Source organism: Streptomyces sp. NPDC008092 (assembly GCF_042957285.1).
GTDB lineage: Bacteria > Actinomycetota > Actinomycetes > Streptomycetales > Streptomycetaceae > Streptomyces.
This window is the reverse complement of the sequence record NZ_JBIBHY010000022.1, coordinates 1-57,098: the sequence shown is the minus strand read 5'-3', so window position 1 is coordinate 57,098 and position 57,098 is coordinate 1. Positions and strand designations below refer to the sequence as shown.

General features: G+C 73.4%; 45 protein-coding genes, 2 tRNA genes and 1 other RNA gene (1 of these 48 running past the window's edge). 17 read left to right on the top strand and 31 right to left on the bottom strand.

Annotation, left to right across the window (positions count from 1 at the left end; translation table 11 throughout):
• The 4 genes from ACFZB3_RS45345 to ffs all read right to left on the bottom strand — a co-directional run.
• Nucleotides 1-36, bottom strand: the start of a protein-coding gene (locus ACFZB3_RS45345) for a hypothetical protein (RefSeq protein ID WP_391388745.1). The gene continues 1,944 nt to the left of window position 1, outside the view; the window shows 36 of its 1,980 coding nt (coding positions 1-36); it begins with the start codon at nt 34-36; its stop codon lies off the left edge, out of view.
• Nucleotides 37-314: 278 nt separating this feature from the next.
• The gene (gene purD / locus ACFZB3_RS45340; protein ID WP_391388742.1) at nt 315-1,589 is read right to left on the bottom strand and encodes a phosphoribosylamine--glycine ligase; all 1,275 of its coding nucleotides are present in this window, start codon (nt 1,587-1,589) and stop codon (nt 315-317) included.
• 503 nt (nt 1,590-2,092) lie between these two features.
• A complete protein-coding gene (locus tag ACFZB3_RS45335) occupies nt 2,093-4,270 on the bottom strand; it encodes a DNA polymerase III subunit gamma and tau (RefSeq protein ID WP_391388739.1) in 2,178 nt (725 codons plus the stop codon).
• A gap of 46 nt (nt 4,271-4,316) precedes the next feature.
• An RNA gene (ffs, locus tag ACFZB3_RS45330) (signal recognition particle sRNA small type) lies at nt 4,317-4,415 on the bottom strand.
• Between the two features lie 72 nt (nt 4,416-4,487).
• On the opposite strand from ffs, the gene ACFZB3_RS45325 reads away from it, so the two are divergent.
• The 3 genes from ACFZB3_RS45325 (at nt 4,488) to ACFZB3_RS45315 (ending at nt 5,518) form a co-directional block, all read left to right on the top strand.
• Nucleotides 4,488-4,575, top strand: a tRNA-Ser gene (locus tag ACFZB3_RS45325).
• Nucleotides 4,576-4,817: 242 nt separating this feature from the next.
• Nucleotides 4,818-5,096, top strand: a complete 279-nt coding sequence (locus tag ACFZB3_RS45320) for a CopG family transcriptional regulator (RefSeq protein ID WP_391388736.1) — start codon at nt 4,818-4,820, stop codon at nt 5,094-5,096.
• A complete protein-coding gene (locus ACFZB3_RS45315; RefSeq protein WP_391388733.1) occupies nt 5,093-5,518 on the top strand; it encodes a hypothetical protein in 426 nt (141 codons plus the stop codon). The genes ACFZB3_RS45320 and ACFZB3_RS45315 overlap by 4 nt, the downstream gene beginning before the upstream one ends.
• A gap of 340 nt (nt 5,519-5,858) precedes the next feature.
• Here the strand turns inward: ACFZB3_RS45315 and ACFZB3_RS45310 are convergent, their stop codons facing one another.
• Genes ACFZB3_RS45310 through ACFZB3_RS45255 form a run of 12 tightly spaced genes read right to left on the bottom strand, consistent with a single transcriptional unit; the run spans nt 5,859 to nt 25,539 of the window.
• Complete coding sequence (locus ACFZB3_RS45310) at nt 5,859-6,365, bottom strand: flavin reductase (RefSeq protein ID WP_391388731.1); 507 nt, start codon at nt 6,363-6,365, stop codon at nt 5,859-5,861.
• Between the two features lie 34 nt (nt 6,366-6,399).
• Complete coding sequence (locus tag ACFZB3_RS45305) at nt 6,400-8,895, bottom strand: amino acid adenylation domain-containing protein (protein ID WP_391388728.1); 2,496 nt, start codon at nt 8,893-8,895, stop codon at nt 6,400-6,402.
• A complete protein-coding gene (glyA, locus tag ACFZB3_RS45300) occupies nt 8,892-10,310 on the bottom strand; it encodes a serine hydroxymethyltransferase (RefSeq protein WP_391388725.1) in 1,419 nt (472 codons plus the stop codon). The genes ACFZB3_RS45305 and glyA overlap by 4 nt, the downstream gene beginning before the upstream one ends.
• Nucleotides 10,307-10,999: an alpha/beta fold hydrolase gene (locus ACFZB3_RS45295; protein WP_391388723.1), complete on the bottom strand. Its 693-nt coding sequence runs from the start codon at nt 10,997-10,999 to the stop codon at nt 10,307-10,309. The genes glyA and ACFZB3_RS45295 overlap by 4 nt, the downstream gene beginning before the upstream one ends.
• Nucleotides 10,990-12,273: a condensation domain-containing protein gene (locus tag ACFZB3_RS45290; protein WP_391388720.1), complete on the bottom strand. Its 1,284-nt coding sequence runs from the start codon at nt 12,271-12,273 to the stop codon at nt 10,990-10,992. Before ACFZB3_RS45290 ends, ACFZB3_RS45295 begins: the two co-directional genes overlap by 10 nt.
• A 5-nt stretch (nt 12,274-12,278) precedes the next feature.
• On the bottom strand, nt 12,279-13,127 hold the full coding sequence (locus tag ACFZB3_RS45285) for an SDR family oxidoreductase (protein WP_391388717.1): 849 nt from the start codon (nt 13,125-13,127) through the stop codon (nt 12,279-12,281).
• Complete coding sequence (locus ACFZB3_RS45280; protein ID WP_391388714.1) at nt 13,124-14,449, bottom strand: MFS transporter; 1,326 nt, start codon at nt 14,447-14,449, stop codon at nt 13,124-13,126. Before ACFZB3_RS45280 ends, ACFZB3_RS45285 begins: the two co-directional genes overlap by 4 nt.
• Nucleotides 14,446-17,559, bottom strand: a complete 3,114-nt coding sequence (locus ACFZB3_RS45275) for a condensation domain-containing protein (protein ID WP_391388712.1) — start codon at nt 17,557-17,559, stop codon at nt 14,446-14,448. Before ACFZB3_RS45275 ends, ACFZB3_RS45280 begins: the two co-directional genes overlap by 4 nt.
• Entirely contained in the window at nt 17,556-18,677 is a 1,122-nt protein-coding gene (locus ACFZB3_RS45270) for a MupA/Atu3671 family FMN-dependent luciferase-like monooxygenase (RefSeq protein ID WP_391388710.1), read from the bottom strand. The genes ACFZB3_RS45275 and ACFZB3_RS45270 overlap by 4 nt, the downstream gene beginning before the upstream one ends.
• Entirely contained in the window at nt 18,670-22,005 is a 3,336-nt protein-coding gene (locus tag ACFZB3_RS45265; protein ID WP_391388707.1) for a beta-ketoacyl synthase N-terminal-like domain-containing protein, read from the bottom strand. Before ACFZB3_RS45265 ends, ACFZB3_RS45270 begins: the two co-directional genes overlap by 8 nt.
• Nucleotides 22,002-25,319: an amino acid adenylation domain-containing protein gene (locus tag ACFZB3_RS45260; RefSeq protein WP_391388705.1), complete on the bottom strand. Its 3,318-nt coding sequence runs from the start codon at nt 25,317-25,319 to the stop codon at nt 22,002-22,004. Before ACFZB3_RS45260 ends, ACFZB3_RS45265 begins: the two co-directional genes overlap by 4 nt.
• Nucleotides 25,312-25,539 carry a phosphopantetheine-binding protein gene (locus ACFZB3_RS45255; protein ID WP_391388702.1) on the bottom strand — a complete coding sequence of 76 codons (228 nt, stop codon included), beginning with the start codon at nt 25,537-25,539 and terminating at the stop codon, nt 25,312-25,314. Before ACFZB3_RS45255 ends, ACFZB3_RS45260 begins: the two co-directional genes overlap by 8 nt.
• 420 nt (nt 25,540-25,959) lie before the next feature.
• On the opposite strand from ACFZB3_RS45255, the gene ACFZB3_RS45250 reads away from it, so the two are divergent.
• Entirely contained in the window at nt 25,960-29,112 is a 3,153-nt protein-coding gene (locus ACFZB3_RS45250; protein ID WP_391388700.1) for an amino acid adenylation domain-containing protein, read from the top strand.
• 37 nt (nt 29,113-29,149) lie between these two features.
• A complete protein-coding gene (locus ACFZB3_RS45245; protein ID WP_391388697.1) occupies nt 29,150-29,854 on the top strand; it encodes an alpha/beta fold hydrolase in 705 nt (234 codons plus the stop codon).
• Between the two features lie 74 nt (nt 29,855-29,928).
• Here the strand turns inward: ACFZB3_RS45245 and ACFZB3_RS45240 are convergent, their stop codons facing one another.
• Genes ACFZB3_RS45240 through ACFZB3_RS45230 form a run of 3 tightly spaced genes read right to left on the bottom strand, consistent with a single transcriptional unit; the run spans nt 29,929 to nt 32,912 of the window.
• Nucleotides 29,929-31,533, bottom strand: coding sequence for an amino acid adenylation domain-containing protein (locus tag ACFZB3_RS45240; protein ID WP_391388694.1), 1,605 nt, complete (start codon nt 31,531-31,533; stop codon nt 29,929-29,931).
• On the bottom strand, nt 31,530-32,552 hold the full coding sequence (locus ACFZB3_RS45235) for an NAD-dependent epimerase/dehydratase family protein (RefSeq protein WP_391388691.1): 1,023 nt from the start codon (nt 32,550-32,552) through the stop codon (nt 31,530-31,532). The genes ACFZB3_RS45240 and ACFZB3_RS45235 overlap by 4 nt, the downstream gene beginning before the upstream one ends.
• 39 nt (nt 32,553-32,591) lie before the next feature.
• Nucleotides 32,592-32,912: an AAA family ATPase gene (locus ACFZB3_RS45230; protein WP_391388689.1), complete on the bottom strand. Its 321-nt coding sequence runs from the start codon at nt 32,910-32,912 to the stop codon at nt 32,592-32,594.
• Between the two features lie 193 nt (nt 32,913-33,105).
• On the opposite strand from ACFZB3_RS45230, the gene ACFZB3_RS45225 reads away from it, so the two are divergent.
• Together ACFZB3_RS45225 and ACFZB3_RS45220 are read left to right on the top strand one after the other, a co-directional pair.
• Nucleotides 33,106-33,789, top strand: coding sequence for an alpha/beta fold hydrolase (locus ACFZB3_RS45225; protein ID WP_391388686.1), 684 nt, complete (start codon nt 33,106-33,108; stop codon nt 33,787-33,789).
• A 164-nt stretch (nt 33,790-33,953) separates the two neighbouring features.
• Entirely contained in the window at nt 33,954-34,463 is a 510-nt protein-coding gene (locus ACFZB3_RS45220; protein ID WP_391388683.1) for a DUF664 domain-containing protein, read from the top strand.
• A gap of 35 nt (nt 34,464-34,498) precedes the next feature.
• Here ACFZB3_RS45220 and ACFZB3_RS45215 read toward each other — a convergent pair whose 3' ends face one another.
• The 5 genes from ACFZB3_RS45215 to ACFZB3_RS45195 form a co-directional block, all read right to left on the bottom strand.
• Nucleotides 34,499-36,448, bottom strand: a complete 1,950-nt coding sequence (locus tag ACFZB3_RS45215; protein WP_391388680.1) for a copper resistance protein CopC — start codon at nt 36,446-36,448, stop codon at nt 34,499-34,501.
• Nucleotides 36,449-36,513: 65 nt separating this feature from the next.
• Complete coding sequence (locus tag ACFZB3_RS45210) at nt 36,514-37,284, bottom strand: SDR family oxidoreductase (RefSeq protein ID WP_391388678.1); 771 nt, start codon at nt 37,282-37,284, stop codon at nt 36,514-36,516.
• Entirely contained in the window at nt 37,281-37,754 is a 474-nt protein-coding gene (locus tag ACFZB3_RS45205; RefSeq protein WP_391388910.1) for a cupin domain-containing protein, read from the bottom strand. Before ACFZB3_RS45205 ends, ACFZB3_RS45210 begins: the two co-directional genes overlap by 4 nt.
• Nucleotides 37,741-38,367, bottom strand: a complete 627-nt coding sequence (locus ACFZB3_RS45200) for a GNAT family N-acetyltransferase (RefSeq protein WP_391388673.1) — start codon at nt 38,365-38,367, stop codon at nt 37,741-37,743. The genes ACFZB3_RS45205 and ACFZB3_RS45200 overlap by 14 nt, the downstream gene beginning before the upstream one ends.
• Nucleotides 38,360-40,705, bottom strand: a complete 2,346-nt coding sequence (locus ACFZB3_RS45195) for a penicillin acylase family protein (RefSeq protein WP_391388670.1) — start codon at nt 40,703-40,705, stop codon at nt 38,360-38,362. The genes ACFZB3_RS45200 and ACFZB3_RS45195 overlap by 8 nt, the downstream gene beginning before the upstream one ends.
• 145 nt (nt 40,706-40,850) lie before the next feature.
• Here ACFZB3_RS45195 and ACFZB3_RS45190 point away from each other — a divergent pair, with 145 nt between their 5' ends.
• The 4 genes from ACFZB3_RS45190 to ACFZB3_RS45175 all read left to right on the top strand — a co-directional run bounded on the left by ACFZB3_RS45190 (nt 40,851) and on the right by ACFZB3_RS45175 (nt 43,037).
• Nucleotides 40,851-41,468: an HhH-GPD-type base excision DNA repair protein gene (locus tag ACFZB3_RS45190; RefSeq protein ID WP_391388667.1), complete on the top strand. Its 618-nt coding sequence runs from the start codon at nt 40,851-40,853 to the stop codon at nt 41,466-41,468.
• A 122-nt stretch (nt 41,469-41,590) separates the two neighbouring features.
• Nucleotides 41,591-42,241, top strand: a complete 651-nt coding sequence (locus ACFZB3_RS45185) for a DUF308 domain-containing protein (RefSeq protein ID WP_391388665.1) — start codon at nt 41,591-41,593, stop codon at nt 42,239-42,241.
• A gap of 264 nt (nt 42,242-42,505) precedes the next feature.
• The gene (locus tag ACFZB3_RS45180; RefSeq protein ID WP_391388663.1) at nt 42,506-42,850 is read left to right on the top strand and encodes a hypothetical protein; all 345 of its coding nucleotides are present in this window, start codon (nt 42,506-42,508) and stop codon (nt 42,848-42,850) included.
• Nucleotides 42,851-42,908: 58 nt separating this feature from the next.
• On the top strand, nt 42,909-43,037 hold the full coding sequence (locus ACFZB3_RS45175; protein WP_391388661.1) for a hypothetical protein: 129 nt from the start codon (nt 42,909-42,911) through the stop codon (nt 43,035-43,037).
• 58 nt (nt 43,038-43,095) lie between these two features.
• On the opposite strand, the gene ACFZB3_RS45170 is transcribed toward ACFZB3_RS45175, so the two are convergent.
• Complete coding sequence (locus ACFZB3_RS45170) at nt 43,096-44,646, bottom strand: helicase HerA-like domain-containing protein (protein ID WP_391388658.1); 1,551 nt, start codon at nt 44,644-44,646, stop codon at nt 43,096-43,098.
• Nucleotides 44,647-44,761: 115 nt separating this feature from the next.
• Here ACFZB3_RS45170 and ACFZB3_RS45165 point away from each other — a divergent pair, with 115 nt between their 5' ends.
• Both ACFZB3_RS45165 and ACFZB3_RS45160 read left to right on the top strand, forming a co-directional pair.
• A complete protein-coding gene (locus tag ACFZB3_RS45165) occupies nt 44,762-45,058 on the top strand; it encodes a type II toxin-antitoxin system VapB family antitoxin (protein ID WP_003999914.1) in 297 nt (98 codons plus the stop codon).
• A gap of 111 nt (nt 45,059-45,169) precedes the next feature.
• Entirely contained in the window at nt 45,170-45,838 is a 669-nt protein-coding gene (locus ACFZB3_RS45160) for a LytR C-terminal domain-containing protein (RefSeq protein ID WP_391388655.1), read from the top strand.
• Nucleotides 45,839-46,174: 336 nt separating this feature from the next.
• Here ACFZB3_RS45160 and upp read toward each other — a convergent pair whose 3' ends face one another.
• On the bottom strand, nt 46,175-46,810 hold the full coding sequence (upp, locus tag ACFZB3_RS45155; RefSeq protein ID WP_189262743.1) for a uracil phosphoribosyltransferase: 636 nt from the start codon (nt 46,808-46,810) through the stop codon (nt 46,175-46,177).
• Between the two features lie 116 nt (nt 46,811-46,926).
• On the opposite strand from upp, the gene ACFZB3_RS45150 reads away from it, so the two are divergent.
• From ACFZB3_RS45150 to ACFZB3_RS45135, 4 genes are all read left to right on the top strand, one after another.
• Entirely contained in the window at nt 46,927-47,133 is a 207-nt protein-coding gene (locus ACFZB3_RS45150) for a hypothetical protein (RefSeq protein WP_391388650.1), read from the top strand.
• 413 nt (nt 47,134-47,546) lie between these two features.
• Complete coding sequence (locus ACFZB3_RS45145) at nt 47,547-48,074, top strand: hypothetical protein (protein ID WP_093501063.1); 528 nt, start codon at nt 47,547-47,549, stop codon at nt 48,072-48,074.
• Between the two features lie 56 nt (nt 48,075-48,130).
• The gene (gene tadA, locus ACFZB3_RS45140) at nt 48,131-48,562 is read left to right on the top strand and encodes a tRNA adenosine(34) deaminase TadA (RefSeq protein WP_294006499.1); all 432 of its coding nucleotides are present in this window, start codon (nt 48,131-48,133) and stop codon (nt 48,560-48,562) included.
• Between the two features lie 99 nt (nt 48,563-48,661).
• Nucleotides 48,662-48,746 (top strand) — tRNA-Ser (locus ACFZB3_RS45135).
• An 81-nt stretch (nt 48,747-48,827) separates the two neighbouring features.
• Here ACFZB3_RS45135 and ACFZB3_RS45130 read toward each other — a convergent pair.
• From ACFZB3_RS45130 to fxsA, 5 genes are all read right to left on the bottom strand, one after another.
• Entirely contained in the window at nt 48,828-49,865 is a 1,038-nt protein-coding gene (locus ACFZB3_RS45130) for an aKG-HExxH-type peptide beta-hydroxylase (protein WP_391388646.1), read from the bottom strand.
• Nucleotides 49,862-51,142 (bottom strand): FxsB family cyclophane-forming radical SAM/SPASM peptide maturase, encoded by a 1,281-nt coding sequence (locus tag ACFZB3_RS45125; protein ID WP_391388643.1) that lies wholly within the window; start codon nt 51,140-51,142, stop codon nt 49,862-49,864. The genes ACFZB3_RS45130 and ACFZB3_RS45125 overlap by 4 nt, the downstream gene beginning before the upstream one ends.
• A gap of 75 nt (nt 51,143-51,217) precedes the next feature.
• A complete protein-coding gene (fxsT, locus tag ACFZB3_RS45120) occupies nt 51,218-55,201 on the bottom strand; it encodes an FxSxx-COOH system tetratricopeptide repeat protein (protein ID WP_391388640.1) in 3,984 nt (1,327 codons plus the stop codon).
• Nucleotides 55,191-56,492, bottom strand: a complete 1,302-nt coding sequence (locus ACFZB3_RS45115) for a TIR-like protein FxsC (RefSeq protein WP_391388637.1) — start codon at nt 56,490-56,492, stop codon at nt 55,191-55,193. Before ACFZB3_RS45115 ends, fxsT begins: the two co-directional genes overlap by 11 nt.
• A gap of 128 nt (nt 56,493-56,620) precedes the next feature.
• Entirely contained in the window at nt 56,621-56,797 is a 177-nt protein-coding gene (fxsA, locus tag ACFZB3_RS45110; protein ID WP_391388634.1) for an FxSxx-COOH cyclophane-containing RiPP peptide, read from the bottom strand.
• Nucleotides 56,798-57,098: the final 301 nt, after the last annotated feature.

Genomic DNA, 57,098 nt, shown 5'->3' with positions numbered 1-57,098 from the left:
CGCTCCCGCCTCCGCACCGATACCGGTACTGGTCACGTCCGGACCTCACCCCCTCCCTGCTGTCCTCGGCCTGTCCTGGCTGTTGCTCACTCCCCCACTGTGGCACCCGCCACCGACATCGCAATGCCGGTGGGCCAAGTGCCGGAACGCCTGCGCCGCACCCTAGTTGGGGCCTCGGCCCCCGTCAGCCGGATAGGGCATCGGTCACTCGATGGAATGGCTTTGGTCAGAGGTGATCGACAGACAGCAACGATCAGGCCCCGGATTTCGGGTCCGGGGCCTGATCAGGGACGGATCTGCGGGGAGGGGAGGGCTCAGGCCTCCTGGACCTGAGTCCGGGCCTCGGCCGCCGCCTTCGCGGCGATGTCCGTACGGTGCTGGGAGCCGTCGAGGCCGATCCGCGCCACCGCCGCGTACGCCCGCTCACGGGCCTGGGTCAGGTCCGCGCCGGTCGCCGTGACGGAGAGGACCCGGCCACCGGCGCTGACGACGTCGTCGCCGGCGCGCTTCGTCCCCGCGTGCAGGACGTAGGCGTCCGGCGCGTCCTCGGCGGCGATCGCGTCGAGGCCGGTGATGGGGTCGCCGGTGCGCGGGGTGTCCGGGTAGTTGTGCGAGGCGACGACGACGGTGACGGCCGCGTCGTCGCGCCAGCGCAGCGGCGGGAGGTCGGCGAGGGTGCCGTTCGCGGCGGCGAGCAGGACGCCGGCCAGCGGGGTCTTCAGGCGGGCGAGGACCACCTGGGTCTCCGGGTCGCCGAAGCGGGCGTTGAACTCGATGACCCGCACACCGCGCGAGGTGATCGCGAGGCCGGCGTAGAGCAGACCGGAGAACGGGGTGCCGCGGCGCCGCATCTCGTCGACGGTCGGCTGCAGGACGCCCTCCAGGACCTCGTCGACGAGCTTGGGGTCGGCCCAGGGCAGCGGGGAGTAGGCCCCCATGCCGCCCGTGTTCGGCCCCTCGTCGCCGTCCAGGGCGCGCTTGAAGTCCTGGGCGGGCTGGAGCGGGAGGACCGTCTCGCCGTCGGTGATCGCGAAGAGGGAGACCTCGGGGCCGTCCAGGAACTCCTCGATGACGACGCGGTCGCAGGCGGCGGCGTGCGCCTTGGCGGCGTCCAGGTCGTCGGTGACGACGACGCCCTTGCCGGCGGCGAGCCCGTCGTCCTTCACGACGTACGGCGCGCCGAAGGCGTCCAGCGCCTCGGCGGCCTCCTCGGCGTTTGTGCAGACGTACGAACGGGCGGTGGGGACTCCGGCCCCCGCCATCACGTCCTTGGCGAACGCCTTGGACCCCTCGATCTGCGCGGCCTCCCCGGAGGGGCCGAAGACCGGGATCCCGGCCTCGCGCACGGCGTCGGCGACCCCGGCGACCAGGGGGGCCTCCGGGCCGACGACCACCAGCTCGGCGCCGAGTTCCAGGGCGAGCGCGGCCACCGCCGCGCCGTCCAGGGCATCGACCTGGTGCAGCTCGGCCACCTCGGCGATGCCGGCGTTGCCGGGGGCGCAGTGCAGCGCGGTGACGTCGGGATCGAGGGACAGGGAGCGGCACAGGGCGTGTTCGCGGGCGCCGCTGCCGATGACGAGGACCTTCACGGGGGCCAGCGTAGCTGGGCGGGCCGACTGGAGGTTCCTCCAAGGGGGCTCGGCCGAGAAGTGACCGCCTGCCGAGCTGCCCGCCCCCTTGGGGGCTGCCGCCCCCAAACCCCCACTCCGGCCTGAACGGCCTCGTCCTCAAACGCCGGACGGGCTGGGGGTGGTTGCCGCCTCGATCACCTGACGGGACAGGGGCTGACTGCCACCTCAAGCAGGGGCCGACTGCCACCTCGAATCCCTGACGGGATTGGGCACGGGATGGGGCGTGGTTACTGCCTCAACTGCCCGGCGGGCCAAGCGGCAGCGCCCCGTAAGGGGCGCGGGGAACTGCGCGATCAGCCACGACGGCGCCGCGGTCGACCGGCGGCGTGTCGCGGCACTCCGGCCGAGCACGTGCCGAGCACTTGGGGACGGGACCCTTCGCTCTCCTGCGCCGGGTGCGTTGAGAAACCCAGGGGCGTCGGGCCGACCCCGGCCTCCGAGCCGTCGGTGCCCGCCCCGCGTCACTCGTTCTGGATCTCCTCGACGACAGTCGCCCCCAGCTCCTTCACGATCAGCTCATGGCCGGAGAGGGCCGACTCGTCGAGGTCGGGGTCGTCCTCCTCGGGGATGTCGTCCTCGGGGGACACCGGCGGGGGTTCCGGGGCGGCGGGTACGGGGGCCGGGGCCGCTGCCCTCGGGACGGGCGGCGGGCTCTGGGCCGGGGCGGCTGCCGGGGCCTGCTGGGCGGGCGCAGGGCGGGCCGGGGCCGCGGGGGCCGCGCTGCCGTAGCCGGACGCCGCGGGCGCCCCGTAGCCGCCGGGCGGCGCCGCGCCACCGCCACCCGTCGGGTCGACGACCGCCTCGATCCGCCACTGCACGCCGAACTGCTCGCCCAGCGCCTGCCGCAGCACGTCCTCGCTGCCGCTGCTCGCGAAGTTGTCGCGGGCGCCCGCGTTGACGAAGCCGATCTGGAGGGTGGTGCCGTCGAAACCGGCGACCTGGGCGTTCTGGCTGAGCAGGATCCAGGTGAAGCGGCGGCGGTTCTTCACCGCCTCCAGGATGTTCGGCCAGAGCACACGGGGGTCGAGGCCACCGGCAGGCGCGGCGGCGGGTGCCGGGGCGGGAGCGGCAGCCGGAGCCGGAGCCGGAGAGGCTGCCGGGGGCGGCGGGGTCTGCTGGGCCGCCGGAGCGGCGCCGCCGCCCGCGGCCGTGGGCCAGCCGCCGGGGCGGCGGGAGCCACCGCCACCCGCCGGTGCCGCCGTCGGCCAGGCACCGGCCGCGGGAGCAGCCGGAGCGGCGGCGGCAGCGGGCGGTGCGGCCGGAGGCGGGGTGGGCACCGCGACCGGAGCCGGCGCCGGAGCCGGAGGCTCCGGAGTGTGCACAGGTGCCGGGGCCGGGGCCGGAGCCGGGCCGCCGCCTCGCACGGCCGCCCGGGCCGCCGCCGGACCGCCCCCCTGCTGCACGGGCGCCGGCGGCTGCGCATGTGCCTCGGGCCCGGGGACGTACCCCATGGCGGGCGCGCCGCCCCCGCCCGAGAAGTTGACGCCCCGCTCCAGGCGGTCGAGGCGGGCCATCACGGACCGCTCGTCGCCGTACGCCGCAGGCAGCAGCACGCGGGCGCAGATCAGCTCCAGCTGGAGGCGCGGGGAGGTGGCGCCGCGCATCTCGGTCAGGCCCTCGTTGACCAGGTCGGCGGCGCGGCTGAGCTCGGCTGCGCCGAAGGTGCCGGCCTGGGCCTGCATCCGTTCGAGAACGTCGGCGGGGGCGTCGAACAACCCCTTCTCCGCGGCGTCCGGGACCGCGGCGAGGATCACCAGGTCCCGCAGCCGCTCCAGCAGGTCGGCGACGAAGCGGCGCGGGTCGTTGCCCCCCTCGATGATCCGGTCGACGACCTCGAAGGCGGCGGCGCCGTCCCCGGTCGCGAAGGCCTCGACGACGGAGTCGAGCAGTGAACCGTCCGTGTACCCGAGGAGGGAGGTGGCCATGGCGTACGTCACACCCTCCGCACCCGCCCCGGCGAGCAGCTGGTCCATGACGGACATGGAGTCACGCACGGACCCGGCGCCGGCCCGCACCACCAGCGGGAGCACGCCCTCCTCGACGGGGATCTGCTCCTTGCCGCACACCTCGCCGAGGTAGTCCCGCAGCGTGCCCGGCGGCACCAGCCGGAACGGGTAGTGGTGGGTCCGCGACCGGATGGTCCCGATGACCTTCTCGGGCTCGGTGGTGGCGAAGATGAACTTGAGATGCTCCGGCGGCTCCTCGACGACCTTGAGCAGCGCGTTGAAGCCGGCCGACGTGACCATGTGGGCCTCGTCGATGATGTAGATCTTGTAGCGGCTGGAGGCGGGCCCGAAGAAGGCCTTCTCGCGCAGCTCACGGGCGTCGTCCACACCACCGTGAGAGGCCGCGTCGATCTCGATGACGTCGATGGACCCCGGCCCGTTCCTCGCCAGGTCCTGGCAGGACTGGCACTCCCCGCACGGGGTCGGCGTCGGGCCCTGCTCGCAGTTCAGGCACCGGGCGAGGATCCGCGCGCTGGTCGTCTTGCCACATCCGCGCGGACCGCTGAACAGGTACGCGTGATTGACCCGGTTGTTCCGCAGCGCCTGCTGCAGCGGGTCGGTGACATGCTCCTGCCCGATGACCTCGGCGAACGACTCCGGGCGATAGCGGCGGTACAGCGCGAGAGACGACACGCATACGAGGTTATAGGCGCCCACTGACAACCCGCCCCGCCCGCCAAACGCAAGCGCCCCCCACGCACCCGCCAGAGCCAACCTACCCTTGCTGCCTTCCGGCCCTGGGGGAGTTCAGTCAGATAGCGCCGCGTGAGGGGCTCTGCACAGAGTACCCGACGTCAGCGGGTGGGAACGAGTTCGCGAGCACTCCTCTCGGTCATGTAATGTTCCGAGCGGAGGATTCGCCTAGAGGCCTAGGGCGCACGCTTGGAAAGCGTGTTGGGGGCAACCCCTCACGAGTTCGAATCTCGTATCCTCCGCCAGTGCCTCACCGGGCACGTTGTCGAAGGGCCCCCTGGAAACAGGGGGCCCTTCGGCGTTGTCCTCAGACTCCCCGGGCGTCGAAGAGCCCCACCGCGAGCCACGACGAGGAATCCTTCGCTGTGAGGCGGTACGAGTCGACGATCACGCATGGGCAGTGCTCACGGATGGGCCACTGGCCTCCCGGCCCTACGGGTCACGGCACCCTGGTAGGGGCATTCACACCAAGAGTATGGTGACTTGTATGGCAACCAAGAAAGTAACGGTGACGATCCCCGAAGATCTCCTGGACGAGATCCGTGCCGAGGCGGCTGAGCGGGGACTTTCGGCGTACGTCGCCGAAGCACTGCGCTTCAAGCGGGATCGGGACCGTCTGCTGGAACTGGTCGACTGGCTGCAGGAGGAACACGGCGCGGTCACCAAGGACGAGCGCTCGGAAGCACTCTCGGAGCTGGAGGATCTCGACGCCGAGCACGAGCGTCGCCGCACCGCCGGAGGACACAACGCCGGAGAGGCCGCGTGACCAAGCGAGCCAGTGAGCACAGGCAACGGCCACTGCGCACATTCGTACTCGACTGTGAAGCCCTGTCCCTCGCTGTGCGCGGCGACCGGAAGATGATCGCCCGGCTCGATCTCGCGGCACGAGGCGAAGCCGAAGTGGTCACGTCGCCCATGACGCTGGTGGAGGCGTACGACGGCAGAACCACCGAGCAGCGCTGGGACTGGGTGCTCTCCCGGCTCAAGGTCGCCGACATCGGGAAGGACGAGGCCCGCCAGGCCCGCCGGCTCCTGGCCGACGCCAAGCTTCACGGCCACGAGTACGCGATCGACGCGGTGCTCGCCGTCATCGCCCGACAGCAGAAAGGGCAGGTCACCGTCTTCACATCGGACGTGGACGACCTGGAGAAGCTGGTTCCGGAATCGATCGTCGTCAAGCGAGTATGAGCGGCGCCCCGGTCTCGGTTCCGGCGTTTCTCCGTCTCGGTTTCCGTCTCGGTCTCCGTCTCGGTCGGAGTCTGCGGAGTACCAGCCGGGGCGCTCTCCTCGGTGACGAACGGTTCCGCCCAAGCCGCGACCGCGAGGGCGTCCCGCTTCGTCATGTGCCCGTCGACGACCTCGTGGAGCAGCTGCCGCAAGCGGGGCCCGAACCGGATCACGTACCGAAGGCCCTCGACGTCCACCGCACCGATTTCGCCCCGGTCGCAGCGGTGAGACCAGCGTCATGAAGGCCACCGCGACCGACCTGGACGACAGCGCGGGGACGCCCGTCGGGGCTGCCGGAGGGTCATGTGTCGCTCAGGCCGGCGTAGGTGCGGTCGTGGTACAGCAGCGGGCGGCCGGCTGGGCGGGACTCCGCCGCGACGGCGCGGGCGACGAGGAGGCGGTGCTCCCCCGCGGGGACGGTCGCCTCGATCCGGCACACCAGCCATGCCAGCACCCCGTCGAGCAGCGGGACGCCCTGCGGACCCCGCCGCCAGCGGGTCGGCGCGGCGAAGCGGTCCGGTCCGCTGGCGGCGAAGGCCGCCGCGAGGTCCCGCTGGCTCTCCGCGAGGATGTGCACCCCGACATGGGTGGCGTCCTGGAAGACGGGCCAGCTCGACGAGGACGTGCTCATGGAGAACGACACGGTGGGCGGGACCGCGGCCACGGAGGAGAGCGAGGTGGCGGTGAAGCCGGCCGGCCTGCCGGCATGCGCGGTCACCACGGCGACGCCCGCCGCGTGGTGCCGGAAGACGGATCGGAACGCCTCGGCGGTGAGCGGCAGCGCGTCGGTGCCGGTGTGGACCGTCACGGTTTCTCCTCCAGGGACGTGTCGGGCGTACGCGTCACGCGGTCGGCGGCTCGGCGCCGGCGGCGGTGAGGTGGCCGGCGAGCCCGCGGACCGTCGGATGGCGGAACAGGTCGGGCCAGCGCAGGCCGTTGCCGATGCGGGTCAGGCAGCGCAGGGCGGACATGGAGTCGCCCCCCAGCGCGAAGAAGTCGTCGTCGCGGCCGACCGCGTCGACGCGCAGGACGTCCTGCCACACCGCGGCCAGGTACTCCTCCCAGGCACCGGCCGGAGCCCCGCCGGCCGCCGTGCCGGGACCCGGTTCCTCCGAGGCGGGGGTGAGGGCGCCGAGGGCCTTGCGGTCGAGCTTGCCGTTGACGTTGAGGGGCAGCTCGTCCAGGACGAGCACCGCGGCGGGCACCATGTACGAGGGCAGCGCCTTGGCCAGGTGCGCGCGCAGTTCCTCGGGGCGCGGGGCCGGACCGGGGTGGGCGACGGCGTGGCCGACCAGCTGCCGGCCGCCGCGGGCGTCCTCCCGGGCCGTGACGACGGCCTCCCGCACGGCGGGGTGGGCCCGCAGCACGGCCTCGATCTCGCCCAGTTCGACGCGCAGCCCGTGCAGCTTGACCTGGAAGTCCTTGCGGCCGACGAGCTCCAGAACACCGTCCGGGCGCCAGCGGGCCAGGTCCCCGGTCCGGTAGAGGCGGTCGCGCACGTCACCGTACGACCAGTCCGGGAAGCGTTCGGCCGTCAGGTCCGGGCGTTCCAGGTAGCCGCGGGCCAGCCCGGTGCCGGCCAGGTGGAGTTCGCCGACGACACCGGGCGGCACCGGCTGCGCCGCGTCGTCGAGGACGTAGGCGCGCTGGTTGGCCATGGGCCGGCCGTAGGGGATGCTCGTCCAGGCGGGGTCGGTGCCGACGACTTCGTAGAGGGTGGAGTGGATCGATGCCTCGGTGGCCCCGCCGAGGACGACGAAGCGGACGTCGGGGGCGAGTGCCCGGACCCGGTCGGGCAGGGACACCGGGACCCAGTCGCCACCGAGCATGACCAGCCGCAGCCGGGCCAGGGCCGCGCCGCCGGTGTGCTCCAGGTGTTCGGTGAGCAGTTCCAGCAGGGCCGGGGCGGAGTTCCAGACGGTGACGTCGTGCCGGGCGAAGAGCCGGGCCCAGTACGCCACGTCCTTGGCACGGTCCGCCTCGGGCACCACCACGGTCCCGCCGGCCGCGGTGATGCCGAGGAATTCGTAGACCGACATGTCGAAGCTCGGCGAGGACAGGGCCAGGACGCGGTCCGAAGGGCCCACCGCGTAGCGGGAGTTGAGGTCGGCCAGGTTGTTCACGACACCGCGGTGGCGCAGTGCGATGGGCTTGGGCAGTCCCGTCGAGCCGGAGGTGTGGATGACGTAGCACAGGTCGTCGGGGCCCGCGGTCCCGCCGGGGGCGGTCGCCGGCTGGTCCGCGAGTTCCGGCGCCGTGCCGTCGAGGAGTCCGTCGGCCAGGACGACCAGCCGTTCGACGCCGGGCGACGGAGCGGGCAGCACCACGGACCGGAGCCGGTCGGTGACGACGACGGCGCAGGAGGTGCCCTCCAGCATGGTGGTCAGCCGCTGGGCCGGGTAGTCCGGGTCGAGGGGCACGTAGGCGCCGCCCGCCTTGAGAATGCCCAGGACGGCGGCGAGCAGGGTGGCGGAGCGCTCCAGGCACAGTCCGACCCGTACGTCGGGGCCCACCCCGGCCTGCCGCAGCCGGTGGGCCAGCCGGTTGGCGGCGGCGTCGACCTCCCCGTAGGACCAGGTGCGGGCCTCGTGGACGACGGCGGGCGCGCCGGGGTCGGCCGCGGCCCGCTCCTCGAACGCCGTGTGCAGGCAGGTGCCGTGCGGCAGGTCCGCCGAGGTGTCGTTCCACTCGGTCAGGACACGGTGCGTCTCCTCGGCGGTGAGCAGGGCGAGCCGGGAGACCGGTGTGTGCGGCTCCTGGAGTGCGTTCGCCGTCAGGGTGCGCAGGTGGGAGAGGACGCGGCGGGCCGTGTCGGCCGTGAACAGCCGCTCGTCGTAGCGCAGTTCAGCGGTCCATTCGCCGTCCTGGCGGTCCAGGGCGAGGTACAGCTCGAACGGCGGGACGTCCTGCGGTCCGGCGCCGTGGGCGACCGCCACCGCGGGTGCGCCCTCGTCGGCGGTGGGGGTCACCGGGATGCGGCCGGCCACCAGGTCGGCCGTGGTGGAGTCCGCGGCGACGGTGTGTCCGGTGATGCCGTCGGGGGTACTGATCGCGATCAGGTCCTGGCCGGTGAGGCGGTGCAGCAGTGCCGCGAAGCAGGCGACGAGCAGGTCGTGGGAGGCCGCTCCGTCCTCCCGCACGGCCAGGGTGCCCCGGACCAGACCGGTCGCGCGGGGGTCGGCACCGGCGCGGCGCGGCCGGTCGGCCGGGACGAGCACGGCGGGCCAGGCGGCCGGGGTGCCGGCGGGCCGGACCGCCGGGGAGTCGGCGGGTCGGACGGCCGAGGTGCCGGAAAGCCGGGCAGCCGAGGTGTCGGCGGGCGCGTTGTCGGGGCTCACAGGGAGACTCCTGTCGGGAGGGCGCCGGTGTCGTCGGCCCGGGCGGTCGCGTGCGGCAGGGGGTGGCGAGCGCACAACGCCCGTACCCGATTGCGGAGATGGACGCGCTGGTGGGGGTCGATGCGGTACTCGGTGTCGCTGAGCGGTGTGGTGGCGCTCAGGACGGCGTGCATGAGTTCCGCGCACTCCCTCATGTGCTCCGGCCCCATACCGCGCTGGGCGAGGATGTTGCAGCCCAGCCGGACGCCGCTGGTCACCAGGGGCGGCCGGGTGTCGCCCGGTATGCGGTTGCGGTTGACGAGGATGCCGCACTCCTCCAGGGCCCGTTCGGCGACCACTCCGCTGAGCCGGCCGCCGCGGAGGTCGATCAGGACCATGTGGTTGTCGGTCCCGCCGGTGAGCACCCGGTGTCCCAGGCGCGCCAGTTCGGCGGCGAGCGCGCGGGCGCCGGAGACGGTCAGCCGCGCGGTGCGGGTGAACAGGGGTTCCGCGGCGAGCGCGAACGCGCGGGCCTTGGCGGCGATCGACGCGGGAGCAGGGGTGCCCTGGGTCTGCGGGAAGACGGCCCGCTGCAGCAGCCGCTCCAGCGGGGTGCGTCCGTCGGGGCCCGGGGCCCGGTGGTCGCGGCCGCTGAGGATGATGCCGCCGCGCGGGCCGCCGAGCTGCTTGTAGGTGCTGGTCGTGGTGATGTGCGCGTGGTCGACGGGGCTGGGGTGCTCACCGGCCGCGACCAGGCCCGCGATGTGCGAGATGTCGGCCAGCAGGTAGGCGCCGGCCGAGTCGGCGATCTCCCGGAAGCGGGCGAAGTCCAGGGTCCGGGGGTAGGCGCTGGCACCCGCGATCAGCACGGTGGGGCGGTGTTCGAGGGCGAGTTCGGCGACGTGCCCGAAGTCGACCAGGCCGTTCCCGTCGAGGCCGTAGTGCACGGCCCGGTAGTGCCGTCCGGTCACCGAGGCCGGGGAGCCGTGCGTGAGGTGACCGCCGGCGTCGAGGCCGAGCCCCAGCAGGGTGCCGCCGGGCGGCACCAGGGCGGCGAGCACGGCGAGGTTGGCGGAGGAGCACGAGTGCGGCTGGACGTTGGCGTACCGAGCCCCGAACAGGGCCTTGGCCCGGCGTACGGCCAGCCGTTCGACCTCGTCGAAGTTGACCGCGCCGGGGTGGTAGCGGGCGCCGGGGTAGCCCTCGGCGGTGACGTTGGACAGCGCGGAGCCGCTCGCGGCGAGGACGGACGGGGCGGCGACACTGGCCGACGCGATCATCGCCAGGGTGGTGTCCTGGTCGCGGACCTCCGCGTCGAGCAGGCCCGCGAGTTCCGGGTCCTCCCGGCGCAGCTCGGCCAGTCCCGCGCGGGCGAGTTCGGCCTGGCCGTACTCCGTCGCGGCCGGCAGCGGAGGCAGGGGGGCGATCCGTGTCACAGCTGCTCCTCGATCAGGCGCCACAGTTCCGGCATGGTGTCCAGCAGGTAGAGATGGCCGCCGGGCATCTCGTACTCCGCGTAGTCCCTGGTGGTGAAGGTCTTCCAGTCGGCGACCCCCTCCGGGGTGGCCAGGGTGTCCGACACACCGCGCAGGGCGGTGAGCGGGACGGGCAGCGGGTCGTACGCCCCGGGCCGGTAGTCGCCGTACTGCTCCAGCAGCCGGGCGTCGGAGCGGAGCGTCGGCAGCAGGATGGCGCGCAGTTCGGGGTGGTCGAGTGCCTCGAAGCCACGCGAGCTGTCCTGCTTGAGCCGCTCGACGGCCTCGTCGTCGTCGTCGCTGAGGCCCGTGTAGCCGCGGTAGCGGGGACTGCTCGTGCCGCTGACGATCAGCCGCTCGGGCAGCGGTCCGCCGGTCTCGTGCAGGTGGCGCGTCACCTCGTAGGCGATCAGCCCGCCGAAGCTGTGGCCGAAGACGGCGAAGGGCTCGCCGGCCGCGGCCTCCGTGATGCGGCGGGTGACGTCGGAGACGCACTCGGGGAACGAGGTGTAGTGGGGCCGGGAGTACTCCTCCTCCCGGCCCGGGAGCTGGATGGGTACGGCACGGGCGCGGTCCGTGGCCATGGCCTTCCAGGAGCGGTAGACACCGGCACCGGCTCCCGCGTACGGCAGACACATCACTAGTGCCATCTGGCGATCTCCTCGGTGGTGGTCGTGAGCATGGCGAATCGGCGCCCGACGGCGTCCGCCAGCTCTGCCAGGCGCCCCGCCCAGAGCCCGCCGACGGGGGCCTGCAGCGTTCCCGCGAGGCGGTGGTCCGGCAGCTCGTTCAGCTGGAACAGGACCTCGGCCTGGGTGCCGAGCGGGGTCACGGGCTCGGTGCGCATCCGGACCGTGCCCGCGTCGTGGACGGGGCGCGGCCAGCTCTCGTACGCGAACAGGGCCTGGTAGAGGGGCATGCGGCGCCCGGCACGGGTGCGCACGGCACGGACCAGGTCGTCCTGCGGGAGGTCCATGTGGAACAGGCCGTCGGTGAACGTCGCCCACGTGCGCTCGCACGCGTCGGCCGCGGCGGGCCGCCGTATCCGCACCGGCAGTGTGGTCAGCAGGCAGCCGATCGCGTCCGCGAGGTCCGGGGTCCGGGTCGACACCGGGGTGCCGATGCAGAAGTCCTCGGCGCCGCACAGGTCGTACAGCGCCTGGGCGTACGCCGTGAGCAGCACGGCGAACGGCGGGCAGGCCAGGCGCCGGGCCGCCTCCCGGGCCGCGGCGCCAGCCCGGGAGGGGAACCCGACGACGTGACAGTGCGGCTCGGTCCCGGCCAGCTCCCGCTGGGTCGGACCGGCGCCGTCCCCCGGCAGGTCGGGCACGCCGTCGAGCGCCGCCCGCCAGTGGGCGGCGAGTTCCGCGCGGCGTCCGGCGTCCGGCGGCCGCGGCACGCAGTGGGCGAGCGGGGCGGGTTCGGGTTCCCCGGCGACGACGCGGGCGTGGGCCCGGGCGAGGTCGGCGGTGAACACCTCGTGGGACAGGCCGTCGTACACGAGGTGGTGGGTGAGGACGTACAGGGTGGCGCCGGGGACGTCACCGGTGTCCTCGGCGAGCGCGAGGACCACGTGGCGGCCGGTGCCGGGGTCGAGCAGCCCGCTGCGGGCCAGCTCGCGGGCGGCCGCGTCGAAGGCGGTGCCCGGGGGGAGTTCGAGCAGCGGCGGGGCGACGGGCGGTACCACCGAGCACCACAGCTCCCCGTCCGCCGGGGCGAACACCGACCGCAGCGCGGGGTGCCGGGCGACCACCCTCGCCGCCGCGGCGGCGAGGGCTCCCCGGTCCGCGGCGCCTTCGACGCGGACGGTGCTGAGCACGCGCCAGGCGGGTGAGCCCGGGGCGATCCGCTCGGCGAACCAGAACTGGCGCTCGGTCGCGGAGGCGGCCCGCCGCCCGGCGGGCGGCGCGGTGGACGTGTCCATGGGCGTCACCGGGCCGCGTAGCCGGCGTCGACGCTCAGGGTGGTGCCGGTGACGCGGCGGGCGCCGTCGCCGGCCAGCCAGAGCGCGGCCGCGGCCACGTCGGCCGGGTCGACCAGGGTGTTCATCGGCTGGTCGGCGGTGAACAGCTCCTCGTGCTCGGCCACCGGCACGTCCAGCGCCCGGGCCACCTCGGAGAGCATCCGGCCGTCCATGGCGGGTTCGTCCCGGACGTTGCCGGGGCACACCGCGTTGACCCGTACCCCGTACGAGGCGTAGTCGAGGGCACTGGCCTTGGTCAGGCCGACCAGCCCGTGCTTGGCGGCGACGTATCCGGCGAAGTTGCGGTAGCCCACCAGGCCCGCGGTGGACGCGATGTTGACGATCGAACCCGAGCGGCGTTCGACCATCGCGGGGGCGAACACCTTGGTGGCGCGCCAGGCGCCGCCGAGGTCGATGTCCACCATGAGCTGCCAGTCCTCCTCCGCGGTCTCGTGCACCGGCAGCCCCGAAGGCGCCACGACGCCCGCGTTGTTGACGAGCACGTGCGGCGCGCCGAAGCGGTCGTGGGTCCGCTCGCGCAGCTCGGTCAGGGCCGCGAGGTCCCGGACGTCGGCGGCGGCGGTGAGCACGTCGGCACCCAGGCGGCGGCAGGCGTCGGCGGTGTGGGCGAGCTGGCTCTCGGAGCCCGTCGGGTAGGGGACGCCGGTGATCCGGGCGGCCACGTCGAGCAGGACCAGGTCCGCGCCCTGGGCGGCGAAGGCGAGCGCGCAGGACCGTCCGACGCCGCGCGCGGCGCCCGTGATCACGGCCGTGCGCCCTTCGAGGGTGCCGTCGGCCGGGTGTGCCGTGGTCATCGGGTGCTCGCCTCCTCGTCCAGCCGGGGCCCCGGGTCCGTGCCGGGCGCGGCCCCGTCCCCGGCGACGCCGGTGCCGGGCCGCTCGTCCATGGCGCGCAGCGCGGGCCACCGCCAGCTGACGGCGATCAGGACGAGGTAGACGAGGGAGAAGCAGAGCATCGGGACGCGCAGACCGGCCACGTCCACCAGCCATCCGGCGGTCAGCACGCCGAGCGGGGCGGAGGTGAGGGCCACGGCGCCGGTGAGGCCGAAGACCCGGCCGCGCAGCTCCTCGGGGACCCGCTCCAGCATGATGGTCGAGAGCATCGGGTTGAGCGGCCCGCCGGCCACGCCGACCAGGAAGCAGATCACCGTCACACCGATGGCGCCGGGTTCCAGGTAGAGCGCCATGCGCAGGACGGCGACCACCGCGAAGCAGCCGAACAGGGTGTAGCGGCGGTTGGACAGGATGTTCCGGCTGGCGGGGCCGTACAGGAAGGTGCCGACGATGGCCCCGATGCCGACCGCGCCGAGGAACCAGCCCATGGCCGCGCTGCTGTGCAGCACCTCCTGGGCGTACACCGGCAGGAAGAGCGGGGTGAAGGCGTCGTCGAGGAAGTTGGTGACGACGACGAAGGCGGTCATCGCTCCGATCACCGGCATGGTCCTGACCAGGGCCGCGCCTTCGCGGAGCTGGCCGAAGAAGCCGGGCCCGGCCGCCGCGCCGTCCTTGGGCCTCCCGGGCTCGGCGACCGGTACCGCGAAGGCGACGAGCACGGCGGCGACGAGGAAGGTCGCGGCGTCGACGTACATGCCGACGGCCGAACCGGTCGCCGCGACCAGCACGCCGGCCAGGGGCGCGCCGGCCACCAGGCCGAGCCGGGGGGCCGCCTGGTACCAGGAGTTCACGCTCTCCAGCCGTGCCCCGGCGCCTTCGATGACGGGCTTGAGCAGCGCCATCCGGGCGGCGGTCGCGGGGGTCGCCACGACCGTGCGGGCGAACAGCAGGGCGAGCAGCAGCGGGATCGGCAGCCCGGTGGTGGCGTCCAGCAGAGGGACGAGCAGGACCAGGATGCCGGCCGCGAAGTCGGAGAGCACGCTGAGCCTGCGCCCGCCGAACCGGTCGACCAGGACGCCGCCGACGGCGCCCGCGAAGATCAGCGGCAGCGCGCCGATGAACCCGGCGAGACCGGTGGTGGTGGTCGAGCCGGTGGTGTGCAGGACGAACAGCGGCACCGTCACGACCGTGATGGCGTTGCCGAAGGCCGACAGGTACTGGGCCGTCAGCAGGGCCACGAGGGGGCTGCGGCGCGGTGCGGCTGGTGCGGCGGGCTCGGTCATGTCTGGTCCCTCTGCCGGTCCCGTCGCTCCCGGCTGAGCCGTGCGAAGAGACGTTCCATGCTTTCCTCGGTCACTCCGGTCACACCCGGAAGGCCGTCCGGGAGCCGCGGTTGCCGCTCCCCTTCGAGCAGGTCGCGCAGGTCGCGGACCGCGGCCTCGGCGGCCTCGTGGACGGCGGCGGCGTCCACCGCGTCGGGGTTGAACAGCCAGCGCAGGACGGCCTGGCCGTCGCGCACTCCGACCGCGATGTCCACGTCCACCTCGCGCTCCACCTCGGCGTTCCCGGTCGCGGCGGTCTGCGCCGAGGCGATGAAGGGACCGGCCGAACCGTCGACCGGGTCCGTCAGTTCACCGAGGTGGTTCACGACGACCCGGGGCTGTTCCAGGGCCGCGAACTCCGCGCGCAGGCCGGGGTCGGCGGCGCATCCCAGCAGCCCGAACGTCTTGCCGGAGTCGGGGATGCCGCGCAGCGCGGCGGCCGTGGCGCGCAGGTCGTCCTCGGCCGGGCCGCCGGTGAGAGGCACCCGGAAGGGGTGGGCGGCCGCGTAGAACCCGACGGCCCGGTCCGGGTCCCAGTCGGGCAGCGCGGCCAGCGGGTCGCGGCCCAGGCCGATCAGCCACACCGACGGCCGGTCCTGGGACGCCCAGGGGCGCAGCGCGCGGGCGACGGCGGTGAGGGCCGCCGCCTGCAGGGTGCCGTACCCGTCCGGGGGCAGCGGCAGCGACACCTCGAACGACCGCTCACCGCCATAGGTGTTGGGCCCGTCCAGACGCCAGCGGTACGGACCCGCGCCGCCCGACTGCGCCCGCCAGTACCCGGCGTGCGGTGCCGGGTCCAGCGCCCTGACGACGGCCGCGTGTTCGGCGTGGCCGGCGTGTTCGGGGGCCGGCGGCTCGCCCCGGTAGGCGGCGGCCAGGTCTGCGATGACGATGCCCCAGGACATCCCGTCGATGACGAGGTGGCTCGCGCCGACGACGACCCGGTCGGCCTCGCCGGGGGCGCCGGGCAGGTGGCTGACGGCGAACAGCGGACCGGCGCCGCGGTCGAAGCGGGCCCGCTGGGCGGCCACCACCCGGCGCGGGTCGGTTCCGGCCGGTTCCGCCGACCAGTGCCAGTCCGCGCCGGGCACGAGCCGGGTGCCCAGGGTGCCGTCGGGGCGGACGGCGGTGGTCAGCGCCGGATGGGCGCGCACCACGTCCTCGGCCGCCTGTCGCAGCCGTTCGGGGTCCAGCGGACCGGCCGCGGTCAGGACGTGGCTGTGCGACAGGTCCTCCACCCGGGACAGGCCCCGGCTGAGGAGCATCTCCTGCTCGGGGCCGAGCGGCCCGACCGGCGGGACCGGCGCACGGTCCGCCGGAGTGTCGCGGCGGGCGGCGAGGACCTGGGCGAGGCCGGCCGGGGTGGGGTGGGTGAAGACGTCCTTGAGGGTGACGGTGACGCCGTCGCCGCGCAGCCTGTGCGCGAGCCGGACGGCGAGCAGCGAGGTCCCGCCGCTGGTGAAGAACACCGCCTCGGGGTCGGCCGACTCGACGCCCAGCACGTCGCACCAGGCCGTGGTGACCCGGGTGAGGGTCCCGGCGGCGGCCGGCCCGGCCGCGGCGTCGCCGGGGGCGGTGCTGCCGCCGAGCAGCGGTGCGGGCGGCACGGGCAGGGCCGGGGCGGGCCGCCGCAGCGGCTCGCCGGGGTGCCGCGTGAACTGCTCGACGAGCTGGAGCAGGCGGTCGGCCAGGGCGGCGACGGTGGCGTGCTCGAACAGGGCCGTGCGGTACTCGATGCGCCCGTAGACGGTCGCCCCGACCCGCCACCACGCCGTCGTCAGGTCCATGGTCGAGATGCCCTCGGGCACGGCGTTGGCGTACACCTCGGCGCCCGGGAGCTCAAGGGTCTTCGAGTCGTCCAGGTCGAGTTGCACCAGCATGGTCTGGAGCAGCGGGTACCGGTGGGCGGAGCGGTCCGGGGCGGCGGCCTCGACGATCTCCCCGAAGGGCACCTCCCGGTGGTCGGCCACGGCCGCGGCGGCGCTCGCGACGGCCGCGAGCACGTCCTCGGGCGCCGGGTTCTCCGGCAGCGTGATCCGCAGGGGGATGCTGGTCAGCAGGAACCCGATCAGCGGTTCCGCCGCCGGCTCGTTCCGGGTGGCGGTGGGGATGCCGATGATCAGGTCGCGCTGGCCGGTGACCTCGTACAGCAGCGCGGCGTAGACGGCGGTCATCGCGGTGGCGGGGGTGGTGCGGGCCTCCCTCGCGTGCCGGAAGAACGCCTCGGCGACCGTGCCGTCGAGCGTGAAGTTGCAGTGCTCGCCGCGGTGGTCGGTGGTGTCGGGGCTGCGGTCGTAGGGCAGCGCGAGGCGCTGGGGCACGCCGTCCAGGAAGGTCCGCCAGAACTCCCGGTGGCGGGCGCCGTGCGGGCCTGCGAAACGTTCCCGCTGCCAGTGCGCCCAGTCGCCGAACTGGACCGGCATCTCGGCCACGCGCGGCGGACGCCCCTCGGCCAGCGCCCGGTAGTGCTCCAGGAGTTCCTCGTTGAGGCGCACGTACGACCACTGGTCGACGAACGAGTGCGGCATCGTCTCGACGATCTGGTGGTCGTCCTCGGCCACCTTGGCGACCGCGAGACGCAGCACCGGGTCGGCGGCCAGGTCGAAGGGGCGGCGGACCTGCTCGGCGATGAACTCCTGTCGGCGCGCCTCGATCCCGTCGGCCGGTACCACGGTGGTGTCGTCACGGGTCAGGTCGGTGAAGCCGAGGTCCGCCCGCCGGTCGGGGTGCACCCGCAGAAAGGGACGGCCGTCCTCCGCCTCGGCCCCGGAGCGCAGCAGTTCGTGGCGGCTCACCAGGGCGTCCGCGGCGCGCCGGAAGAGGTCCGGGTCGAAAGCCCCGCGGACGCGGAGCCCGTAGCCGAGGGTGTAGGTGGTGGTCCCCGGGTCGAGCTGGTCGAGGATCCAGAGGCGTTCCTGGTCCATGCCGAGCGGGAACCGGTCCCGGGGCCCCGGCCGCGGGCCCAGCACCAGGCCGTCGCGGGCGGCGAGCCGGCTGGTGAGCGCGGCCCGCTGGGCGGGGCTGAGCCGGGCGAGCCGGGCCGTCAGCCGCTGGTCTGCGGGGGTGCTCATACGGTCCTCCCGACGGCCGGGACACCGAGGTGGAAGAGGGCGGGCAGGGCGTCCAGGACGTCGGCCGCGGGCAGCCCGAAGTCGATCAGGCACCCCACCTCGTCGGCGCCCGCCCCGGCCAGCTCGGCCAGGACGGCCCGGGCCTTGGCCGGGCTGCCGAGGAGCGAGGGACCGGTCAGGAAGTCCAGGTAGGCGCTCTCCAGCAGGACCGGTTCGTCGCTGCTCCCGGTCTGCCTGCGGAAGGACCGCAGGTAGGAGTGCATGGCCGGGCGGAGGAAGTCCTCCAGGTCCGGCCGGTCGCTGACATGGGCGTGTGCCATGACGACGACGTCGCCCTCGCCGGGATGCCCGGCGTCCTGCCACGCCTGCCGGTAACGGGCGATGTTCTCCCGCAGGGCGGGCATCGTCTGCCCGAGGAGCGCGGTCGCCACCCCGTATCCGGCCCGGGCGGCGGTGACGAACGTCTGGGGGGTGCCGGTGGCGGTGAGCCAGACGGGCAGCTCGGGCTGGACGGGCCGGGGGCGGGTCAGCACCTGGGTCGTGGTGCCCGCGGTGGACGGGTACGGCAGGGTCTCGCCGCGCCAGAGGGCCCGGATGTCCTCGATGGTGCGGCCGGTGACCTCGCGCCGGTCCTGGTAGTCCTCGCGGGCCAGGGCGAAGTCGTCCGGATGCCAGCCGCTGCCGAAGGAGAGGCCGACCCGCCCGCCGGAGAGACCGTCCACGACCGCCCACTCCTCGGCCACCCGGGCGGCGTGGTGCAGCGGGGCGGCCACGCTGCCGGCGCGGATGCGGATGGTGCTGGTGCGGGCGGCGACCGCGGCGGCCAGCACCGACGGGTTCGGCGAGAAGCCGCCGAACTCGACGAAGTGCCGCTCCGGGAACCAGACGGCGTGCTGGCCCGCCGCGTCGGCGGCGGCCGCCGCCGCCAGGACGAACGCGTAGTAGCCGGCGGCGTCGGCGGAGTCGGCGCTGGCGAAGAAGTAGAGGCTGCGGCGCAGCTTCCCGGAGAGTTCCGCCGGGCCCCGCTGCCGTTCGGCGCGCTGGGCGCGCAGGCCCGCACTCAGCTGGCGTCGCTGTTCCGGGGTCAGCGCGTCGAGACGCGCGGAGAGATCACTCATGGCCGGCCTGCCCCTCCTCGTTCTCGATCTCCTCCAGCAGCCGCAGCAGGGCGTCGTCGTCGCGTTCGGCGGCGAGTTCCTCGGTCCGGGCGATGAACCCGGCGAGGGAGGAGTTCTCGTACAGGTCCTGGAGCCGGATCTCCACCAGGAGGGCGTCGTTGACGACGCTGACCAGGTGGGCGGCGTGCAGGGACGTGCCGCCGAGGTCGAAGAAGTTGTCCTCGGGCCGCAGTCCGGCGATGCCGAAGGTGTCCTGCCAGAGGGTCCGGACGGCTTCGGCCGTCGACGCCTCCGCGGCCGTCTCCTCGGCCGTCTCCTCGGCCGTCTCCGCGGTCGGCTCCACGGCCCGCTCCTCGGCCCGCTCCTCGGTGGCCGCGGTGACGGGGGCGGCCTCGCCGGCCGCGGGGACCGGGTCCGGCACGGGCGGGCCGGCCGGGAGGCGGGCTTCGTGGGACCCGGGCTCCGGGGCCGCCACCCAGTGCCGCTGGTCGGCGAAGGGGTAGGCCGGCACCGCCACGACGCGGGCGGGCCGTGCGGGTCCGGTCGGGGTGTGACCCGAGGTCCACAGCGCCGCCAGGGCGCCGTACCAGGCGGCGGTCTCGTCGCCGCCGGCCCGGTCCGCCGCGTCGACGACGTGGAGGTCGCGCCGTGCGGCGAGGGCCGCCCGGCGGATCTCCGCGGTGGCCGCGTGCGACCGGTGCAGGCCGAGGACGCTGTCCGGGGCCGCTTCGAGCAGTGCGGTGACCGCGTCCGCGAAGCGGACCGGGCTGCTCAACTGGCTTCCCCAGTAGGCCGGGTCGACCGCCTGGGCGTCGGTGAGCAGTGCGCCGGTGACCCCGGAGACGATGGGCACGGCGGGTGCCGAGAGCGTCAGGGTGGCGACGAACTCCTCGAACTCCCTGGCCGCACCGGCCATCGCGCGCGAGTGTCCGGCGCGGGTGACCGCCAGGCGCGTGGCCTTGACACCCGCCTCGGCGCAGCGTTCCTCGAAGGCGGCCAGCGCCTCCTCGGGGCCGCCGCAGACGGTGTTGTCCGGCCCGTTGAGCACGCAGACGTCGACCTCCAGGCCGTCCGCGAGCCGTACCGCGGTCTCCTCGCCGGTGCGCACGGCGGTCATCGCCCCGGGCGCCGCCGAGGCCATCAGCCTTCCGCGCCGCACGACGGCGGCCACCGCGTCGGGCACGGAGAAGACACCCGCGTGCGCGGCCGCGGTCAGTTCTCCGACGCTGTGTCCGAGCAGCAGCCCGGGGACGAGGCCGTGCCGTTCGGCGTGGCGCAGGCCCGCGAGGCCGAGGACCAGCAGCAGCGGCTGGACCACGGCGGTGTCGAGCAGGCGGGGGTCGTCGGCCGGCCAGTTCCGGGCGTCGGAGAGGTCGGGGCCGCCGGCCCGGCCGACCTCGGCGGCGAGTCCGGCCAGGTCCGCCGCGAAGCCGTCGTCCGCGGCGGCGAGCCCGGCTCCCGCACCGGCGAGCGGCACGCCCTGGCCGGGCAGCACGGCGGCGAGCCGCGGCGCGGTCAGGGCACGACGGCCGTCGTTTTTGGTCGGCCCGGTCGATCCGGTCGGTCCGGTGAGCCCGGTCGATCCCGTCAGCGGCGCGGCCGGTCCCGTCAGCGCGGTCGATCCGGTGAGCACGGTCGATCCCGTCAGCGGCCTGGTCGATCCCGTCAGCGCGGTCGATCCCGTCAGCGCGGTCGGTCCGGTGAGCGCGGTCGATCCCGTCAGCGGCGCGGTCGGTCCCGTCAGTGCGGTCAGTGCGGCGGCGAGGTGGTCGCGGGCGGCGGCGGGGTCGGCGGGCAGGGCGGTCGCCCACCGCTCGGGCAGCGCTCTGCGGTGGTGCCACAGGGTTCCGGCGAGTTCGCCCACGGGGACTTCGGCGCCCTCGCCGTCGAGCCACGCGGCCAGGTCGCGGGCCTTGCGCCGGAGGGCTTCGGGGGTGGCCGCGGAGAGCACGGCGAGGTGGGGCTCCCGCCGCGTCGCCGGCGGGTGCCCGGCCGGGCCGGTGGGCCGGGGCGCGGCGGTCAGCAGTACGTGGCAGTTGGTGCCGCCGAGCCCGAACGAGCTGACGCCCGCGGTCCGGGGCCGGTCGGCGGGCCAGGGCCGGGAGACACGGGGCAGTTCGAAGGACGCGCTGCCCAGCGCCACGTCCGGGCGGTCGCCGGGCTGGGACGGGGTCGGCGGCAGCACGCCCGCCTCGACCGCGAGGACCGCCTTGATCAGGCCGATGACGCCGGCCGCCGCGTCGCAGTGCCCGATGTTCGGCTTCACCGCGCCCAGGGCCAGGCCGGCCTCCGCGGGCCGGTTGCCGTACACCTCGGCCAGGGCGGCGAGTTCGACCTGGTCGCCCAGGGCCGTGCCGGTGCCGTGCGTCTCGACGTAGCCGACGTCGGCGGGTTCCAGCCCCGCGACGGCCAGGGCCTCGCGCAGGACGTCGGCCTGGCCCTGCGGGCTGGGCGCGGTGAGGCTCATGCGGGCGGCGCCGTCGTTGTTGACGGCGCTGCCCAGCAGGTGGGCGCGGGGGCTCTCACCGGTTCCGGGCAGGTCGGAGGCGCGGCGCAGCACCACGATCCCGGCGCCGCTGGAAGGCACCGTCCCGGCCGCGCCCTCGGTGAAGGCGCGGCACCGGCCGTCGGGCGAGGTGATGCCGCCCTCGGTGAAGGCGTAGCCCTGCTCCTCGTCGAGGTGGACCGTGGCGCCGCCCGCGATCGCGATGTCGCACTCGTAGGTGAGCAGGCTGCGGATCGCCTGGTGGACGGCGACGAGGGAGGTGGAGCAGGCGGTCTGGACCGTGATGGCGGGGCCGGTCAGGCCGAGCCGGTACGCCAGGCCGGTGGCGAGGAAGTCGCGGGAGTTGCCGAGGGCGAGCTGTTCGGTGCCGAGGACGCGTACCGTCTTCTCGTCCTTGAGCACGTGCTCGCGGTAGTACGTCTCGCTGCCGCACCCGACGAACACCCCGATGCGGCCCGTGGCGCGTTCGGGGTCGATGCCGGCGTCCTCCAGTGCCTGCCAGGCCACTTCGGTGAGGACGCGGTGCTGCGGGTCGGTCGCCGCCGCCTGGGCGGGCAGCATGCCGAACAGGTCGGCGTCGAACCGGTCGAACCGGTCGATCTGCCCCGCGCGCAGAGCGCCGTCGGGTGCGCCGGCCGGCAGGGAGACGACACCGTCGGTGATCGACCTCCAGAAGCCGCCGGGATCCGTACTGCCGGGCACACGCAGGGACATGCCGACGACGGCGACGGCGTCCGCGACAGCATCCATGACGGCGTCCGCGTCCTCCGGGACCGTGTCCGGGGCCGTACCGGGACCGTGGTCCTGGCTGTACTCGCTCACGCTTCCTCCTGGTTGACCCGCCCGCCGGAGGGCGGGCCGATGACCGCCGCGAGGCGGCGCGGGGTCGGATTGCGGAATATGTGCTTGAGCTGGGAGCCCGGGAACCCGGTCGCGCGCTGCAGGGTGTTGAGCCGGACCGCGAGCAGTGAATTGCCGCCGAGTTCGAAGAAGTTGTCGTCGAGCCCCACCGGGACGCCGAGCAGCTCCTGCCACACCCGGGCGAGTCGGCCGGCAGCCGCGGGCTCGCCGGGGGCGGGCGGCCGGCCGGTGCCGGTGGTCTCCTGCGGCGGGGCGCTCTCGCCGCCGCGCGCCGGTTCGGGCAGCCGGTGCGTGTCGAGCTTCCCGTTGACGGTCAACGGCAGCGACGGCACCGGGGTGAGGGTCGCGGGCAGCATGTGCGAGGGCAGCCTGGCGGCGAGCCACTGGCGCAGTTCCGCGAGGTCCGGCGCGGCGTCGGCGCCGACCAGGTAGGCGTCGATCCGCGCGGTGGCCGCGTCGTGGGCGTCCCGGACGACGGCCGCGGCTCCGGTGACGCCGGGGTGGGCCAGGAGTGCTCCGCTGATCTCGCCGAGCTCGATGCGGTGGCCCCGGATCTTGACCTGGTCGTCGAGCCGCCCCCAGTGCTCCAGCCGGCCGTCCGGCAGCAGCCGGCCCCGGTCGCCCGACCGGTAGAGCACCTCTTCCGGGAGGCCGGCGGAGCTGCCGGGCACGAAGCGTTCGGCGGTCAGTCCGGGCCGGTTGAGGTACCCGGCGCTGACGCCGCTGCCGGCGACGTGGATCTCGCCGAGGACTCCGGGGGCCACCGGGCGGCCCTCCTCGTCCAGCACGTACAGCCGCCACCCGGGCAGTGCGGGTCCCACCGAGCGCGTCCCGGAGAGGGCGTCCGCCCGGGTCAGGTCCTGCCACGTGCAGTGCACGGTGGTCTCGGTGATGCCGTACATGTTGACCACGCGGCAGGTCCGCTCCGGGTAGCGGTCCATCCAGGGCAGCAGCATCCGCGGGTCGAGCGGTTCACCGCCGAACACCAGCAGACGGACGGAGAGGGCGTCGGCCGAGACCGCGTCCGCGGCCAGGAGCTGCGCGAACGCCGACGGGGTCTGGTTGAGCACGGTGACGCCTTCGGCGGCGAGGAGGGCGTGGAAGCCTTCCGGGTCGCGGGCGGTCCAGTGCGGTACGACGACCAGCCGGCCGCCGGTCAGCAGGCAGCCCCAGATCTCCCAGACGGAGAAGTCGAAGGCGAAGGAGTGGAAGAGCGACCAGACGTCCTTCTCCCCGAACCCGAACCCTTCCGGACCGGCCGTCGCGGCCAGCAGGGCGGCGACGTTGCGGTGCCGTACCAGGACCCCCTTGGGAGTGCCGGTCGAGCCGGAGGTGTGGATGACGTAGGCCACCCGTTCCGGGTCGGGTCCGGGCAGCGGGGTCTCGGCCCGGGCGGGCGTGGCGTCGGCGGGCAGCAGGGTCAGGTGCGGCGGCAGCAGGTCCGGGTCGCCGTCGGTCACGGCCGTGGTGAGCCCGGTGTCCTCGGCGACGAAGGCGAGCCGTTCGCGCGGGTAGTCCGGGTTGAGGGGCACGTAGGCGGCGCCGGCCCTGAGCACCGCGAGCAGGGCGACGACCAGGTCCGTGCCGGGGTGCAGGCACACGCCGACCCGGTCCCCCGCGCGCACCCCGGCTTCGGCGAGCGACCGGGCGAGCGCGGTGGCGCGGTCGTCGAGCTCGCGATAGGTCAGGCGCTGCTTCTCGAAGCCGACGGCGACGTGGTCGGGCAGGCGGGCAGCCTGCCCGGCGAAGAGCGAGGCGAGGTCGGCACCGGCCGCAGCGGCGTCAGCAGCCGCACTGGCGTCAGCAGCGGCCGCCGTGCTGTCGGCGGGCGACGACTTGGCGGGATCGGCCGGTCCGGTCGGTCCCACAGGTGCGGCCGGTCCCACAGGTGCGGCCGGTCCCACAGGTTCGGCCGGTCCCACAGGTTCGGCCGGTCCCACAGGTTCGGCCTGTCCCACAGGTCCGGCCGGTCCCACAGGTCCGGCCGGTCCCACAGGTCCGGCCGGTCCGGCCGCAGGGACGGTGGACAGGCGGGCGAGGGGAGTGCTCGGGTCCTGGGCCATGGCAGCGAGGGTGGTCTCCAGTTGGCGGCAGAAGCGGGTGGCCGCAGCGGTGTCCACCTCGGTCGCCCGGTGCCGCAGCAGGCCGCGCCGCTCACCGCCGAGGTCCTGCCGGACGTAGAGGGCGAGCGGGAACTGGGCCGGGCCGAAGCCGGGGTCCGGCAGCGGGGTCGCCGTCAGCTCGGGCGTGACGATGTCGGGCAGGGTGCGGCAGGGGACGACGACCAGGGAGAAACCGGCGCGGTCCGCGGGCGGCAGTACCGTCGACAGGGGCAGGTCGGCGTCCCGGTAGGCGGTCATGGCCCGCCGGTGCGAGCGGCGCAGGTAGTCGGCGACGCTCTGGTCGCCGTCGGTCTCCAGCGGCACCGGCACCGTGGCACTGAAGTAGCCGACGGCGGTCGCGTGGCGCGGCGTGCGGCGGGAGACGGTGGTGCCGAGCACGGGGCGGGCGGCGGCGCTGTTCCGGCTCAGGACCAGGCCGGCGGCGGCGAGGACCAGCGAGTGCCGGGTGACGCCGAGTCCGGCCGCCAGTCCGCCCGCGGCGTCCCACACCGCGTCGCGGATCACCAGGGGCACCGCGCCGGCAGGTCCGGCGGGCTCCGGCCCGGGGGTGCGGGCCCAGTCCAGTGCGGCGGACACGCCGGGCCGGAGCCGGCGGGCGAGTTCGGCGGCCCGCTCGCGCCGCTCGGGCGGCAGTTCGTGCCTGCCGAGGGACCACTGCGCGAAGGACTCGGCCGGGGGGCCGGGCGCGTCACCGAGCAGCCACTGGGCGAGCACCGCCATGGACGTCTCGTCGACGATCAGGTGGTGGGCCGTCAGGCAGAGGTGCGCGGTGCCAGGACTGTGGCGGGCCAGGACGACGCGCAGCAGGGGGCCGTCGTCGAGGTCGAACGGCCGCAGCGCCTCCCGGCGCAGCCGGGCCCGGGCGAGCGGCCCGTCAGGGTCGACGGGTGCGTCGGCGACGAACAGCCCCGGGGGGCGGCGGGCCGGGACGAACACCAGCCGGCCCTGCTCCTCCGCCACCCGGGAGCCCAGTAACGGGTGGGCGGCGAGCAGCGCGGCGAACCTGGCGCGGAGGGCGTCCTCGTCGAGGGTGCCGTCGACGCGCAGGAACAGCGCGGAGTTGTACGTGGCCGGGTCGTCCGCGCTGCGGTCCGCCGCGTACAGGTCGCACTGTCCCGGGGTGAGGGGCAGCACCGCCGCCCCGCTAGTCACGGCCGCCGGCGAGGACGGCGTCGAAGAGGGCGGCCGCGTCCGGGGCTTCCAGGATTTCCAGGTAGTCGAGCTCCTGCCCGGTCGCCTTGAATATCCGGTCGGCTAACAGCACCGCCTTCAGCGAGTCCCCGCCATTGGCTATAAACCCGGTGTTCAGATCGGCTTCATCGCCGAGCATTTCTTTCCAGAGTGCGGCGAGCTCTTCCGCGGACACCCGCATCACAGACCCTCCCGTTACGTCCTCGAATAGCGCTTCTCCCGACACGGAACGGCACCGACCAAGGACTCTCGACGGTGACTGCGCCCCCAGGGCCGCGAGAACTCGAAAGATCCTCGCCATCCCGGAACTGAATTGTCAACCGGAAAAGTCGAGAAACAGAACGGTGAGAACCAGCCACCGTCCGAATTTGCGCAGGTGTTTTCGGCGGCCCGAAAGGGTAACGAGGGCGAAAGGGGCAAAACTTGAACATTCCCGCAGGGTTCGCCCGCGTTTTTTACATTCTCATGAAGCCGATCCGTGAAGCACATATGCGGTATACGCCATTCCATTTGCAAATTACATGTAGATGGATCTTGACGACTTCCCGTAAACCCACTTACGATCCGAAAATTCTTGCTGTCGACCGAATAAGGACGTCGAATGCAGAATCCTGCGACTCCCGGGCAGCTCCGCTTCTTCGTACTCGACATGCAGCAGACCCGGCCCGCCATCGTGCATCGCCTGACCGTTTCCGGAGCGGTCGACATCGACCGGCTGCTCGCGACGGTGAGTGCCGTCCTGCGCGCGCAGCCGGCCCTGCGCGTCTCCCTGCACATGGAGCCCGAGGGTCTGGTCCAACGCCTCCACCCGGTGTCCGAGGTGCCGGTCGGCGTGCACACCCTGCCTGCGGACGAGGAAGCGGCGCGCGAGGTCCTCGAACGCCGTCTGACCGCGCTCGCCGCGCCGTTCGACCATGCCGGCGCACCGCTGTGCCGTATCGCCGTGCTGCACCGCGCCGACCGTGCCCACCTGCTCTTCTCGGTGCACCACGGCGTCTTCGACGACGGTTCCGCCCCGGCCCTGCTGGCCTCGCTGACCACCGCGCACGAGTCGGGCCCGGACAGCCTCGCCGACGCCGGGGCGCCGCAGGGTGTCCCGTCCGCCGAACGGCAGGACGCCTTACGCAAGTTCTGGGCCACCACGCTCGACCAGGCACCGGAGGACTGCTCCCTTCCGCAGCTCACGCCCGGCGCGGACCGGGCCCGCGCATCGGTCACCACGCGGTTGCCCGAGGTACTCGTGGACCGGATGCGCCGACGCGCGGCGGAGACCGGCGCGAGCCCCTTCACCCAGGTGATGAGCGCGCTGGCCTGGGTCGCGGGGTGGTACGGCGGCACCGACGACATGGTGGTCGCCACGGTGAGCGGAGCCGAGCGGGACACCCAGGGCATCTCGGCCGTGGGCTGTCTGCAGAACACCATCCCGGTCCGTGTCGACCTGGCCGGTGCCACCACCGAGAGCCTGCTCGACCGGACCCTGGAAGCCCTCCTCGACGCGGTCGAGCACGCGGAACTGCCGCTGGAGGAGATCCTGGCCGTGACCGGCGCGCCCCGGCACCCCGACCGCAAGCCCTTCACCCAGCTGATGTGCACGCAGGGCGAGCTGTTCACCGAGACGGTCGACGCGTCGGGCCTGCGCTGGCGGATGGACCCGCCCGGGTCCGACCAGGTCGAGTACGACCTGAGCGTCACTCTGCTGCACGCCCCCGACGGCGGGGAGCACCTGGTCGTGGCCCATCCCCGCGCGGCCCTCGACGCAGCCACCGCGGAGCGCTTCCTCGCCCACCTCGTCACCGCCCTGGGCGCGCTGGCCGCGCCGGACGCCCGGCCGCTGGCCACGTGCGACCTCCTCGGCGCGGCCGAGCGCGCCGAACTCGCGGCGCTCTCCGGCACCCCGATCGGCGTGGCCGCCGAGCCGGTGCACCGCGTCGTCCAGCGCCGGGCGGATCTGGCCCCGGCAGCCGCGGCCGTCCGCGCCGGCGGCGTCGAGCTGGACTACGCCACCGTGACCCGCCGCGCCCGGGACCTGGCGGCAGCCCTGCTCGCGGCGGGCGTGGGACCGGGCGACCGGGTCGCGATCCACCTGGACCGGTCACCGGAGCTGGTCACCGCCGTGCTGGCCACCTGGTGGGCGGGGGCCGCGTACGTACCGCTCGACCCCGACCACCCGGCCGACCGGCTTCGCTACGTCCTGCGGGACGCCGGGCCCGCCGCGCTGATCGCCCGGGCCCCCCTGCTGCCGGACCTGCCGACGCTGGCCCCGGACTCCGCCGCACCGGCGCCGGCGGCCTGGCCGGAAGTCGCCGCCGACGCCCCCGCGTATGTCATGTACACCTCTGGTTCGACGGGCCGTCCCAAGGGTGCCGTCATCCGGCACGACAACCTGTGCGCCCTGTTCGCGGCCTTCGACGCCGAGTTCGCCGGGGGCCCCGCGGTCGTCCTGGCGGGCACCAGCGCGTCCTTCGACATCAGTCTCATCGAGCTGGTCTGGCCCCTGACCGGCGGCCGCACCCTGCACCTGACCAGCCACCGCACGGTGCTCCAGGACGTACCGGACCCCGCCGGCGCGTTCTACCAGTGCACCCCGTCCGCCGCCCGGCTGCACACCGCCTCCCGGGAGGGCCGCGCCTTCCTCGGCCGGCTCGGCGCTCTCCTGGTCGGCGGCGAGCCGCTCGCCGCCGACCTCGCCGACGACCTCGCGGGTCTCGTCCCGGGTCCGGTCCTGAACGGGTACGGACCGACCGAGGCCACGGTGTACACCACGCTGTGGCGGGTCACCCCGGGCGCTCCGGTGCACATCGGCCTGCCGCTGCCCGGCGTGCGCTGCCACGTCGTGGACGCGCACGGCCGCGATCTGCCGCCGGGCTGCCCCGGCGACCTGCTGATCTCCGGCACCGGCGTGGGCAACGGCTACTGGCAGCGGCCGGGCCTGACCGCCGAGCGCTTCCCCGCGCTGCCCGGGTCCGCCGGCACCACCGGCTACCGCAGCGGCGACGTGGTGTCCTTCACCCCCGGCGCCGGGCTCAGGTTCCTGCACCGGGCGGACGACCAGGTGAAGGTCCTCGGCCAGCGCATCGAGGCCGGGGAGATCGAGACCACGCTGCGCCGGCGTCCCGGCATCCGGGACGCCGCCGTCGCACCGCTGCCGGACCGCACCGGCGTCGTCGCCTTCCTGGTACGGGAGGACGACCCCGCGGCGGGTCCCGGGCCCCGCCCGCTGCCGGCCGCCGTCGCGGCGGAACTGCGGCGCGGCGCGGCCGACTGGCTCACCGGGGCCATGCTGCCCACCGCCTGGCTCGGGGTGGCCGACCTGCCCCGCTCCCCCAACGGCAAGCTGGACCGGCGGGTGCTCGCCGACTGGGCCGCCGCGAGTGCCGAGGCCGCGGAGTCCCCGGCGCCGTCGCTGCCGGGGACGGCCGCGGGCGCGGTCGTCGAGGTGTGGGAGCGCGTCCTGGGCGAGCCGGTCACCGACACCGGGGCCACCTTCTTCGAACTCGGCGGCACGTCCTCCGGCATCCTGCGGGTGCTGACCCTGCTGCGGGCACGCCATCCCGGGCTGCACGCGGCCGACCTGTTCCGGCACACGACCGCCCGCGGGCTGGCCGGGTTCCTGGAGACCCTCGACGGCACCGGCCCGGACGAGGCCCCGGCCCCCGCCGGTGCGGTCCGGCTCCCGGCCCCGGCCGACGTGCCGGCCGGAACGCAGCGCGGTGCGCGCCGCGCCCGGGCCCTCGGCCGCTGGGCCCGCCGGTGACCTCCGTCCCCCTCTCCGCGCGCCCCTGGAGTCCACGATGACGCTCTCCCTGATGTGCCTGCCCTACGCCGGAGGCGGGGCGGGGGTCTTCCGACCCTGGCAGAACCAGCCCGACCTGCCGTTCCGCGTCGTCCCGGTGCAGCTTCCCGGGCGGGACGAGTGGTTCGTCCAGGAGCCCTGCACCACCATGGCGGACGCCGCGCGGGTCTGCGCCGACCAGATCCGCGAAGCGGCCGGGACCGGTCCGTACGCCGTCTTCGGGCACAGCTTCGGCGCGCTGCTGGCCTACGAGACGGTCCGGCTGCTCGCCTCCGACGGAGCACCGCTGCCGGAACACGTCCTGGTCAGCGGGGCCGCGGCACCCGGCGTCGGCCGTCCCAGGATGGACGGCGCCCTGCTGGACGACGACGCGTTCGTCGCCCGGCTGCGCGACCTGGTCGGATACGACCACGAGGCATGGCACGAGCCGGAACTGCGGGAACTGCTGCTGCCCGCGCTCCGTGCCGACCTGGCGGTCCAGGACGCCTACGTACCGGCTCCCGGCCCCCCGTTGACGATGCCGGTGAGCGTCCTGCGCGGCGCCCAGGACGACCTGGTGCGCCACGAGGACGCGGCCCGCTGGGCGGAGCACACCTCCTGCGGAGCGCGGGTGGTGGACGTGCCGGGCAGCCACATGTACTTCACCGAGGACTGGCCGCTGCTCTGGAAGACGCTCGGCACGCTGCTGGCCGCCCGCGGCTGACGGTCCGCGAGACCCGAAAGGGCCGATGGGGTTCCCGACCGGTTCCCCATCGGCCCTTTCCCCGTGCCGCCGGTTCAGTTCCGGAGCGCGGCCAGCTGCTCCGCCAGCACCCGGCGGTCCAGCTTCCCGTTGTGGTTCAGCGGCAGTTCGGCCCGGTGCGTGAACCTGTGCGGCACCATGTAGCGCGGCAGGCGGGCCGAGAGCGCCTGCCGGAGATCCGCGGCCGGCCGGGCCGTACCGGTGTACGCGGCCTCCAGCCGGGTCTGCCCGTCCTCGTCGCGCAGGGCCACCACCGCCACCTGGCCGATGCCGTCCTGTTCCCGCAGCACCGCCTCGGTCTCGCCGATCTCCACCCGCTGACCCATGATCTTGACCTGCTGGTCGAGCCGTCCCAGGTGCACCAGGGTCCCGCCCTCCAGCACCTGGACCAGGTCACCGGTGCGGTACCAGTGCTTGTCGTCCGGCACATACCCTCCGGCGGTCGCCACCGGGCGCCCCGAGGCGTCCAGGAACCGCCCCCGGTTGTCCTTCTCGTCGAGGTAGCCGGCGAACCGCTGGACGCCGCGCAGCCACAGCTCGCCCTCGTCGGAGGGCCGGCCATCCTCGTTCACCACCTGGTGGTCGAGGTGCGGGTAGACCTCGCCGATGGGAAGGGTGCCGTTGGCCGTGTCCGGCCAGTCCTCCGTCCGCTCCGGCAGCCGGTACTGCGAGGAGAGGATGGTCAGCTCGGTCGGCCCGTACACGTTCTCGATGACGCTGTGCGGTGCCGCGGTCCGCCAGGCTCTCGCCTGCTGCACCGTGAGCTGCTCGCCGCCGAAGAGGGTCCAGCGCAGCGACGGCATCGAACCGGGGGCGAGTCCCCCGGTCAGGTCGGCCATCGTGATCACGGACGGCACCGAGAACCAGTGCGTGATCCCCTCGCGGGACACGAACCGCGCGGGCTTGGGGAGTTCGGCCCGTGGCGGTACGACCAGCGTGGCGCCCGAGCCCCAGGCACCGAACATCTCGAGTACGGACGCGTCGAAGGCCAGGCCGCTGTTCTGGGCCATCCGGCAGCCGGGCCCGAGCGCGTAGCGGTCGATGACGTACCGCAGGAAGGCGTCCATGCTGCGGTGCGCGAGCGGCACGCCCTTGGGGGTACCGGTGGAGCCCGAGGTGAACAGCACGTAGGCGATGTCGCCCGGCAGCACCTCGGCCGGGGACACCTCGGCCGGGGACACCTCGGCCGGGGACAACGGATCCCGGGCCGCGTTGCTGCCCTCGCGCAGCCGGTCCTGCAGGTCCTCGGACAGGAGCAGGTCCGGCAGCTCCGGGCCCTCGGGAACCGGAGCGCGGTCGGTCAGGTGCAGTTCCAGGCCGGCGGTCCGCGCGATGGTGGCCAGCCGGGCCGGAGGGAAGGACGTGTTGAGCGGGACCACGGCCGCGCCCAGGCGCAGCACCGCCAGAACCGCCGCGTACGTCAGCACGTGCGGCGCGGTCGTCAGGCCCACCCGGCGCGGGGCGCGGCCGCCGCACAGGGTGCGGATCTCCGCGGCCAGGGCCGCTGCCAGGGCGTCCAGTTCCCGGTAGGTCAGCCGCTCGCCGCCGGCCTCCAGGGCGACGAGGTCGCCGTGCTCGCGTGCCGACGCGGCGAACCAGTCGTGCAGTCCGCGCGGCGCCTCCTGCTCCCGACCGGTCATCGGGTGCCCGCCTTCGCCCGCCACGCGCGCAGCACTCCGCGTTCCTTCTCCGGGTCGATCCCGAGCACGATGTCGCCCTGCCGGTAGGGCGTCCCGGACGGACCGCGCTCGCGCAGCCACTCCCAGGTGTCCGCGACCGTCTCGCCGAGCGGTCGGCAGCGCAGTCCGGCGTCGACCGCCCTGGCGGGGGAGGCGGCCCAGGCGCCCGCCATGGCCGGCTGCTCCGTCGCCCAGAACGGCAGCTCGGTCCAGGCTCCCACCTCGTGCTGCGCGAGCAACTCCTCGTCGACCCATACCGGTTCGGCCCCGGCCCCGGTCACCCGGGCGCACAGCTCCAGCAGTTCCCCGAGGGTCGTGGTGTCCCGGGGGCCGGTGACCAGGTAGCGCCCGCCGGCGCCCGCCTCCAGCAGGTCCAGGGCGAACGCCGCGATGTCCCGGGCGTCGATGAACTGGACCGTCTGGTCACTGCGCCCCGGCGCGAGGACCTCACCGCCGCGCGCCATGCGCTCCAGCCACCAGAGCAGCCGTCCGGGAGTCTCACGCGGGCCCACGATCAGCCCGGGGTTGAGGATGAGGACATCACCCTCGAAGTACTTCTCGACGGCCCGCTCGCACCCTGCCTTCAGCGCATTGCCCGGCACATCGTCCACGGCCGCGTCCGGGGGACAGGCATGACGCGCCGAATCCTCGCTGACGGGCCCGGCGGGCCAGTCCGAGTAGACGTGGAAGGAGGATACGAACAGGTACGTTTCCGCGTGCGCGCTGAGTGCGCCGGCCGATTGCCCGACGGTACGGGGATGGAAACCACTGGTGTCGACGACCGCGTCCCAGGGGCCCGCGGCGGTCAGGGCCTCCAGATCGGCGGAATTCTCCCGGTCGCCGTGAAGGTTCTCCGCCCCCTCGATGTCCGGCCCGGACTTTCCCCGGTTGAAGACGGTTAAGTTATGGCCGCGGTCGATTGCTTCCTGCGCAAAGGCTTGGCCCAGGAATACCGAGCCGCCCAAGATGAGAATCCTCATTCTGACATGATCACGCAACTGCCGTCGCTTGACAAGGAATCAGGATTCCGCCAATCGCCCCCGGCCGGCCTTCAGGAGTTCGAATCTCGTATCCCCCGCGGGTCCCGGCATCTGCTCTCCAGTTTCGGCGGCGAGCGGGGCGACCAGCTGGTGGAGTCCGGCGAAGCTCACCTCGGCCTCGAACTCGACGCCGGACACGTGCAGGACGCGGGTGTCGAGCCGCGCGGCGTGCGCGGCCGCGGCGTCGAGGAGCGAGGTCTTGCCCACGCCGGCCTCGCCGACGACGAGCAGCGAGCCGCCGGCCGCCGCCACGGAGTCGACGAAGTCCCGCAGGACGCCCAACTCGCGCGCACGCCCCACCAGTCGCCTGTTCGACCCCCACCCCGGCACGCCGGGACTCTGCAGCGCCGACACCGGAGAGGCCCTGAGCAGGCCCGGAGCGGGAACCGGGTCCGGACCGCCGGACCGCCGAACACCGTCATCTGACGGATTCGCCGCGTCCCTCACGTCCGTAGGTTCGCAGTCGTCCACAGCAGACCTGGAAGGAAACGTCATGAGTGCAACCATCGTTCTGGTGCACGGCGGCTTTGTCGACGGCGCCGGATGGCGCGGGGTCTACGACGCGCTGACCGCCGACGGCCTCGACGTGCAGATCGTGCAGAACCCGACGAAGTCGCTCGCCGACGACGTCGCCGTCACCCGCGACGTCCTCGACGCCGCCGACGGCCCGGTCGTGCTCGTCGGCCACTCGTACGGCGGTGCGGTGATCACCGAGGCGGGCAACCACGACAAGGTCGCGGCCCTCGTCTATGTCACGGCGTTCGCGCCGGACCAGGGCGAGTCGGTCAACACGCTCCTGGGCACGTTCCCGGCGGACGGGCCGCAGCCGCCCATCCTGCCGCCGGTCAACGGCTACCTCTTCCTCGACCGCGCCGCGTTCCCCGACGCGTTCGCCGCCGACGTCTCCGCGCAGGAGGCGGCGTTCATGGCCGACTCGCAGGTGCCCTGGGGGCTGGACGCGCTCGGCGGCACCGTGACGAGGGCCGCCTGGCACGCGAAGCCCAGCTGGTACCTGCACGTCACCGAGGACCGGATGATCCCGCCCGCCGCGCAGGCCTCGATGGCGCAGCGCATCGGCGCCACCGTCGCCGAGACACCCGGCAGCCACGCGATCTACGTGTCGCGGCCGGACGTCGTCGCCGACCTGATCAAGAAGGCCGCCGCCACGCTCGGATGACCGGCCCCGCCGAGTACCGGACGCCCTCGGCGTGCACCGCACCGATCCCGCCCCACTCGCCGCGTTGTGCGCAGGCGAGTGCGGCGGATTGGATGTTGCTGCCGCGCGGACGCCGCACGGCGAACGGCGAACGGCGAACGGCGAACGGATGGGGAGTACGACCGGTGACCAGCGACGACCGCACAGGACCGCCCAGCTTCGGCAGTGAACGCGACATGCTGCGGGCTTTTCTCGACTACCACCGGGCGACCCTCGCCATGAAGTGCGAGGGGCTCACCGACGAGGAGCTGCGGCGGCGGTCCATGCCGCCGTCCACGTTGTCGCTGCTCGGTCTGGTGCGGCACATGGCGGAAGTGGAACGCGCCTGGTTCCGCCGGGTGTTCGAGGACAAGGACGCGCCCATGGTGTGGTCCGACGAGATCGACTTCCAGGCGGCGTACGACGCGAGCGGGTCGACCAGGGCGGAGGCCTTCGCCGCCTGGGAGGCCGAGGTGGCGGTCTCGCGCCGCATCGAGCGCGCCTCCGGCTCCCTGGACCGGGTGGGGTACCAGCCCAGGTGGGAGGAGGAGGTGTCGCTGCGGATGGTGATGCTGCACGTGCTGCTGGAGTACGGCCGCCACAACGGGCACGCCGACTTCCTGCGCGAGGGCGTCGACGGGACCGTGGGCGCCTGAGCGCCTGAGCGCCTGAGCGTCCGCGGCGGGGTCGGCTACGCGGCGATCCGGATCTTCTTCGTCACCGTCACCTGGTCCAGGTCGGACACCCGTACCGTCACCGCCATCGTCCACTCGCCCGCGATGGGGAGGTTGACGGAGTCGGCGGCCCAGTAGCCGCCGCGGTCGGTCACGTCGGCGGGAAGCGGGCCGATCTTCTGGGCGGCGAGGGTGAAGGAGAGGCGGAGTTCGGGGACCGTGGAGATACCGCCGTCGGGGCCGAAGACGACCGCCTGTACGGAGTTCGCGCCGACCCGGCCCGGGTCCAGGGTGATCTGCACCTTGCCGTGGCCGTTCGGGGTGCCGACGTCGAAGGGGACCAGGGCGACGGAGGCCGCGGGGATGCCGGCCGGGCCCGACGCCGTTGCCGACCCGGCCGCCTCGGCCGCGGCCCGGCCGGGCAGGGTGCCGGTGAGGATCGTGGTGATGCCCAGCACGGCGACGCCGACGGCCACTTCGGCGAGGACCGAACGGCGCAGGGCGGCCTGGTGGCGGCCGGCGGGGGTGGCGGAAGGCTCGTCGAGGGGCGGTGCGTCCTGCTCCGCGGCCGACGGGGTCGACGGGATCGACGGGGTCGAGGAGGCCGTTGGGTCCGATGGGGCCGGCGGGTCCGCCGGGCCGCCGACCGGCAGCGGGACGCGGTCAGGGGCCGTCACGGCCGGGGCCGGCGCCAGTTTCGCCGTCCAGCGGCGGGACTGCGAGGCGGCCGCCAGCAGCAGGGTCACCGCGGCGAGCTTGAGGAGGAGGAGCCTGCCGTACGAGGTGTCCGTGAGGGCCTGCCAGGAGCCGAGGCCGCGCCAGGACTGGTAGACGCCGGTGACGACGAGGACCGTCACCGAGGCGAAGGCCACCCGGGAGAAGCGGGTGACGACGGCGGCGGGCAGCGGCGTCGCGGAGCGCTGGAGGGTGATGAGGAGGGCCATCAGGCCGCCCATCCAGAGCGCCATCGACAGCAGGTGCAGCACCGACGACGTCATCGCCAGCGGGACCTGGATGCCGGCCGAGGCGTGTTCCGCCGCCGCCCAGGTCAGGGCCAGGGCGACGGAGAGCGCCGCGGCCGTGGCGAGCAGCGGGCGGGACGGACGTTCGCGGCTCACGCGCTTGCGGAGCAGGAGGTAGAGGGCCGCGGTGAGCGCCAGCAGGGCCACCCTGGCCAGCAGGGCCAGGCCGGGGCGGCCGGTCGCGGACCCGGCGAGGGCGGAGAGGTCGAAGGCGGTCGCCGGGGAGGTGCCCTCCTCGTAGGGGGCGCGCAGGACGTAGAGGAAGAGGGTGGCGGCGAGCAGCGTCCACCACGCCGTGCGGACCGGGGTGCGGAGGGGGGCGGGGTCCGGCGGGCGGCAGACGGCCAGGAAGGCGACGGCGCCTATGAGCAGGGCCGCGGCGAGGTACGCGACGTAGCGGCCGATGTTGTAGAGGCTGCCGGTGACCGGGTTCTCGACGGGGCCGGCGGAGACGGCCGCCGTGGTCGCCGACGGCTTGCCCACGGAGAAGGTGAGGGCGCCGGAGACGGGGTGGCTGTCCGCCGAGACGACCCGCCAGGCCACGGTGAAGGTGCCGGTGCCCAGCTTCTTCGGGAAGGTGATCCGGGCGGTGTCCGAGCCGGCCGGGCCGTGTTCGGCCTCGCCGGTGTCCACCCGGTGGTTGGTGGGGTCGTACACCCGGAACGAGTCGTCGAGCAGGCCGACGGACTCGGTGAAGGTCAGGGTGACGGATCCCGGCGACGACTTGAGCACGGCGCCGTCGGCGGGGTCGCTGCCGCGCAGGGCGGCGTGCGCGGAGGCGGGGGCGGCCGACGCGAGGAGGAGGGCGGCGAGGAGGGTGCCGAGGAGGGCGAGGGCGCGCAGGGCGCGGTTCCTCCGGTTGCCGGTCGGCGTCGCTCGCCGCCTTTCGTGTCCTTCGCTCACGTTCACCCGCTCCGAGTTCGGAAACACGCGTTCTTGGGTCATACGGCCGGGGAGGCTGTGGTGCTCATTCTGTCCGCGGTGGGTGGGAACTGCGCCGCCACGGGGCGCTACCACGTCGGGCGTGCCGACACCCCGCCGTCCACCACCAGGTCGTGGCCGCTGATCCAGGACGCGAGCGGCGACATGAGGAAGACGACGGCGTTCGCCACGTCGTCCGCGCTGCCCAGCCGGCCCGTGGGCACCGCCTCCTGCCATCTCCGCACGCCCTCCGGCCAGTCCGCCGCCAGGCCCTCCCGGTCGATCAGGCCCGGGGAGACGGAGTTGACGCGGATGCCGGAGCGGCCGTACTCCAGGGCCGCCGCCCGCGCGTGCATGACCACCGCCGCCTTCGCCGCGCTGTAGTGGGCGTGACCGGGGGCGGGCCGGGCCGCCTCGATGGAGGCGATGTGGGTGACCGTGCCGCCGCCGGACTGGGCCCGCATGATCTCCGCGGCGGCCTGGGTGCAGGCGAAGACGCTGATGAGGTCGGTGTCGACGACCGCGCGCCAGTCGGCCGCGGTCATGCCGGGCAGGGGCTGTACGGGCTGTACGGCCGCGTTGTTGACCAGCGCCGTCAGCCGTCCGCCGCCCCACTCCGCGGCCTCGCGGACGACGCGGTGGCAGCTCTCCTCGTCGCTCAGGTCGCCCTGTACGACTGTCGCCCTGCCGCCGAGGGCCGCGATGCCCGCGGCGGCTTCGTGCGCCGCCCGGACCGCCGTGCGGCAGTGCAGGGCCACCGCCGCGCCCTCCTCCGCCAGGCGCCGGGCGATGGCCCGGCCGATACCGCCGCTCGCGCCCGTGACCAGGGCGGTCTGTCCGTCCAGCAGGTGGGTCGTCATGGCCGGCAGAGTTCCGTGATGCGGGCGGCTTCGGACGGGTAACGCGCCGTGAGGTGGGCCGCGTTCCCGTGTTCGTACCCCTCGAAGGTGAATCCGGGGGCCAGGGTGCAGCCGAAGAGGGTCCAGGCGCCCGGCGGCACCACGCGGGCGCCCATCCAGGTGCCGGCCGGGACGGTCAGCTGGATGTGCTGGCCGCCCAGGAGGTCGGGGCCGAGGACGGGCGTGCGGGTGGTGCCGTCGGGGGCGAGGAGCAGGAACTCCAGCGGGTCGCCCAGGTAGAAGTGCCAGATCTCGTCGGTGGGCAGGCGGTGCAGGGCCGAGTAGTCGTCGGCGGTGACGAGGCCGACGATCGCGGTGCCCTCGGGGCGGCCGTCGGCGCGTGCGGGACCCGCCCAGGTCTCGCGGAACAGGCCGCCCTCGCGGGGGATCGGCTCCAGGCCGTAGTGGGCGATGAGGTCAGCGGAAGTCAGTGTCCGGGACATCCGGGAAGGCTACCGTCCGGGGGAGAAAAGCCAGTTGAGCGCGCTTTTCGGGCAGGTGGACGTCGGGGATGTCGACCTCGGGCAGGACGACGGCCGGGCCGAGCTCGAAACCCTGGCGCCGGAAGCGGGCGATCGCCTTCTCGTTGCGGACGTCGGGGTCCACGACGATGCGGTGGCGGTCGAGCGCGAGCAGGACGTACGCCGTGAAGGCGGTCAGCAGCGCCTCCGTCCAGCCGGGCCGGGGGCCGTCGGGTCCGGCCGGGGCGAGCAGCACGTGGACGCCGATGTCGCCGGGGCGGACCTCGTAGCACTCGCTCACCCGGTCGGCCTCCGGCTCGTACGTCTGGAGGAGCCCGACCGGGGAGCCGTCCTTCTCGGCGAGGTAGGCGTGGTGGGTGTCGAGGGTCGCCATGTGCGCGTAGATCTCGGCGACCTGGGCGCGGGTGAGGCCGGTCATGCCCCAGAACACGGCGCGTTCCGCACCGGCCCAGGCGTGGACGACGGCCGCGTCGCGCTCGGGGTCGAGGGGACGGAGCCGGACGGTGCCGAAGCCGGGGACGGAGTGTTCGAAGACGGGGTCGTGCTCAAGGCGCTCAGGCATCGGTGTTCTCCGTGAGGTCTGAGAGGTCTGAGAGGTCTGAGAGATCTGAGAGATCTGCGAGGTCTGAGAGATCTGAGAGATCTGCGGGGTCCGCGCGTTCCAGCCGGGCCCAGTCGGTGACGACCGGGGCCAGCTCTCCCCTGAGCCACAAGGGGAGTTGGTCGGTTTGGTGGGGTGCGCCGGGGACGCCGTCCGCGCCGAACGGGACCACCCAGCGGCTGTCCTCGCGACGGGCCAGGTCCCAGACGTAGCGGGCGGCCGGACCGCGCGCGGAGCGGTCGGTGAGGCCGGGGACGGCGGAGGTGCACAGCACGCAGTCGTGGTCGCCGGACAGCGCCGGTCCGTCGTACGACGACGGGTCGGGCAGCGCCTGCCAGGGGGCCAGGCGGTGGGTGTCGCCCCAGGTGCCGGCGGGCGGGTCGGCCGCGACCTCCTCCACGGCCGCGCGTACGGCGGCGGGCCGGTCGACGCCGTACAGCTCCTCCGCCCTCAGCAGGTGTTCCAGGGCGAAGGCGACACGGGGGGTGAGGGCCAGCCAGGGGAGCAGGACCTCGGGGTGGGCCGGGGGTTCGGCGAGCGCGGCGAAGGCGGGGTGGGCGGCGACGTGCCGTACGACGGCGGAGCGTACGGCCGCGTAGGCGGCGGCGTCGGTGCTGCCGGCGTCCATCCGGCGGTCCCAGGCGAGGAGACGGTCGCGGAGTTCACCGGCCTCGGGGGTGAGGTCGTCCAGGGCGGCCAGGTGGTCGAGGAGGGGGGCGGCGGAGGCGAGGTGGGTGTCGGTGTGGATCGCGGCCAGGCCGGCGGCGGACCAGGTGCGGCGCTCGTCGAGGAGGGCGCGGATCCGGTCGGCGCGGTGCGGCGGGGCGAACTCGACGCCGAGGGGGGCGGCCGGGCCGCGCTGGTTCGCCATCACGGCGACGCCGTCGGTGAGGCCGCCGTACGGCATCTCGTGCCAGCCCTGCCAGTCGTGGCCGGGGAGCCAGGCGGGGGCGAGGCGGGTGCGGTTGGTGCGGGAGCGGACGGGGACGCGGCCGGCGACGCGGTGCAGGGTGCCTCCGGCGGTGTCGGCCGCGTGGACGACGTTGACGGGCTCGGCCCAGGCGTCGAAGGCACGGTCGACGTCGGCGACGTCGCGGGCGCGGAGGAGGGGGAGGAGGGCGCTGAAGCCGAGGTCCTCCGTGACGCGGGGCGGGTAGCGGAGCGCCAACGCCTCGGCTTCGCCGTCGGCGGATGTCCTCCCACCCGCACCACTCGTGCGGGTTTCGTCGCCGGGTGCGGGTGGCCCCTGCGGGGGCCGACCGCCGTCGACGGCTGCCGGCGCGTGCGCGGAAGCGGGTTGCCCGGCAGTGGGGGCCGGTACGCCGTCGTCGGCGGCTGCCGCCGGGGCGCCATCGCGCTCCGCGGTTCTTGCCTGCTTCTCCGGCCCCCCGGCGATGACCGGCCCCCGGGGTGTTTCGAGCACCTCGATCCGCACCGGGGGGTGGCCCGAGACCTCGATCGTCTCCGTGTGGTGGGCGGCCGGGGTCCAGGTGCCGTCCGGGGCGAGGGACTCCACGCCGGTCTCCGTGCGCCGCAGGCGCTCCCGGTAGAGGTCCTGGTAGTCGGCCATCGCGTTGGTGATGGACCAGGCGACCGTGCCCGTGTGGGCGAAGTGGGCGATGCCGGGGACGCCCGGGACCGCCAGGCCGACGACGTCGAACTCCGGGCAGGCGAGGCGGATCTGCTGGTAGACGCCGGGCGCCTCGATGAAGCGGTGCGGGTCGCCGGCGAGCAGGGCGTGGCCGGTGGTGGTGCGGGAGCCCGCGAGGAGCCAGCCGTTGCTGCCCGCGGTGCCGGGGCCGTCGGTGGCGAAGAGCGGGACGGCCTCCTCGCCCAGGTGCCGTATCGCCTCCTCGCGCCAGAGCTTGGCCGGGAAGCCGGCGAACAGGATGTGGGTGGCCAGCCAGACCCCCAGGGGGTGCCACGGCTCCCAGGTGCCCGGGGCCAGGGCGGTGCGGGCGAACTCCGGGGTGCGGGCGGCGCCGGCCGGCAGGCCCTCGTTGACGCCGGCCACGTACGCCCGTACCCACCGGGCCGTCTCCGGGTCCCGTCTCTCCAGCGCCTCGAAGCAGCGTCTCGCCGTGTCCGCCAGGCGGGCCCGGCGGGCGAACACGTCCCAGGCGACGGCCGGGGCGCCGAGGAAGGACGCCGACGTGCCCTGCGCGCGGTGCCGTTCCACCTCCAGCTGCCAGGCGCGGTCGCGGGCGGTGACCCGGCCCTGGGCGCGGGCGAGTTCGAGGGCGTCGGCCGCCCGCAGATGCGGGATGCCCCAGGCGTCGCGGTACGTCTCGATGGTCACCCTGTGACCCCCTTGTCTGAGGTTAGCCTTACCTAAGTTGAATCGCGGAGGAATCGTACGTGAGGGGTGCGAGGGCCGAGGAGGTCGGGGGTGGACGGACGGCCGCGGGCGCGCGGCGCCGGTCCGCGCGCGGGATCATCGAGCCATGGATGCCAACGCCGACTCCCCCGCCCTGCACCTCGCCCAGGACCCCGAGGCCGACGAACTCCTCAGCCGCAGCAGGCTCGCCGCGCTCACCGGCATGCTGCTCGACCAGCAGGTGCCGATGGAATGGGCGTTCAAGGGGCCGGCGACCATCGCCCGGCGCATGGGCACGGACGACCTGGACGCGCACGAGATCGCCGCGCAGGACCCGGAGGCGTTCGCCGCGCTGCTCTCCGAGAAGCCGGCCGTGCACCGGTACCCCGGCTCCATGGCCAAGAGGATCCAGCAGCTGTGCCAGTACCTCGTCGAGCACTACGACGGCGACGCCGAGGGCATCTGGCGTGACGTCGACAGCGGGGCGGAGCTTCTCGGGCGGCTCCAGGAACTGCCCGGGTTCGGGAAGCAGAAGGCGCAGATCTTCCTGGCGCTGCTGGGGAAGCAGCTGGGGGTGACGCCGGCGGGGTGGCGGGAGGCGGCCGGGGCGTATGGCGAGAGGGCGGCCTACCGGTCGGTGGCCGACATCACCGGGCCCGAGTCGCTGGCGAAGGTGCGGGCCCACAAGCAGGAGATGAAGGCGGCGGCGAAGGCCGCGAAGGCCTCGAAGGGCAGCGCCGAGTAGCGGGCAGGGCGCGGGCGCCGCGTGGCAGCACAGGGCGGGCAGGGCGGCCGTGGCCCGCGGGGCGTCATCCGATCAGCCTCTCCCTGCTGGCACGTCCGCCGCCCCCGGTCTCAGCTGGAACCATGACCGAGCCCCCCAGCACCGGCCCCGCCGACGACGACCGGAAGGCGCACGCCACCGGCACCGCCCGGCACGAGCCCGAACCGCCCTTCGAGGGACCGCTGCACGCGCTCTCCCAGGCCGCCTGGCAGATCGTCCTGCTCACCGGGATCGCCTCCCTGGTCCTCGGCGTCCTGGTGCTCGTGTGGCCCGGCGCCTCGCTGCTCGCCGCCGGCGTGCTCTTCGGCATCTACCTGCTGATCGCCGGTGTCTTCCAGCTGATCGCCGCCTTCGGCACGCACCGGGCGACCTCGCTGCGCGTGCTGGCCTTCATCAGCGGCGCGCTGATGATCGTGCTGGGCCTGTTCTGCTTCCGCGGCCCCCTGGAGTCGATCCTGCTGCTCGCCCTGTGGATCGGGATCGGCTGGCTGATCCGCGGGATCACCCAGACCATGGCCGCCGTCTCCGACTCCCGGATGCCCGCGCGCGGCTGGCAGGTCTTCCTCGGGATCGTCACGTTCGTCGCCGGTGTCGTGCTGATCGTCTCGCCGTTCAAGTCGGTCGCGGTACTCACCCTCGTCGCCGGTATCTGGCTGGTCGTCGTCGGCATCGTCGAGATCGTCACGGCGTTCGGCATCCGCGGCCGCGCCAAGCAGATCCCACAGGCCCTGTGAACGCCGGCCTGGTCGGCGCGGGCCTCGTGGACGCGGACCTCGCGTGCGCCGGCCTCATGGGGGCGGGCTTCGTGGGGGCGGGCTTCGTGAGCGGTGCGGGGCTCGCAGGTGCGGACCCCGCGGACACGGGAAGCCCGACGGGCACGGTCCCCGGCGGCGTCGCCCCGTCCGCTTCGTCAACCTCGCGCCCCGCAGGTACGCCGAGCGAGCGGATCTCGCGCCCCGCACGATGAACACCGCCCACTTCGCGGGGAGATGACCGTCATGAGCAGCGGTCCCCCGACCGGACGCCGCCCGCGGTCAGGCCCCGCCTGGCCGCGGGCGCTCGTACTGCTGCTCGTCCTGCTGCTGGCCGGCGTCCCGACGGCGGCCGAGGCGCTCGCCGCGGCCGCCCCGGCCGTCTCGGCGGAGACCGCCGAGCACGACGTCCCCGACATCCCGCTACGGCCGCCCGCCCGCACCGTCCACCGCGCCGACGTACCCCAGCGCCCCGCGCCGCTCCCCGACCCGGCACCCGCCGGACCGCCGGACCGCCACCGTCCCTGCCCGACGGCACCGCGCCCGCCGTACGCCACGCCCCTCCTGCGCACCGTGGTCCTGCGCTGCTGACCGACCGGCCTGTCCCGCACTCCCCCAGGTCAGTCAGCCCTACGCAAGGAACACAGTCATGTCCTCAGACCCGTACGCGGTCCTGCGCGCCCTGCTGCGCGCGGAAGCCGTCCGCAGCACGCCGAAGCCCGAGACGAAGACGGCCGAGCCGCCGAGGCCGCGGCCGCAGGACCAGAAACGCGGCTGATCCCGCGGAGCCGAGCCGGAGCTGAGCCGAGTGGTCCGTACCCGTGCGGGCGCCCGGCTCACCTCCGCCGGCGGGCCGTGCCGAACAGCGACCGGGTGATCTCACGGCCGAGCTGCGTGCCCACCGACCGGGCGAGGGACCTGAACATCCCGCTGCCGACCACCTGTTCGACCAGCGAGGGTTCTTCCCTGCGGGCCGCCTCGGGGACCTCCGGCCCGGCCGGCGTCCGCTGCAGCTTCTCGTACGCCGACTCCCGGTCCACAGCCTGTGCATAACGCCCGTGGAGCGCGGACCCGCGCACCGCCGCGTCCAGCTCGGCCGCGTCCAGCGGCCCCATCAGCGACTCGGGCGCCCGCAGCCGGGTCGCCGCGACCGGCGTCGGGGCGCCCGTCTCGCCGAGCACGGTCACCACGGCCTCGCCGGTACCGAGCCCGGTGAGCACTTCCTCAAGGTCGTACGGCGACTTCGGGAAGGTCTGCACGGTGGCCCGCAGCGCCTTCTGGTCCTCCGGGGTGAAGGCCCTGAGCGCGTGCTGGACGCGGTTGCCGAGCTGGCCGAGGACGTCGGACGGTACGTCCTTCGGGGTCTGCGTGACGAAGAAGACGCCGACCCCTTTCGAGCGAATGAGGCGCACGGTCTGCGTGATCGACTCCAGGAACGCCTTCGAGGCGCCGTCGAACAGCAGATGGGCCTCGTCGAAGAAGAAGACCAGCCTCGGCCGGTCCGTGTCGCCGATCTCCGGGAGGTCGTGGAAGAGGTCGGCGAGCAGCCACATCAGGAAGGTGGAGAAGAGGAGGGGCTTGTCCTGGACGGCGGGGAGTTCGAGGACCGAGACGATGCCGCGGCCGTCCGGTGCCGTGCGCAGCAGGTCGGCCGTGTCGAACTCCGGTTCGCCGAAGAAGTCCGCCATGCCCTGGGCCTCGAAGGCGGTGAGCGAGCGCAGGATCACCCCGGCCGTGGCCGTCGAAAGCCCTCCGATGTCCTTCAGTTCCGCCTTGCCCTCGGCGGAGGTGAGGAAGGCGGCCACCGCCCTGAGGTCCTTGAGGTCGATCAGCTCCAGGCCCTTGGTGTCGGCGTAGTGGAAGATCAGGCCGAGGGACTGCTCCTGGGTCCGGTTGAGCTGGAGCACCTTGTCGAGCAGCAGCGGGCCGAAGCTGGTGACCGTGGCGCGGACAGGCACGCCGTGGCCCAGGCCGCCGAGCGCGAGGAACTCGGCGGGGAAGCCGGTCGCCGTCCACTGCTGGCCGACCTCGGCCGCCCGCCCCTCGACCCTGTCGCTCGCCTGCCCGGGCCGCGCGACACCGGACAGGTCGCCTTTTACGTCCGCCAGGAACACCGGGACGCCGTGCGCCGAGAGCTGCTCGGCGATCAGCTGGAGCGTCTTGGTCTTGCCGGTGCCGGTGGCGCCGGCGACCAGGCCGTGGCGGTTGAGCACGGCGAGGGGGATGCGGACCTGTGCGCCGGGAAAGCACCGGCCGTCCCGGAGCACGGCCCCGAGATCCAGCGCCTGACCGGCGAAGGCGTACCCGGCGGCGATGTCGTCGACCACGGGACCGCCGACGCCCGCGGGGTCCTCGACACGCTCTTCGTCGGCCTCACCGGCACTCATCATCGGACCCCCTGTTCCCGTTTAGTCCACTTGATGACCTTTACGGCGTCTTTTCCAGCGTCGCACTCGGTCGCCATGGCTGCGCCCGGAACGTCTGGACCGGTAGGCTTTCCGTGTGATCTTCAAGCGCATCGGAAACGGCCGGCCGTACCCCGACCACGGCCGGGAGAGCACCCGGCAGTGGGCGGACGTCGCACCGCGCCCGGTCCGCCTCGATCAGCTCGTGACGACCAAGGGGCAGCTCGACCTGGAGACCCTGCTCGCCGAGGACTCGACGTTCTACGGCGACCTCTTCGCGCACGTCGTGAAGTGGCAGGGCGACCTGTACCTGGAGGACGGGCTGCACCGCGCGGTCCGCGCCGCCCTCCAGCAGCGTCAGGTGCTGCACGCGCGCGTGCTCGAACTCGACTGACACCCGCGCGCCACCCGGCATTTGCCGCCGGTTGCCCCTTTCGGGTTGGACCAGGCACCGTCGGATGATCATCTATTAGTCAACGCACCCGCGGCGCACTACGCTGCGCTCATGAGCATGCTGACTCCCCCCGGCATGGGCGGCCAGTACCGGATCACAGGGGACAAATACCCTCGCATGCGCCCGCGCCGGCGGCGTGCCCGGCTCGTCCTCTCCGTGGTCGCCTCCGTCACCGCGCTCGGCCTGGCCGGCTGGGGCACCCTGCAGCTCATCGACGTCTTCACGGGCGGCGGCGGGACGGCCTCGGCGGCCGGCTCGGCCGGAGACTGCGTCAAGCAGGCCGCCGCCAGCGCGAGCCCCGCGGCCGGGGCGTCCGCCGGTACGTCGGCCGCGGTGCTGCCGAAGCCGGCCCAGATCACGGTGAACGTCTACAACGCCACGACCCGCACGGGCCTGGCCAAGGACACCGCGGACGAACTGAAGAAGCGCGGCTTCAAGATCGGCGACGTCGGCAACGCACCGGCGAAGTTCGACCAGAAGGTCAAGGGCACGGCGATACTGCTCGGCCCGGCCACCGCCCTGAAGACCTCGCTCCTGGTCCTCGCCACCCAGGTGACGGCCGCCGACCAGCGCACGGAGGCGGGCCGCAAGGGCACCGCCGTCGACCTGATCATCGGCAACGCCTTCAAAACCCTCACCCCCCAGGCAACAGCCACCAAGGCCATCACAGCCCTGTCCGCCCCCACGCCGACGGCATCGACATCGAAGAAGAGCTGCTGACAACAGGCGACGGCCGACCTCGACCGCCGCGACGGTCGAGGAGACAGAACTGAACGGCGCCCCAAAGGGGCGCGGGGAACTGCGCGACAAGCCACAACGCACCCGCACCCGCCGCCACACCCGCACCCCAACGGCGCCCAGGCGACCGCCCCGCCGGCTCAGGCGTCGCGGCTGATCACCGTCGCAGCACTCGAAGAAACGGGGCCGAACGGCGCCCCAAAGGGGCGCTGGGGGTACCCCCGGCCGAAGGCTGGGGGAGGAACTGCGCGACGGGCCACAACGCACCCGCACCCGCCGCCACACCCACACCCCAACGGCGCCCAGACGACCGCCCCGCTACTCGGCCGCCCCGTAGAGCCGGTCCCCCGCGTCCCCGAGCCCCGGCACGATGTACCCGTGCTCGTTGAGGTGGTCGTCCACCGCCGCCGTCACGACCGTGACCGGCGTCCCCGCCAGCTCCCGCTCCATGAGCTCGACACCCTCGGGCGCGGCCAGCAGGACGACCGCCGTCACGTCGTCGGCGCCGCGCCTGATGAGCTCGCGGATCGCCGCGACCAGCGTGCCGCCCGTGGCCAGCATCGGGTCCAGGACGTACACCTGGCGCCCGGAGAGGTCCTCCGGCATCCGCGAGGCGTACGTGGACGCCTGCAGCGTCTCCTCGTTGCGGATCATGCCCAGGAAGCCCACCTCGGCGGTCGGCAGCAGCCGGACCATGCCGTCCAGCATGCCGAGCCCGGCCCGCAGGATCGGCACCACCAGCGGGCGCGGCCGGGCGAGCTTGACGCCGGTCGTGGCGGCCACCGGGGTCTGGATGTCAACGGCCTCGGTCCGCACGTCCCGCGTCGCCTCGTAGGCGAGCAGGGTGACCAGTTCGTCGGCGAGCCGCCGGAACGTCGCGGAGTCGGTGCGCTGGTCGCGCAGCGTGGTGAGCTTGTGAGCGACCAGGGGGTGGTCGACGACGTGGAGACGCATGTCCACAACAGTAACCGCGCCCCCGCACACCTCGCGCAGACCCACGCAGCCCGATGCTGGCATCAAACCCCCCATCCGGGGGAAAGTGGAGGTGTCGGACTGGGGGTGATGTGACCGTGCCCGAGCGTCCCGAGCCGCCCGAGCGGCCGGACCGTCCGTACGGCGCGCCCGAGGGTGAGACGGAGGCCGAGCGGCGGCGCCGCCGGGCCCGGTTCCTGCGCGAGCTCGCCGAGGCGCGGGCGCTGCGCGACCGGGTCCAGCCCCGCCGCGCCAAGACGGCCCGGCTGCGGCACGCGATGCGCATGCGGACGTTCCGCTGGTAGGAACCGGCAGGAGCCCACAAGACCGGCAGGAGCCCACAGGAGTCCGAAGGACCCGCCAAGAGTTGGCAAGACTCGGCAAGAGTCGTAAAGCCGATCCTTCGGCAAAGATCCACTCCTTGTGGCGCGTTGCGGTCCGTCATGGGGAAGGCCGTGCGTGGGCCGCGGGAAAACCCGCGTACGATCCGCAGGTGGCGGCAACGAGTGCGCTGGTGACTGCGTTGACGGACGCATGGATGGCTCTTTGCATACGTGCGATCAAAACTGCCAGACACAGGGAGCCGAAGACGTCCCCTGAACGCCTTGTTTCTGCCACGATTCCGAGTGGGCGGGGCTCGGAGCACAGCTCTCCCCGCCCAGAACCTCCGCCGGGGGGACCCCCAACCGGCACGCCTAAGACCAGTGGGAGAGTCACGGTGTACTTCGCCGCACTGCTCGCGCGCACCGAAGACGGGTGGGAAGCGAGCGACACAGAGCTCGACGATGTGGAGACCCTGTCGGACCTGGCCGACCTGGCCCGGGAATCGGCCTCCGAGGCCGACGACACGGTGCTCGTCTTCATCGAGCAGGAAGACGCGTGGTTCGGCGTCGTGCGCGTCGACGGGGAGGAGGACCCCCGGGTCTTCGTCTCCAACGCAGCCGCCGCCGCCCGCAGCTCGTACGGCGAGCTCCTGCTCACCGACGAACTGCTCGGAAGGGAGCCCAAGGACGACGCCGACGACCTGGACGCCCTCGACCTCGACGGCACCGAGGACGGTGAACCGGACGCCGAGGAGGACGACGACGCGGACGGTTCCGCCGTGCCGGCCGGCCCGGTCGGCGACGCCGCGATCCTGGACGACCTGGGCGTGAGCGCGAAGGAGCTGCTGACCCTGGACGAGGACGCGCTCGGCGAGATCGCCGAGGCCCTGGGCGCCTCCGACGTCCTGGAGACCGTCCGCTGACCCTCCACGAGGCCCCCGGGTCCCCGGACCCGGTACGCGACCGCTGGCGGGCCGCTATGCGGCTCGCCCTGGACGAGGCCGGCCGGGCCGTACGGGGCGGGGACGTCCCCGTCGGCGCCGTCGTACTGTCCCCGGACGGTACGACGGTCCTCGCGGCCGGGCACAACGAACGCGAGGCCACCGGCGACCCCACCGCGCACGCCGAGGTCCTGGCCCTGCGCCGGGCCGCCGCGGCGCTGGGGGAGTGGCGGCTCACCGGCTGCACCCTGGTCGTCACGCTGGAACCCTGCACGATGTGCGCCGGCGCCCTGGTCCAGTCCCGGGTGGACCGGGTCGTCTACGGCGCCCGCGACGAGAAGGCCGGCGCCGCCGGGTCCCTCTGGGACGTCGTCCGCGACCGGCGCCTGAACCACCGCCCCGAAGTCGTCGAGGGCGTCCTCGCGGACGAATCCGCCCGTCTCCTCACGGACTTCTTCCGCACCCGCTGACACGCCCGCCGACACACCCGCCGACACACCCGACGGGCCTCCCCCGGCCCCCGAATACCGATTTCAGAGCACGGCCCCCCGTGCTGTAAGGTCTCCCTCGGTAGCGTGTCCGAGCGGCCGAAGGAGCTCGCCTCGAAAGCGAGTGTGGCGCAAGTCACCGAGGGTTCAAATCCCTCCGCTACCGCAGGTAGACGAAGGGGCGGTCCCAGTGGGCCGCCCCTTCGCGGTCTTCCTGCGCAGCGTATGGATCTTCGCTGCCGGAGACTCACCCGGTGTGCTCAAGCAGCGCCTCCCGGATCCCGGTCACGAACACCGTCCCCGCGGGCAGCAGTTCCCCGCTGTCCAGCAAGGCACGGGTGGCGGCCAGTGAGTGACGGCCCCAGGTCTCGTACTCGTGTCGTGCCCGCTCGCCCCCCGTGCCCGCGTCGGCTTCCGTCCGCCAGAAGTCCGTGACACCGAGGTGGGCGTAAGTACCCTGCAACAGGGCGCCCGCAGGGCGCGGATCCGTCCGCCAGGGGGCGCGGTAGACGGCGCCTGTGGGCGGGCCGTGAAGGGGCACCAGGTCCAGCAGAGCCCCGAGCTGGACATGCAGGAACTCGTGAACCAGCGTCAGGGCCAGCAGCACCGGATCGGCCGGCCGGGAGGCCGCGACCGCACCGAAGGCCCGGCGGGCGGCGGAACTCACGGCGGTGCCGTCCGGAGCCGGCCGCAAGGGCACCAGCGCGGTCAGGCAGGCAGCCACGGCGTCGGCATGCCAGGGATGCCGCCGAACCAGCACCTCCCATGCGCCTTGCAGCGTCGTCGCCCAGCGCTGCACCTCCTCGTCCGCCAGCGGCTCCGCGCACAACCGGCCGTGGACCTCCCTGAACGGCCCTCTGTCGGCCAGCCGTACTTCCCAGACCCGGCCGTCGCACTCGGCCTGCAGCAGCGGCGCAGCGCCCCATGTGGCGCCCGCCGCCTCAGCATCGTGGACCAGACGGTGGAACCACTCCGTGTCGGCGACCTCCCCCGCCCTCATTGCCGCTATCGTCCGTGCCGCCCCCTCGTCGAGGTAGGGGTGGAGCATGACGGCTCGCCAGCGTCGCGGGTCCTGCCGGTTCATCCGCACCAGGCGCTGGTAGGGAGCCTCGATGCCATGCCCGTGTTCGGCAGTCACCTGGTGCAACGCGGCAACCAGCAGCATCCGCTTGCTGAGCTGCCCCGCCTGCAGCAGCTTCACCGCCGCCGCCCCGCCGCGCGCCCGGGCGACCGCGTGAAAGGTCGGCGGGTCGACGACGTGCCGCTTGAGCAGCCGGCCGCTCACCGCGAGCCTCCGCCCGTACGGCGGCCCAGCACGAGGGTCACGTCGCGGGTCACACGTTCGCGGATGTGGTCGACGAGGGCGGCGAGATCCCTGCAGTAGACCGACGGAGAGGCGAAGCGGGTGGGGTGCGCGGTGGCGCTGTACCGGTGGGCGTAGAGACCGCCGCCACAGACCTGGACGCGCGCGCACCCGGCGCACACCGGTCCAAGACCTGCGAGACCTCGCTGCCGGACACGGAATGCCTCATGCGCGGCGGCTTCGGCGAACGTGTTGCCGAACACATCCAGCCCGGTCGCGGGGGCGCCCGGGTACGAGACCTTCAAGGAGTCCGCCTGCTCGATGGATCCGTCCGTCTCGACCACGACGAGATCGACCGGTGCCAGGCCCACCGTCTCACTGCGAGTGCTTCCGCCGAGCAGAACCGTCATGATCTCGTCGAAGATCCGGATGCCGGTCTCGCGCCGCGGAGCGTCGTACCAGCGGTCGAAGACGGCGCACAGCCAGTCGGCGTACGGCGTGGGCTCGTCCGGCCGGGGTCCGGGGGACGAGGTCGGCGGGACCGTGCGCCGGGCGAGGCCCGGCGGCGGATTCAGCCAGGTCCCGTGCGGCAGCAGCAGGTCCATCCGGGGCGGTGCGAACTCCAGCAGAGCCTCGTACGTCTCCACCGGATCGGCGGCCAGATCCACCACGCACAGCAGTCCCGCGTACAGCGCCCGGTTGGCCGTCCGGCCCAGCGTCCGCAGCGCGCGGGCCGTCGCCTCGTGGCTTCCCCGCCCGTTACGGCGGCGTCGGTGCCGGTCGTGCACGGCTGGGGTGCCGTCGAGGCTGACGCCGACCTGGACGCCGTACCGGTGCAGCACGGGGAGCAGCGCCCGGTCCTCCGCGAGCCTCACTCCGTTGGTCTGCACCGTCAGCCCCACCTCGGTGGTCCCGTGCAGGCCGTCGACGAGCAGCCGCAGCATCTCGTCCAGCCGCTCGGCCCCGACCAGCAGCGGCTCGCCGCCGTGCAGCACGACGCTCACCCGGTCCAGCCGGTGCTCCCGTGCGTGGTCCGCGATGAGGGCGGAGGTCCTGCGGACCGTTTCCGCGGTCATGATCCGGGGCCGGTCGCGCCAGCTCTGGTCGGCGGCCTCGTAGACGTAGCAGTAGTCGCAGGCCAGGTCGCAGCGGCTGTGGATCTTCAGCAGGAACTGACGGAACGGCAACTCCGGTGCGCCGGGAGCAGTGAGAGGCGAGCGTGTCTGCGGGACGGTGTGATGCGGGGTGGTGGGGCGCATGAATCCCGATCGCTCTGTGCGGGAGGCAGGGGCCCGCATATTACAGCCCGTCAGTGGCCCGTACCGGCGGCCTTCTCAGGTGGTGGGCGGCTCGATGTCCGCGTCCAGACGGGCCCCCGACATGACGGCCCGAGTGGTGGGATGCTCCTCGCCGAGAGTCAGCCGCGCCCGTCTCAGGGCTTCCGTCCGGTACTCGTCGGCCTCCGCGGTACGCCCGAGCGCGCGCAGGCTGAGGGACAGGTTGACCGTGACAGCGATGGTGTCGTAGTGGTCGGGGCCGAGGTGCTGGAGGAGCCTTTGCCGAGCCTGTTCCTCCAGTTCCGCGGCGCCTGCCACCTCGCCGGCGGCCACGAGATCGTTCGCGTGGTTGATCAGGCACGCCAGGGTGTACGGGTGCTCGGCACCGAGCACGTCGTACAGCTGTTCCAGCGTCCGCCGCGACATGTCCCGGGCCGCCTCCAGCCGTCCCGCCAGCCGCAGATGGACGGACAGGTTGTTGGCACAGGCGAGCGTGACAGGGTGTGCGTCGCCCAGGTAGTCCACGTAACGGCGCTGCACACGTTCCGCGAGCTCCAGGGCCTGTTCTACCTTGCCGAGCGCGGCGAGGTCGCCGGCCAGGTTCGAGGCGACGGCGAGGGTGTCGGGGTGCTCGGCGCCGAACAGGTCGATGTACCGGCTGTGGACCTCGTGGTCGATCTCGCGGGCTTCGGTGTAACGGCCGGCCCGGCGCAGGGCGACCGCGAGATTCCGCCGCGCGTCCAGCGTGCTCATGTGGCCGTCCCCCAGGGTCTGCCGGTACAGCTGGACCGTCTGCTCAAGCAGCACGAGGGCCTGGCTGAGGTGCCCGGTCTCCCGCAGGTCCCGGGCGTAGTTGGCCGCGCTGCTGAGGTTGTAGACGTCGTCCGCACCGCGTGTCTCACGCCCCTGGTCGTAGATTCTCCGGTGGCGTGCGAGGGCCTGTCTGCGGTCGCCGGCCAGATATTCGGAGACAGCGAGGTTGTTGTCGTACATCAGGGTGCGGGGATGGTCCTCGCCGAGACTCTGCTGTGCGGCTGCGAGAGTCGCCGCATCGAGCGCACGGGCCTCCCGGTAGCGGCCGAGGGCCCGCAGGTCGGAGCCGACGTTCGTCGCGGCAGCGAGCGTGTGGGGGTCGTCCTCCCCCCTGGCGGCGCGGAACCGCTCGTGCGTGTCCTGGTCGATGTCGAAGGCCGCGCGCAGCTGACCCTGGAAGCGCAGCGCGTTGCCCAACTGGATGCGGAGCAGAAGCGTGTGGGTGTCACTCGGATCCTCGAACGGCTCCCTGCTCCATCGCTCAAGGGTGCGCTCGGCCAGTGTGCGAGCCGCGCTCAGCAACCCGCGTTTCCAGAGGTAACGGACGGAGTCGATGATCCACTTGCGCACTTCGGGATCGGTGTTGCCAGCTGCCTTGGACGGCCACAAGTGGGGAAGCAGCTCCTCGTACCCGTCCCAGTTCCTGGGGGAATCCGGGTCGCCGGGGCTGGCCTCGGCGAGCGCGGTGTGGACGACACGGCGCCACTGCTGCCAGCGTTCGCCGACGACATGGTCACGGATGACCGCCTGGACCAGCCGGTGCACCGTGAGGGTGGCGCTGCCCTGGTCGCTCTTCGCCAGTCCGAACCTGTTGATCAGGCGAAGGATCTGGGCGGTGGCCAGTTCGTCCCGGGGTTCACCGGGAGCGATGGTGAGCGCCTGGGTGACCGACCGGCTGTAGAGGAGGCGCATGGGGATCGGGTCCGGGCCGAAGAAGGAGCAGATCTCCAGCATCTCCGCCGCCGCAGGGTTCTTGCGGCGCAGCTCGCCGACCGCGAGCCGCCACGTCGCGACCGCGGAGTGGTCGTAGTCCTGCCTGGGCAGCTGGGTGCTGCCGAGCACCTCGGTCAGCCGGTCCCGGAGAAGTCCCAGGTAGCGGGCGACCGGCATGTTGCTCTCGTGCAGATAGATCGCGGCCTGGGCGACGGCCAGTGGGAGGTCGCCCAGCTCGTCGGCGACCTGGCCGATGTCCTCCTCGGACAACGCCGGATTGAATCGGTGCATCAGCTCGACGCTCTCGTCACGGGTGAACACGTCCACCTCGACCAGGCCGGCGCTCGTCGCCCAGGCGCGGTCGCGAGAGGTGATCAGCACATGACCGTTGGGCGGCCCGGCGGGTATCAGGCCGGTCAGCTCCTCGGGGCCCCCGGCGTTGTCGTACACCAGCAGCCAGCGGGCGAACGGCTCGCCGCGGCGCAGCGCACGGAGCACCGAGGTGACCGTCGTGTTGAGATCCTCGCTCTCCTCAAGGCCCAGATACGGCGCGAGGTCGGCAAGGGCCGGAGGAATGAGTTCCGGCTGCGCTGCCGCGACCCACCACACGACGTCGTAGGCGGCCTTGAAGCGGTGGACGTACTCCAGGGCGATCTGGGTCTTGCCCATGCCGCCCAGCCCGTACAGCACCTGGTTGGAAACGGCACCGGTGGGTCCGGCGGTGAACTGGTTGCGCAGCCTCTCCAGGAGTTCGGCGCGGCCGGTGAACGCCAGGTTCCTGGACGGCGCCCGCTGTACCGAGGGCGTGCTTCCCGGAAAGTCCGGACGTCGGCCTCCGGCCGACCGCAGGCCGGCCTCGCTGTCCTGGCCGTGGGACGGCAGAAGCACCGCGGCCAGCAGCTGCGCTCTGGCCTCCGCGGCGTTGGAACAACGGCTGAGGTCGGTGGCGAGGTTGTGCCACAGGGAGGTGGATGCGGTGGTCTCCAGTTCCTGGACGCACACGGCCACCATCCGGGGGACTCTGGCCTCCTCGCAGTCGCCGAGCCGCAGCCGGAGCTCCGCGGCACGCCGCTGCGCGGTGTACGCAGGGGACAGCAGCGCGAGCAACCTCCCCTGGCCCTGCAGAGCGCCGAGCACCTCGGGCGGCCCGTCGGCTTCGGTGACCGCCGTGATGCTGTGCAGGGAGACGCGGTAGCCGACCCCCTCCAAAGTGCCCGCCGCCCATTCGGCCCACATCCGGTCGCCGGGCGCGTAGCTGATGAAGATCCGCGCGGGCACGGTGCGCGGAGTGCGCAGGTAGGAGGTGTTCAGGCGACGGCGCTCGTCGGGGGGCAGAGGAACCAGGGCACGTACCCGGCCCTCGGTGATCCAGTCGGTGAGCCGTTCGAACGCGGAGAGCAGAGATCCTTCCTGCAGCGGCCGCTCGGCGACCGTGGCAGGTATTTCCTCGTATGCATAGAAGGGTTTGTAAGGGATCTCCACTTCGCCCCAGTAGCGCTCGCGCTGTGCTTCGGTGAGCCAGTGCAGGAACGGGGCGAAAGCCTCACGCGCGAAGTCCCGGCCGGCCTCCAGGCGCTCCTTCTCGGCGTCCTCCACTCTCATCGGGACGGGCAGGATACGGATGTCACGCTGCGATGAACGGGTCACCGACAGGGCGACGTCGACACCGCCACGGATGCTCTGCACGCTGGAGGTGAAGCAGCCGACCAGGATGTCCGGCATCAGGATGGTGCAGATGCCGGATGTGTCGCTGACGCCCGTCCGGCTGTCGATGAGCACGTAGTCATAGGTGGAGACCATCTCCTCACGCAGCGCGTGCAAGAACGCTCCTCCGCCCAACTGCTCGTAGAAGCGGTGCCAGTTGAACCTGGTGACGGCCGTGGAATAGGAGGCCGACTGGCGCCCGGCGGGAACGAAGTCGAGCCGACCGGACAGGCTCAGTTCGAGGCCGGTCGTGTAGGGACGGAGCCGGGTGAGCGAACGCAGTCGTCCCTCACTGACGGCGGCGGGCACGGTGCGTGGAGCCTGGGCCCGGCTCGGGCTCAGTACCTCGTTCACATAGGCCTGAACCATGTTCATCAGGCCTTCGGTCGAGCGCAGTTCCGCATCGACGAGCACGGGGTGGAAGTAGCGGTGCAGTCCTGGAGCCTCGAGATCCCAGTCGACTATCAGGACCCGGAGACCGTTGCTGGCCAGGATCCAGCCGACATTGGCAACGGCCATGGTGCGTCCGGTGCCGCCCTTGTAGGAGTAGAAGGTCACGATCTTCCCGTTGCCCGGGACATCAGTACTCATCGTCCCAATTCCCCTCCCACGGTCGGCGCACGGACGTGTCCGCCGCCTCGGGGCCGGCGGCCGCTGTCTGCGGTGCAGGCACGGTCAGCTCGGGCAGCCGCGAGGCGGCCGGCCCCTCGGGCAGCCATCTGGGCACGGCGCTCTCCATCAACCGGCTCTGGGCGACGGCGACCATCACGGCCAGATGGTCGTCGAAGTTCTCCTTGCCGACCCGCACCCGGAAGAGGGGGTCGTACGGATCGTTCCGCCGCATCCAGTTCCGCCGGAACACCTGCCGCAGGCGTGTCCAGAGCGCTTCGTCGGCAGACTCCTCGTCACTGTCGTGGCAGGGCACCAGCACCCCGGTGACGGGATGGTTCTGACGGTCGAAGTCGGCAAGTGCCGCACGGTAGGGCTCGGCTGCCGCAGCCCAGGCGTCGACCAGGAGGATGCTCGTCTGGCTTTCGCTCATCGCCGCTTCGAGCTTGCGGCCGAGTTCGTCGTCGATCGCCTCGAGACTGCTTGTGCACCCCTCGTCGATGATCACTCGCTGGGCGCGGTGGGCCAGCGTGGGACGAACCGGCGGGTGGTAGGGCGTCCACTCAAGAGGTGTGCGCCCGTAGTACTCGATGTGGCGCCGGCCTTCCGGCAGCCGTTCTGCGGTACCCGCGGCCACGAAGATCCTCACGTGCCCCAGATCGCGTTCCATGGGTTGCTGCCCTTGCGGGACGGGGAAACAGCCCTGCACCGTGCCGAGGTCGAGTCCCTCGGTGTGCGGCAGCCTGAAGCGCTCCGCGACGTGCCTGACACGATCGGCTATGACCGATACCGCTTTGCGGTAGCCGTGGCCTGTGGGATCGGTACGCAGGAGCGCCTGGAGACCGTACTCGGCGTACTCGGCCCCCATCCTCGGCTCGGAGTACTGCAGCCGTGCGACCTCGTCGGGCAGCGGACCACGCAGCGGCGCCCACATGACCGGCACCAGTGCGGGCACATCGATGTCGGTCTCCTGCCGGTACTGCGTGAGCCGGTCCCGGAACGCCGTCCACTCCTTGCCGCAGTAGAGACTGCGCATATAAGAGGACGAGTACAGGGCGACAAAGGCTCGGCAGCGCCCCACCGCCCTGCCGAGCACCCGCTCCCAGTCGGAACCGAGTCCGAGCCGCTCCACGTCCCGGAAGGCGGGCTGCATCCCGGAACCCGCGCCCAGACGCTCCAGTTCGTCCACCAGATCCCGGTAGAAGCGTCCGACAAAGGCGTCGCTGTCATCCCGCCTGGCGTAACTGAGGAAAAAGTACGGCTCTTCGTCCAAGTCGCCCCCCGGTACCCGTCCGCAGAACCTGGCACCGTGTCACCCACCTGCCAGGGCGCGCGCACAGACGTTCATACCCGACGGCGGAAGGGCTCAGACATCCCGGCCGGGACGGAGCCGACAGCGCATCACAACGACGACTGGAATTTGGCCGTCGGCTCGTCCGTGGGGTGCAGCACCTCGTCGATCACCCTGCGCAGCGCAGCGGTGAAGGCGGTGTCGGGCATGTCATCCAGATCGCCCATCGACACGCCGGTCAGATCCACCAGGCCCGAGCCGTACTCGGAGCCGAACGTCCGTTCCACCGCACCCCTCACACGCGCGTGCGCGCACGTGCATACGGAGACCGGCATGCACGCCCACTTCTGCCAAGGCGGGAGCCTACTCGCTCCGCACCCCGCCAGGTGCACGCGATGCCCGGCACCCGGCGGGCCGTGAACCCACCCGGACCGGCCAGGGGAGGGCGTTGCCCCCTGCGCCGGCAGCCGGGCGCCGAAGCCGCCTCCCGGGGTGTCGGCAACGGCTGAATTTGGGACCAGTTCGAACGGTTCAATCGTGAGCCACTGTGCGGCCTCGGTGGTTCGTCAGTGGTTGTCGGTGGCGGTG

Excerpts from the sequence above, each read along its gene's own strand:
- ACFZB3_RS45320 (WP_391388736.1), top strand. The coding sequence starts at position 4,818 with ATGGCAACCAAGAAAGTAACGGTGACGATCCCCGAAGATCTCCTGGAC.
- ACFZB3_RS45295 (WP_391388723.1), bottom strand. The coding sequence starts at position 10,999 with ATGGCACTAGTGATGTGTCTGCCGTACGCGGGAGCCGGTGCCGGTGTC.
- ACFZB3_RS45290 (WP_391388720.1), bottom strand. The coding sequence starts at position 12,273 with ATGGACACGTCCACCGCGCCGCCCGCCGGGCGGCGGGCCGCCTCCGCG.
- ACFZB3_RS45285 (WP_391388717.1), bottom strand. The coding sequence starts at position 13,127 with ATGACCACGGCACACCCGGCCGACGGCACCCTCGAAGGGCGCACGGCC.
- ACFZB3_RS45280 (WP_391388714.1), bottom strand. The coding sequence starts at position 14,449 with ATGACCGAGCCCGCCGCACCAGCCGCACCGCGCCGCAGCCCCCTCGTG.
- ACFZB3_RS45275 (WP_391388712.1), bottom strand. The coding sequence starts at position 17,559 with ATGAGCACCCCCGCAGACCAGCGGCTGACGGCCCGGCTCGCCCGGCTC.
- ACFZB3_RS45270 (WP_391388710.1), bottom strand. The coding sequence starts at position 18,677 with ATGAGTGATCTCTCCGCGCGTCTCGACGCGCTGACCCCGGAACAGCGA.
- ACFZB3_RS45255 (WP_391388702.1), bottom strand. The coding sequence starts at position 25,539 with ATGCGGGTGTCCGCGGAAGAGCTCGCCGCACTCTGGAAAGAAATGCTC.
- ACFZB3_RS45250 (WP_391388700.1), top strand. The coding sequence starts at position 25,960 with ATGCAGAATCCTGCGACTCCCGGGCAGCTCCGCTTCTTCGTACTCGAC.
- ACFZB3_RS45245 (WP_391388697.1), top strand. The coding sequence starts at position 29,150 with ATGACGCTCTCCCTGATGTGCCTGCCCTACGCCGGAGGCGGGGCGGGG.
- ACFZB3_RS45240 (WP_391388694.1), bottom strand. The coding sequence starts at position 31,533 with ATGACCGGTCGGGAGCAGGAGGCGCCGCGCGGACTGCACGACTGGTTC.
- ACFZB3_RS45235 (WP_391388691.1), bottom strand. The coding sequence starts at position 32,552 with ATGAGGATTCTCATCTTGGGCGGCTCGGTATTCCTGGGCCAAGCCTTT.
- ACFZB3_RS45225 (WP_391388686.1), top strand. The coding sequence starts at position 33,106 with ATGAGTGCAACCATCGTTCTGGTGCACGGCGGCTTTGTCGACGGCGCC.
- ACFZB3_RS45215 (WP_391388680.1), bottom strand. The coding sequence starts at position 36,448 with ATGACCCAAGAACGCGTGTTTCCGAACTCGGAGCGGGTGAACGTGAGC.
- ACFZB3_RS45210 (WP_391388678.1), bottom strand. The coding sequence starts at position 37,284 with ATGACGACCCACCTGCTGGACGGACAGACCGCCCTGGTCACGGGCGCG.
- ACFZB3_RS45200 (WP_391388673.1), bottom strand. The coding sequence starts at position 38,367 with ATGCCTGAGCGCCTTGAGCACGACCCCGTCTTCGAACACTCCGTCCCC.
- ACFZB3_RS45190 (WP_391388667.1), top strand. The coding sequence starts at position 40,851 with ATGGATGCCAACGCCGACTCCCCCGCCCTGCACCTCGCCCAGGACCCC.
- ACFZB3_RS45185 (WP_391388665.1), top strand. The coding sequence starts at position 41,591 with ATGACCGAGCCCCCCAGCACCGGCCCCGCCGACGACGACCGGAAGGCG.
- ACFZB3_RS45180 (WP_391388663.1), top strand. The coding sequence starts at position 42,506 with ATGAGCAGCGGTCCCCCGACCGGACGCCGCCCGCGGTCAGGCCCCGCC.
- ACFZB3_RS45175 (WP_391388661.1), top strand. The coding sequence starts at position 42,909 with ATGTCCTCAGACCCGTACGCGGTCCTGCGCGCCCTGCTGCGCGCGGAA.
- ACFZB3_RS45170 (WP_391388658.1), bottom strand. The coding sequence starts at position 44,646 with ATGAGTGCCGGTGAGGCCGACGAAGAGCGTGTCGAGGACCCCGCGGGC.
- ACFZB3_RS45160 (WP_391388655.1), top strand. The coding sequence starts at position 45,170 with ATGAGCATGCTGACTCCCCCCGGCATGGGCGGCCAGTACCGGATCACA.
- upp (WP_189262743.1), bottom strand. The coding sequence starts at position 46,810 with ATGCGTCTCCACGTCGTCGACCACCCCCTGGTCGCTCACAAGCTCACC.
- tadA (WP_294006499.1), top strand. The coding sequence starts at position 48,131 with ATGCGGCTCGCCCTGGACGAGGCCGGCCGGGCCGTACGGGGCGGGGAC.
- ACFZB3_RS45125 (WP_391388643.1), bottom strand. The coding sequence starts at position 51,142 with ATGCGCCCCACCACCCCGCATCACACCGTCCCGCAGACACGCTCGCCT.
- fxsT (WP_391388640.1), bottom strand. The coding sequence starts at position 55,201 with ATGAGTACTGATGTCCCGGGCAACGGGAAGATCGTGACCTTCTACTCC.